The organism is Aquamicrobium sp. LC103 (genome assembly GCF_001014615.2).
Classification (GTDB): Bacteria; Pseudomonadota; Alphaproteobacteria; order Rhizobiales; family Rhizobiaceae; genus LBCQ02.
Window position 1 is genome coordinate 393,798 of the sequence record NZ_LBCQ02000001.1, and the last position, 56,158, is coordinate 449,955.

53 protein-coding genes (2 of these 53 only partly in view) are annotated in these 56,158 nt (G+C 65.6%); 20 read left to right on the top strand and 33 right to left on the bottom strand.

Annotation, left to right across the window (positions count from 1 at the left end):
* Positions 1-2,236 carry the 5' portion of a DNA polymerase I gene (gene polA / locus XW59_RS01905; protein WP_047145414.1) on the bottom strand. Its footprint begins 707 nt before the window's first position, so 2,236 of the gene's 2,943 nt are visible here — the first part of the coding sequence; its start codon is at positions 2,234-2,236; its stop codon lies beyond the left edge, outside the window.
* A 401-nt stretch (positions 2,237-2,637) separates the two neighbouring features.
* Between polA and XW59_RS01910 the strand changes: the two genes are divergently transcribed.
* Positions 2,638-4,023 carry a M20/M25/M40 family metallo-hydrolase gene (locus XW59_RS01910; protein ID WP_047145415.1) on the top strand — a complete coding sequence of 462 codons (1,386 nt, stop codon included), beginning with the start codon at positions 2,638-2,640 and terminating at the stop codon, positions 4,021-4,023.
* A gap of 15 nt (positions 4,024-4,038) precedes the next feature.
* Positions 4,039-4,656, top strand: a complete 618-nt coding sequence (locus tag XW59_RS01915; RefSeq protein WP_047145416.1) for a ribonuclease D — start codon at positions 4,039-4,041, stop codon at positions 4,654-4,656.
* An 11-nt stretch (positions 4,657-4,667) separates the two neighbouring features.
* Here XW59_RS01915 and XW59_RS01920 read toward each other — a convergent pair whose 3' ends face one another.
* On the bottom strand, positions 4,668-5,780 hold the full coding sequence (locus XW59_RS01920) for an acyltransferase family protein (protein ID WP_047145417.1): 1,113 nt from the start codon (positions 5,778-5,780) through the stop codon (positions 4,668-4,670).
* Positions 5,781-5,965: 185 nt separating this feature from the next.
* On the opposite strand from XW59_RS01920, the gene XW59_RS01925 reads away from it, so the two are divergent.
* Together XW59_RS01925 and XW59_RS01930 are read left to right on the top strand one after the other, a co-directional pair.
* A complete protein-coding gene (locus XW59_RS01925) occupies positions 5,966-8,164 on the top strand; it encodes a transglycosylase domain-containing protein (protein ID WP_047145418.1) in 2,199 nt (732 codons plus the stop codon).
* 96 nt (positions 8,165-8,260) lie between these two features.
* The gene (locus XW59_RS01930) at positions 8,261-9,013 is read left to right on the top strand and encodes an SDR family oxidoreductase (RefSeq protein ID WP_047145419.1); all 753 of its coding nucleotides are present in this window, start codon (positions 8,261-8,263) and stop codon (positions 9,011-9,013) included.
* Positions 9,014-9,024: 11 nt separating this feature from the next.
* Here the strand turns inward: XW59_RS01930 and opgC are convergent, their stop codons facing one another.
* Complete coding sequence (opgC, locus tag XW59_RS01935) at positions 9,025-10,209, bottom strand: OpgC domain-containing protein (RefSeq protein ID WP_047145420.1); 1,185 nt, start codon at positions 10,207-10,209, stop codon at positions 9,025-9,027.
* 256 nt (positions 10,210-10,465) lie between these two features.
* On the opposite strand from opgC, the gene fba reads away from it, so the two are divergent.
* Complete coding sequence (gene fba, locus XW59_RS01940) at positions 10,466-11,530, top strand: class II fructose-bisphosphate aldolase (RefSeq protein WP_047145660.1); 1,065 nt, start codon at positions 10,466-10,468, stop codon at positions 11,528-11,530.
* A gap of 86 nt (positions 11,531-11,616) precedes the next feature.
* Here the strand turns inward: fba and XW59_RS01945 are convergent, their stop codons facing one another.
* The 10 genes from XW59_RS01945 to infC form a co-directional block, all read right to left on the bottom strand.
* On the bottom strand, positions 11,617-12,603 hold the full coding sequence (locus tag XW59_RS01945) for a Gfo/Idh/MocA family oxidoreductase (protein WP_047145421.1): 987 nt from the start codon (positions 12,601-12,603) through the stop codon (positions 11,617-11,619).
* A gap of 78 nt (positions 12,604-12,681) precedes the next feature.
* Positions 12,682-13,266 carry a YceI family protein gene (locus XW59_RS01950; protein ID WP_052958144.1) on the bottom strand — a complete coding sequence of 195 codons (585 nt, stop codon included), beginning with the start codon at positions 13,264-13,266 and terminating at the stop codon, positions 12,682-12,684.
* 86 nt (positions 13,267-13,352) lie between these two features.
* Entirely contained in the window at positions 13,353-13,925 is a 573-nt protein-coding gene (locus XW59_RS01955; RefSeq protein WP_047145422.1) for a cytochrome b, read from the bottom strand.
* 55 nt (positions 13,926-13,980) lie between these two features.
* Positions 13,981-16,386 (bottom strand): phenylalanine--tRNA ligase subunit beta, encoded by a 2,406-nt coding sequence (gene pheT / locus XW59_RS01960; protein WP_047145423.1) that lies wholly within the window; start codon positions 16,384-16,386, stop codon positions 13,981-13,983.
* Between the two features lie 21 nt (positions 16,387-16,407).
* Complete coding sequence (locus XW59_RS01965) at positions 16,408-16,806, bottom strand: GFA family protein (protein WP_047145424.1); 399 nt, start codon at positions 16,804-16,806, stop codon at positions 16,408-16,410.
* A complete protein-coding gene (pheS, locus tag XW59_RS01970; RefSeq protein WP_047145425.1) occupies positions 16,803-17,903 on the bottom strand; it encodes a phenylalanine--tRNA ligase subunit alpha in 1,101 nt (366 codons plus the stop codon). The genes XW59_RS01965 and pheS overlap by 4 nt, the downstream gene beginning before the upstream one ends.
* 149 nt (positions 17,904-18,052) lie before the next feature.
* Positions 18,053-18,454 carry a 50S ribosomal protein L20 gene (rplT, locus tag XW59_RS01975; RefSeq protein ID WP_047145426.1) on the bottom strand — a complete coding sequence of 134 codons (402 nt, stop codon included), beginning with the start codon at positions 18,452-18,454 and terminating at the stop codon, positions 18,053-18,055.
* Between the two features lie 34 nt (positions 18,455-18,488).
* A complete protein-coding gene (gene rpmI / locus XW59_RS01980) occupies positions 18,489-18,698 on the bottom strand; it encodes a 50S ribosomal protein L35 (RefSeq protein WP_047145427.1) in 210 nt (69 codons plus the stop codon).
* Between the two features lie 239 nt (positions 18,699-18,937).
* Complete coding sequence (locus tag XW59_RS01985; RefSeq protein WP_047145428.1) at positions 18,938-19,558, bottom strand: isoprenylcysteine carboxylmethyltransferase family protein; 621 nt, start codon at positions 19,556-19,558, stop codon at positions 18,938-18,940.
* A 60-nt stretch (positions 19,559-19,618) separates the two neighbouring features.
* The gene (gene infC / locus XW59_RS01990; protein ID WP_047145662.1) at positions 19,619-20,155 is read right to left on the bottom strand and encodes a translation initiation factor IF-3; all 537 of its coding nucleotides are present in this window, start codon (positions 20,153-20,155) and stop codon (positions 19,619-19,621) included.
* A 227-nt stretch (positions 20,156-20,382) separates the two neighbouring features.
* Between infC and XW59_RS01995 the strand changes: the two genes are divergently transcribed.
* On the top strand, positions 20,383-21,156 hold the full coding sequence (locus XW59_RS01995; protein WP_047145429.1) for an alpha/beta hydrolase: 774 nt from the start codon (positions 20,383-20,385) through the stop codon (positions 21,154-21,156).
* Positions 21,157-21,159: 3 nt separating this feature from the next.
* On the opposite strand, the gene XW59_RS02000 is transcribed toward XW59_RS01995, so the two are convergent.
* Positions 21,160-21,639 (bottom strand): Lrp/AsnC ligand binding domain-containing protein, encoded by a 480-nt coding sequence (locus XW59_RS02000; RefSeq protein WP_047145430.1) that lies wholly within the window; start codon positions 21,637-21,639, stop codon positions 21,160-21,162.
* A 144-nt stretch (positions 21,640-21,783) separates the two neighbouring features.
* Here XW59_RS02000 and XW59_RS02005 point away from each other — a divergent pair, with 144 nt between their 5' ends.
* The 9 genes from XW59_RS02005 to XW59_RS02045 all read left to right on the top strand — a co-directional run bounded on the left by XW59_RS02005 (position 21,784) and on the right by XW59_RS02045 (position 30,342).
* Positions 21,784-22,797, top strand: a complete 1,014-nt coding sequence (locus XW59_RS02005) for a 1-aminocyclopropane-1-carboxylate deaminase (protein ID WP_047145431.1) — start codon at positions 21,784-21,786, stop codon at positions 22,795-22,797.
* 134 nt (positions 22,798-22,931) lie between these two features.
* Positions 22,932-23,366 (top strand): DUF2852 domain-containing protein, encoded by a 435-nt coding sequence (locus XW59_RS02010; protein WP_047145663.1) that lies wholly within the window; start codon positions 22,932-22,934, stop codon positions 23,364-23,366.
* A gap of 99 nt (positions 23,367-23,465) precedes the next feature.
* Positions 23,466-24,233 carry a M48 family metallopeptidase gene (locus XW59_RS02015; RefSeq protein ID WP_047145432.1) on the top strand — a complete coding sequence of 256 codons (768 nt, stop codon included), beginning with the start codon at positions 23,466-23,468 and terminating at the stop codon, positions 24,231-24,233.
* 68 nt (positions 24,234-24,301) lie between these two features.
* On the top strand, positions 24,302-25,234 hold the full coding sequence (gene dinD, locus XW59_RS02020) for a DNA damage-inducible protein D (protein WP_082137566.1): 933 nt from the start codon (positions 24,302-24,304) through the stop codon (positions 25,232-25,234).
* An 8-nt stretch (positions 25,235-25,242) separates the two neighbouring features.
* The gene (locus XW59_RS02025) at positions 25,243-25,902 is read left to right on the top strand and encodes a phosphoribosylanthranilate isomerase (protein ID WP_047145433.1); all 660 of its coding nucleotides are present in this window, start codon (positions 25,243-25,245) and stop codon (positions 25,900-25,902) included.
* A 25-nt stretch (positions 25,903-25,927) separates the two neighbouring features.
* A complete protein-coding gene (trpB, locus tag XW59_RS02030; protein WP_047145434.1) occupies positions 25,928-27,148 on the top strand; it encodes a tryptophan synthase subunit beta in 1,221 nt (406 codons plus the stop codon).
* A 2-nt stretch (positions 27,149-27,150) separates the two neighbouring features.
* The gene (gene trpA / locus XW59_RS02035; protein WP_047145435.1) at positions 27,151-27,990 is read left to right on the top strand and encodes a tryptophan synthase subunit alpha; all 840 of its coding nucleotides are present in this window, start codon (positions 27,151-27,153) and stop codon (positions 27,988-27,990) included.
* Between the two features lie 38 nt (positions 27,991-28,028).
* A complete protein-coding gene (accD, locus tag XW59_RS02040) occupies positions 28,029-28,952 on the top strand; it encodes an acetyl-CoA carboxylase, carboxyltransferase subunit beta (protein WP_047145436.1) in 924 nt (307 codons plus the stop codon).
* 58 nt (positions 28,953-29,010) lie between these two features.
* Complete coding sequence (locus tag XW59_RS02045) at positions 29,011-30,342, top strand: folylpolyglutamate synthase/dihydrofolate synthase family protein (RefSeq protein ID WP_136068208.1); 1,332 nt, start codon at positions 29,011-29,013, stop codon at positions 30,340-30,342.
* 64 nt (positions 30,343-30,406) lie between these two features.
* Here XW59_RS02045 and trxA read toward each other — a convergent pair whose 3' ends face one another.
* The 9 genes from trxA to XW59_RS02090 all read right to left on the bottom strand — a co-directional run bounded on the left by trxA (position 30,407) and on the right by XW59_RS02090 (position 44,718).
* Positions 30,407-30,730, bottom strand: a complete 324-nt coding sequence (trxA, locus tag XW59_RS02050; protein WP_047145438.1) for a thioredoxin — start codon at positions 30,728-30,730, stop codon at positions 30,407-30,409.
* An 86-nt stretch (positions 30,731-30,816) separates the two neighbouring features.
* Complete coding sequence (gene addA / locus XW59_RS02055; protein WP_047145439.1) at positions 30,817-34,335, bottom strand: double-strand break repair helicase AddA; 3,519 nt, start codon at positions 34,333-34,335, stop codon at positions 30,817-30,819.
* Positions 34,332-37,454, bottom strand: a complete 3,123-nt coding sequence (gene addB / locus XW59_RS02060) for a double-strand break repair protein AddB (RefSeq protein WP_047145440.1) — start codon at positions 37,452-37,454, stop codon at positions 34,332-34,334. The genes addA and addB overlap by 4 nt, the downstream gene beginning before the upstream one ends.
* On the bottom strand, positions 37,451-38,152 hold the full coding sequence (locus XW59_RS02065; RefSeq protein WP_047145665.1) for a nucleotidyltransferase family protein: 702 nt from the start codon (positions 38,150-38,152) through the stop codon (positions 37,451-37,453). The genes addB and XW59_RS02065 overlap by 4 nt, the downstream gene beginning before the upstream one ends.
* A 17-nt stretch (positions 38,153-38,169) precedes the next feature.
* Positions 38,170-39,678, bottom strand: a complete 1,509-nt coding sequence (gene tsaE, locus XW59_RS02070) for a tRNA (adenosine(37)-N6)-threonylcarbamoyltransferase complex ATPase subunit type 1 TsaE (protein WP_047145441.1) — start codon at positions 39,676-39,678, stop codon at positions 38,170-38,172.
* Between the two features lie 9 nt (positions 39,679-39,687).
* Positions 39,688-42,228 carry a PAS domain-containing sensor histidine kinase gene (locus XW59_RS02075; RefSeq protein WP_047145442.1) on the bottom strand — a complete coding sequence of 847 codons (2,541 nt, stop codon included), beginning with the start codon at positions 42,226-42,228 and terminating at the stop codon, positions 39,688-39,690.
* Positions 42,229-42,466: 238 nt separating this feature from the next.
* Positions 42,467-43,864 (bottom strand): adenosylhomocysteinase, encoded by a 1,398-nt coding sequence (gene ahcY, locus XW59_RS02080; protein WP_137326962.1) that lies wholly within the window; start codon positions 43,862-43,864, stop codon positions 42,467-42,469.
* A 153-nt stretch (positions 43,865-44,017) separates the two neighbouring features.
* Positions 44,018-44,320, bottom strand: a complete 303-nt coding sequence (locus tag XW59_RS02085) for an HPr family phosphocarrier protein (RefSeq protein ID WP_082137567.1) — start codon at positions 44,318-44,320, stop codon at positions 44,018-44,020.
* On the bottom strand, positions 44,317-44,718 hold the full coding sequence (locus tag XW59_RS02090; RefSeq protein ID WP_047145667.1) for a PTS sugar transporter subunit IIA: 402 nt from the start codon (positions 44,716-44,718) through the stop codon (positions 44,317-44,319). Before XW59_RS02090 ends, XW59_RS02085 begins: the two co-directional genes overlap by 4 nt.
* On the opposite strand from XW59_RS02090, the gene XW59_RS02095 reads away from it, so the two are divergent.
* On the top strand, positions 44,692-45,006 hold the full coding sequence (locus XW59_RS02095; RefSeq protein ID WP_137326963.1) for a hypothetical protein: 315 nt from the start codon (positions 44,692-44,694) through the stop codon (positions 45,004-45,006). The genes XW59_RS02090 and XW59_RS02095 overlap by 27 nt on opposite strands.
* A gap of 52 nt (positions 45,007-45,058) precedes the next feature.
* Here XW59_RS02095 and XW59_RS02100 read toward each other — a convergent pair whose 3' ends face one another.
* From XW59_RS02100 to XW59_RS02110, 3 genes are read right to left on the bottom strand one after another with little or no spacing between them, the layout of a single operon-like run.
* Positions 45,059-45,514: a hypothetical protein gene (locus tag XW59_RS02100; RefSeq protein ID WP_052958133.1), complete on the bottom strand. Its 456-nt coding sequence runs from the start codon at positions 45,512-45,514 to the stop codon at positions 45,059-45,061.
* A 4-nt stretch (positions 45,515-45,518) separates the two neighbouring features.
* Positions 45,519-47,297: a sensor histidine kinase gene (locus XW59_RS02105; protein ID WP_047145444.1), complete on the bottom strand. Its 1,779-nt coding sequence runs from the start codon at positions 47,295-47,297 to the stop codon at positions 45,519-45,521.
* 36 nt (positions 47,298-47,333) lie between these two features.
* Positions 47,334-48,035 (bottom strand): response regulator transcription factor, encoded by a 702-nt coding sequence (locus tag XW59_RS02110; RefSeq protein WP_136068180.1) that lies wholly within the window; start codon positions 48,033-48,035, stop codon positions 47,334-47,336.
* Between the two features lie 360 nt (positions 48,036-48,395).
* On the opposite strand from XW59_RS02110, the gene XW59_RS02115 reads away from it, so the two are divergent.
* From XW59_RS02115 to XW59_RS02130, 4 genes are all read left to right on the top strand, one after another.
* Positions 48,396-50,006, top strand: coding sequence for a phosphoenolpyruvate carboxykinase (locus tag XW59_RS02115; protein WP_047145446.1), 1,611 nt, complete (start codon positions 48,396-48,398; stop codon positions 50,004-50,006).
* A 137-nt stretch (positions 50,007-50,143) separates the two neighbouring features.
* Positions 50,144-50,578 carry an alternative ribosome rescue aminoacyl-tRNA hydrolase ArfB gene (gene arfB / locus XW59_RS02120; protein WP_047145669.1) on the top strand — a complete coding sequence of 145 codons (435 nt, stop codon included), beginning with the start codon at positions 50,144-50,146 and terminating at the stop codon, positions 50,576-50,578.
* A 98-nt stretch (positions 50,579-50,676) separates the two neighbouring features.
* Positions 50,677-51,141 (top strand): peptidoglycan-binding protein LysM, encoded by a 465-nt coding sequence (gene lysM, locus XW59_RS02125; RefSeq protein WP_047145447.1) that lies wholly within the window; start codon positions 50,677-50,679, stop codon positions 51,139-51,141.
* Between the two features lie 75 nt (positions 51,142-51,216).
* A complete protein-coding gene (locus tag XW59_RS02130; protein ID WP_047145670.1) occupies positions 51,217-51,834 on the top strand; it encodes an alpha-ketoglutarate-dependent dioxygenase AlkB in 618 nt (205 codons plus the stop codon).
* A gap of 3 nt (positions 51,835-51,837) precedes the next feature.
* Here the strand turns inward: XW59_RS02130 and coaA are convergent, their stop codons facing one another.
* The 7 genes in view from coaA to XW59_RS02165 are tightly spaced (at most 25 nt apart) and all read right to left on the bottom strand, a layout consistent with a single transcriptional unit that may run on beyond the window.
* Positions 51,838-52,797 carry a type I pantothenate kinase gene (gene coaA / locus XW59_RS02135; protein WP_047145448.1) on the bottom strand — a complete coding sequence of 320 codons (960 nt, stop codon included), beginning with the start codon at positions 52,795-52,797 and terminating at the stop codon, positions 51,838-51,840.
* Between the two features lie 25 nt (positions 52,798-52,822).
* The gene (locus tag XW59_RS02140; RefSeq protein WP_047145671.1) at positions 52,823-53,146 is read right to left on the bottom strand and encodes a phosphoribosyl-ATP diphosphatase; all 324 of its coding nucleotides are present in this window, start codon (positions 53,144-53,146) and stop codon (positions 52,823-52,825) included.
* Positions 53,147-53,161: 15 nt separating this feature from the next.
* Positions 53,162-53,947 (bottom strand): imidazole glycerol phosphate synthase subunit HisF, encoded by a 786-nt coding sequence (gene hisF, locus XW59_RS02145; RefSeq protein ID WP_047145449.1) that lies wholly within the window; start codon positions 53,945-53,947, stop codon positions 53,162-53,164.
* Complete coding sequence (gene hisA, locus XW59_RS02150; RefSeq protein ID WP_047145450.1) at positions 53,944-54,708, bottom strand: 1-(5-phosphoribosyl)-5-[(5-phosphoribosylamino)methylideneamino]imidazole-4-carboxamide isomerase; 765 nt, start codon at positions 54,706-54,708, stop codon at positions 53,944-53,946. Before hisA ends, hisF begins: the two co-directional genes overlap by 4 nt.
* Positions 54,709-54,712: 4 nt before the next feature.
* Positions 54,713-55,003 (bottom strand): DUF1330 domain-containing protein, encoded by a 291-nt coding sequence (locus XW59_RS02155; protein WP_047145451.1) that lies wholly within the window; start codon positions 55,001-55,003, stop codon positions 54,713-54,715.
* A gap of 16 nt (positions 55,004-55,019) precedes the next feature.
* Positions 55,020-55,670 carry an imidazole glycerol phosphate synthase subunit HisH gene (hisH, locus tag XW59_RS02160; RefSeq protein WP_047145452.1) on the bottom strand — a complete coding sequence of 217 codons (651 nt, stop codon included), beginning with the start codon at positions 55,668-55,670 and terminating at the stop codon, positions 55,020-55,022.
* On the bottom strand, positions 55,670-56,158 hold the 3' portion of the coding sequence (locus XW59_RS02165; RefSeq protein ID WP_047145453.1) for a DUF2628 domain-containing protein. It continues 3 nt past the right edge of the window; the window shows 489 of its 492 coding nt (coding positions 4-492); the start codon falls outside the window, past its right edge; it ends in the stop codon at positions 55,670-55,672. The genes hisH and XW59_RS02165 overlap by 1 nt, the downstream gene beginning before the upstream one ends.

Consider the following 56,158-nt stretch of genomic DNA (forward strand, 5'->3'; position numbering starts at 1 on the left):
TGCCCGGATCGGCGATGAAGGCCGTCCTGATCTTGCGCCCTTCGGCGGTCCGGATCGGGATGTTCTGCAGGTTCGGCTCCGAAGACGACAGGCGGCCGGTCGTGGTGGCGGCGAGCGCGTAGGAGGTGTGGACCCGCTTCGTCTCGGGATGGATGTAGCCCGGCAGCGCGTCGGTATAGGTCGATTTCAGCTTGGTGAGCTGGCGCCAGTCGACGATCTTGCGCGGCAGCTCGTGGCCGGCCGCGGCCAGATCCTCGAGCACCTGCGCGGAGGTAGACCATTGCCCCGTCTTGGTCTTGGAGCCGCCCGGCAGCCCCATCTTGCCGAACAATATGTCGCCGAGCTGCTTCGGCGAGCCGATGGTGAAGCGGTCGCCGGCAAGCCGATAGATCTCGTCCTCGAGCGCCGCCGCGCCCTGCGCCAGCTCGCCCGAAAGCCGCGACAGGATCTGGCGGTCGACCGAAATGCCGCGCTCCTCCATGCGCGCGAGCACCGGCACCAGCGGTCGCTCCAGCCGCTCATAGACCGAGACCAGGCCTTTCTCGACGAGCCTCGGCCTCAGCACGCGCCAAAGCCGCAGCGTGATGTCGGCATCCTCGGCGGCGTAGCAGGTCGCCTTTTCGAGATCGACGAAATCGAAGGTGACGAGGTTCTTGCCCGAACCGCACACGTCCTTGAAGGCGATCGGCTTGTGACCCAGCCAGCGCTCGGAGAGGTCGTCCATGCCCTGCCCGCCGACACCGGCGTCGAGCACGTAGGAGAGCAGCATCGTGTCGTCATAGGGCGCCACCTCGATGCCGTGCCGGTGCATGACGACGAGGTCGTATTTCAGGTTCTGCCCGATCTTCAGGACGGAGCGGTCCTCGAGCAGCGTCTTCAGCTCGTCGAGCGCCTCGCGCACCGGTATCTGGTTCTCGACAAGTCCGCCGCCGAGCAGGTCACCGACGCCGGACTTGTGAGCGATCGGCACATAGGCGGCATGGCCGGGCCGGATCGCGATCGAGAAGCCGCAGAGCTCGGCCTGCATGGGATCGAGCGAGGTGGTCTCGGTGTCGAAGGCAACGACGCCTTCCTCGCGCGCCTCCTTCATCCAGGCCTTGAGCGTCACCAGGTCGCGGATGCAGGCATAGGCATTGACGTCGATCCTGCCGGCGATCGCCTCGGCGGCGCGGCCAGCGGCAAGGTCGGACGGCGTCGGAGCATCGCCGCGCGAAGCCTCGGTCGGCGCCACGTCGCCGCTCGACAAGGCCTCGGGCTGCTCCGGCGACGACGCGACGAGATCCGGCCCGTGCGCATCCGCCCCCCATTGCACGTCGACATGCAGCGGCTCGATCTCCGCCGCTTCCGTGCCCGAGGCCTCGGCGACGCGGCGGGTGAGCGTGGTGAATTCCATCGTCTTCAGGAAGGCGACGAGCTTCGGCCCGTTCGGCGGCTGCAGCACGAGCTCGTCGAGCGTCTCGACCACCGGCACGTCGTTCTTGAGGCGCACCAGCTCGCGCGACAGAAGCGCCTTCTCCGTGTGTTCGATCAGAGATTCGCGGCGTTTGTTCTGCTTGATCTCGGAAACGCGCGCCAGAAGCGTATCGAGATCGCCGAACTCCTCGATGAGCTGAGCGGCGGTCTTCTGGCCGATGCCAGGCACGCCGGGAATGTTGTCGATCGAATCGCCCATCAGCGCCTGCAGGTCGATCATCTTTTCGGGCGGCACGCCCCATTTCTCGACGACCTCCGGCACCCTGATCTCGCGATCCTTCATCGGGTCGTACATGGAGACCGTCGGGCCGACGAGCTGCATCAGATCCTTGTCGGAAGAGATGATCGTGGTGTCGCCGCCCGCCTCGCAGGCAAGCCGCGCATAGGTGGCGATGAGATCGTCCGCCTCGAACCCCTCCATCTCGATGCAAGGCAGGTCGAACGCCTTGGTGGCGTGACGGATCAGCCCGAATTGCGGGATCAGATCCTCGGGCGGGGCGGAGCGGTTGGCCTTGTATTCGGGATAGAGCTCGTTGCGGAAAGTCTTCGACGAATAATCGAAGATGACCGCGAAATGCGTCGGCGTCACGCCCACATCGGTGTTGCGCGCGTCCTGCATCAGCTTCCAGAGCATGTTGCAGAAACCCGACACCGCGCCCACCGGCAGCCCGTCCGACTTGCGCGTCAGCGGAGGCAGGGCGTGATAGGCACGGAAGATGTAGCCGGAGCCGTCGACAAGAAAGAGATGATCGCCTTTTTTCATGCGCAAACGGGTAGCGCGGAGCGCTTCTGGTGTCCAGGTGCAGAATCCGAGCCTACTGCCACGGAAAAAGGGCCCAGAAACTCATCACGCCTATGTTACAGATCTTTAATGTTCGTGCCCTTGAATCGCCATTATCAACGACCCAAATACATCGCATCGGCAATTATCGCCGAAGTCCGGAAGTAGGCCCGTCCCCCGCCTGACCGGACAAGAGCGGCAGCCTCATCCCCCTCTCCGGGCTGCCGCTTCGTTTAGAGTAAGGCCGCCGTGGTTCCCCCTCCACCACGGCGGCACTTTTTTGTGCGGATGGCATCGCAACCGCCTCCGCGCTCAAATCCCGGACTTTTCGAGCGTGCGGTGTGGCTATAGGGTCGTGCCGAAGAATCGAAAGGTTTCCCGCCATGTCCGCAATCTCTCCCGTTCTCGACAGGATCGACGCCGATCTCGAAAACAGCATCGAACGGCTGTTCTCGCTGGTTCGCATACCCTCGATCTCCACCGACCCCGCCTATGCCGCCGACTGCCGGCGCGCGGCCGAATGGCTGGTGGAAGACCTGAAGGGCATCGGCTTCGACGCCAGCGTGCGCGACACGCCGGGACACCCGATGGTCGTCGCCCATCACGAGGGGCCGGCGGGATCGCCGCACCTCTTGTTCTACGGTCACTACGACGTGCAGCCGGTCGACCCGCTCGATCTCTGGGATACCGACCCGTTTGCCCCCGCGATCAAGGATCTGGGCGAGGGCCGCAAGGTCATTACCGGGCGCGGCGCGTCCGACGACAAGGGCCAGCTCATGCTCTTCGTTGAAGCCTGTCGGGCATGGAAATCCGTGCACGGCTCCCTGCCATGCAGGATCACCCTCCTGTTCGAGGGCGAGGAGGAATCCGGCTCGCCCTCGCTGAAGCCGTTCCTCGAGGCCAATGCGGAGGAGCTGAAGGCGGATTTCGCCATGGTCTGCGACACCGGCATGTGGGACCGCGAGACGCCGGCGATCTCAGTGGCGCTGCGCGGCCTCGTCGGCGAGGAGGTGACCGTGCACGCCGCCGACCGCGACCTGCATTCCGGCGAGTTCGGAGGCGCGGCCGCCAATCCGATCCGCATCCTGGCGAGGATCCTCGCCGACGTGCATGACGAGAACGGCCGCGTGACGATCCCGGGCTTCTACGACGGCGTCGAGGAAACGCCGTCGCAGATCCTGAAATCCTGGGAAGGGCTCGGGGAGACCGCCGAAAGCTTCCTCGGCGAGGTCGGGCTTTCGATCCCGTCCGGCGAGAAGGGCCGGTCGATCCTGGAACTGGTCTGGGCGCGCCCGACCGCCGAATTCAACGGCATTTCCGGCGGCTATACCGGCAAGGGCTTCAAGACGGTGATCGCCTCGGAAGCTTCGGCCAAGGTCTCCTTCCGCCTCGTGCACAAACAGGATCCAGTGAAGATCCGCGCCGCCTTCCGCGCCTTCGTCGAGGCGCGCATCCCGGCCGACTGCTCGGTGGTGTTCCACAGGCACGGCGGCTCGCCCGCGATCCAGCTTTCCTACGATTCGCCCTTCCTGACCAAGGCGAAGCAGGCGCTGACCGACGAGTGGAACAAGCCCGCGGCGATGATCGCCATGGGCGGGTCGATCCCGATCGTCGGCGATTTCCAGAACATGCTCGGCATGGAATCGCTGCTCGTCGGCTTCGGCCTTTCGGACGACCGCATCCATTCGCCCAACGAGAAATACGACCTCTCCTCATTCCACAGGGGCCAGAGAAGCTGGGCGCGCATCCTCGCCGCCCTCACGGCCTGACCACGAAAGGCGACGATGACCATCCGCTTCCACAAGAACGACCTGCCCGACCTTGCCAACTACGATGTCGACGCGGTCGCGATCGACACCGAGACGCTGGGCCTGAACCCGCATCGCGACCGGCTCTGCGTCGTGCAGATATCGCCGGGCGACGGGACCGCCGACGTGATCCAGATCGACCGCGGGCAGAAACGCGCGCCCAACCTGGTGAGCCTGCTGCGCAACCGCCGCATCACCAAGCTCTTCCATTTCGGGCGCTTCGACCTCGCCGTGCTCTACCACACGTTCGGCGTGATGCCGGAGCCGGTGTTCTGCACCAAGATCGCCTCGCGACTGACGCGCACCTATACCGACCGGCACGGCCTCAAGGAGATATGCTCGGAATTGCTGGGCGTCAGCCTGTCGAAGGTCCAGCAATCCTCGGACTGGGCGGCCGAAACCCTCTCGCCGGAACAGCTCGAATACGCGGCCTCCGACGTGCTCTACCTGCACCAGCTTCGCGACAAGCTGGTCGCACGATTGGTGCGCGACGGGCGGCTGCGCGAAGCGGAAGCCTGCTTCCGCTTCCTACCGACCCGCGCCAAGCTCGACCTGATGGGCTGGGACGAACAGGACATCTTCGCCCATAGTTGATTTCCCCGCAGCTATTCGGCGGGCACGCCCGCCGGATCCTGCTTCGCCGGCTTGCGGTCGACATGGGCCCAGCGCGGCCGCTCGAACAGGAAGCGGCCGCGGCCCGACCACCGCACCAGGCCGTAGAGGATGGCCGGGCCGACCACGCCGGAGATCGTGACCAGCAGCGAGATCGTGCCGACATCGGTGATGATGCCGGTCTTGATGAGCAGCGAACGCGCCGTCGCCATCGGCAGGAAGAAGGCGAGGTAGACGACGATCGAATGCGCGCCGAGCCATGTGAGCCACCAGGCGGCCCGCATTTCCGATACCAGCGCGGACACGGCCACGATCGCCATCGCGCCGGCGACGCCGAGCAGAAGGGAGAGGATCGGCAGCGCCGCCAGGCTCGCCTCGGCATGCGCTCCGCCCTCGACCTGCGCGAAGCCCGCCATTGCCTCCGGCACCGGCGAGAAGACCAGCACGCCGTTGACGAGCGCCCATCCAGCCAGGAAGGCGAGCGCGCCTGCGCGATGCGCGCGCATCCATTCGGCGATGCCGAAGATGCGCGCGGCAAAGGCGTAGCCGGCGAAGAAATAGACGTAGCGGGCACAGAATTCGTCGAACAGCAGCCAGCCGGTGTGGATCGGCAGCATCTCCAGCACCGCCGCCCACGCGAAGACCAGCCAGACCGGCAGGCCCTTCACCAGCCGCGTGAAGACGAAGAAGATCGGCAGGATGTAGATGAACCACAAGGTTCCGAAAGGTTGGACGAAGGCCAGCAGATATTGCTCGAGCGGGGCGAGCGGTCCGTCCTCCAGATACATTCCCGGCGCCTTGAACGCGAACTGGATGGTGAGCCAGAGCACGTAGAAGTAGACGAAGTGCACGACCTTGCGGTCGATATAGCGCAGCCAGGGCCGGTCGATGACGAGACCGAGGAACAGGCCCGAAATCAGGAAGAAATCGGGCATGCGGAAAGGCCGCGCGAAAGCGACGACATCGTGCATCCAGCCTTCCGCGCCCATCGCCAGGCCGACGCCGAGCGTCGAATGCATCATGACCACGAAGATGATGCAGATGCCCTTGGCGGCATCCACCCAGTCGACCCGCGCGTTTTCGCCCGAAAGCCTCATTTTTTCCATCGCCCACGCCTCACCCTAAGACAACCGGACGCAACGATAGGGCAAAAGAGCGAGGGAAAGGTTAGGGCGAGTGGTTAGCGCGGCATGAACCGGTTCGATAAAACCCTCTTAACACCCCCTTAAATCGCCGCATTTAGTGTCCATCGCGGGCCGATATCCTGAAAAGAGAGAAATCAGGCACGGGGATGGGCAGACGGGACCACAACGCACGCATCGAGCCGACCTTCGACGGTCCGGCGGACGATGAGCAGCCTTCGGGCTTTTTCGTAAGTGAGGAGGACCGCGTCGTGCCGGCCGCCAAGAAGCGCAAATCCACCTCGACCCAGCGCAGGTCTTCCGCATCCTCGCGGGGCAAATCGTCGCGAAAGCCGGCCGGGCGCCGCTCGCGCGGCAAGCGCCGCGGCCTGCTCGGCCTGATGCGCGGCATGGTCTACTGGACCATGGTGCTCGGCCTTTGGGCGGGCATCGCCGGCGCCGGCCTCGTCGCCTTCTACGCGGCGCAGATGCCGAGCGCCACGACCTGGTCGATCCCCGACCGGCCGCCCAACGTCAAGATCGTCTCGGTCAACGGGCAGCTCCTCGCCAATCGCGGCATGACCGGCGGCGAATCCGTCGGGCTGCACGAGATGTCGCCCTACATCCCGCAGGCGGTGATGGCGATCGAGGACCGCCGCTTCTACTCGCATTTCGGCGTCGATCCCTTCGGCCTCGGCCGCGCGGTGATCGGCAACATCGTCGACCGACGCTTCTCGCAAGGCGGATCGACGCTCACCCAGCAGCTCGCCAAGAATCTGTTCCTGAAGCCGGACCGCACGATCGAGCGCAAGGTGCAGGAAGTGCTGATGGCATTCTGGCTGGAGCACACATACACCAAGGACCAGATCCTGGAGATGTATCTGAACCGGGTCTATTTCGGCTCCGGCTCCTATGGCGTCGAGGCCGCTTCGCGGCGCTATTTCGGCAAATCGTCGCGCGACGTATCGCTTTCGGAGGCCGCGCTTCTGGCCGGCCTGCTCAAGGCCCCGTCGCGGCTTTCGCCCGCGCGTGACCCGAAGGCGGCGGAGAGCCGCGCCCAGCTCGTTCTGTCCGCCATGCGCCAGGAAGGCATGATCGGCGACAGCGAGCTCGCCTCGGCGATGAGCGCGCCCGCCACGCGCGCCACCGCCTATTGGACCGGGTCGGAGCACTATGTCGCCGACCGCATCATGGAGGAACTGCCGCAGCTCATCGGCGAGGTACGCGAGGACGTGGTGGTGGAATCCACCGTCGACCTGGTGTTGCAGACCTTCGCCGAGGCCTCGATCCGCCGGCTGATCGACGAACAGGGCGACAAATACAGTGTCAGCCAGGGCGCGCTCGTCTCGATCGACGCGTCGGGCGCGGTGCGCGCCATGGTCGGCGGCTACGACTACGCCACCAGCCAGTTCGACCGCGCTTCCGAGGCGCGCCGCCAGCCGGGCTCAGCGTTCAAGCCCTTCGTCTTCATGGCGGCGCTCGAGAACGGCATGTTCCCGGACACCGTGCGCAACGACGCACCGATCCGGTTCGGCAAATGGTCGCCGCGCAACTATGGCGACAAGTTCTACGGCCACGTCACGCTGAAGGAAGCGCTGGCGAAATCGCTGAACTCGGTCGCGGCCCAGCTCACCAACGAGGTCGGCCCGGCGGCGGTCGTCGAGACCGCCTGGCGCATGGGCATCGAATCCAACCTGCAGCCGAACCTTTCGATCTCGCTCGGAACGTCGGAAGTGACGCCGCTCGAGCTGACGGCCGCCTACGTGCCCTTCGCCAATGGCGGCTTCCGGCCGGAAGTGCACTTCATCAGCAGGATAACGACGGTGAAGGGCGAGGTGCTCTATCAGGACAGCCCGTCGCAGGGGCCGCGCGTCGCAAGGCCGGAGATCATCGGCATGATGAACGCGATGATGAGCGAGACGGTGACCGGCGGCACGGCGCGCAGGGCTGCCTTCGGCTGGCCGGCGGCCGGCAAGACCGGCACCAGCCAGAATTCGCGCGACGCCTGGTTCGTCGGCTATACCGCGAACCTCACCACCGGCGTCTGGTTCGGCAATGACGACGGCAAGCCGACGAAGAACATCACCGGCGGCTCGCTGCCGGCGATGGCCTGGAACGAGTTCATGACGGCCGCGCATGAGGGCGTGCCGGTGGCGAACCTTCCCGGCGGCTGGAACGGGAGCACCCTGTCGCGGGTCGAGGACCTCCTGCGCTCGCAGGAAGGCGACGTCACGCCGCGGGCGGTGCCGGCATCGTCGCAGCCGGGCCATACCGGATCCATAGACGGCCGTCCGGTGCCGCCCGGCGACGTCGGCGGCAAGCCGCAGCGGCGCCAGGGCACGATCCTGGACATCATTCTCGGCAACTAGGCCCCGCAACCGTCGCACCGCTCCCACCGGTGCGACAAAGCATTTGCTCGCAATCCGCGCCCGCTTCGACTACATAGCAGCCGGGAGATCAAAGACATGGCCGCAGCAGTCGACGACCGCAAGACACTCGTGCTCACCGGGGCGAGCCGCGGGATAGGGCACGCCACCGTGAAGCGCTTCTCACGCGAGGGCTGGCGCGTCATCACCTGTTCCCGGCAGGCTTTCGCCGAGGATTGCCCCTGGCCGGCGGGGCCGGAAGACCACATCAAGGTCGATCTTTCCGATCCCGAGGACGTCGGCATCGCCGTTTCCGAGATCCGCCACCGGCTGGAGGCCAATGGCGGGCGGCTGCACGCGCTCGTCAACAACGCCGCGATTTCGCCCAAGCTCAAGGACGGCGCGCGGATGAATTCCATCGAGACGCCGATGCATGTCTGGCGCGACGTCTTTCAGGTGAATTTCTTCGCGCCGATCATGCTGGCGCGGGGCCTCTTCAAGGAATTGTCGGCCGCGCAGGGCGCGATCGTCAACGTCACCTCGATCGTCGGCAGCCGGGTCCATCCGTTTGCGGGCACCGCCTATGCGACGTCGAAGGCAGCGCTTTCCTCGCTGACGCGCGAGATGGCCGCCGATTTCGGGCCGCACGGCATACGCGTCAACGCGATCGCGCCCGGAGAGATCGATACGGCGATCCTGTCGCCGGGCACCGAGAAGATCGTCGAGACCATTCCGCTGCGCCGGCTGGGCTCGACCGGCGAGGTCTCGGACATCATCTTCTTTTTGTGCTCGGGGCAGGCGTCCTACGTCACCGGCGCGGAAATCCACATCAATGGCGGCCAGCACGTCTGAGGGATGAACCCTCAGACGGAAACCGGCTTTGCGTGGACGGGCTGCGGCGCGACGCGCACCGGCGGCTGCAGGGCGGGCTCGATGATCGGCCGCACCTTGGCGGCGCGCACGGCGCGCTGATACCAGTCGAGATAGTAGGCGAGCGCGAATTGCAGCGCGATGCCGCCGACCACCAGCGCGGTGTCGAGCAGCATGCTCGCCGGCGCCACCTGCATATAGGCCTGCGCCGCCATCGAGAGGATCGTGCCGACGACGAAGACCGGCAGCGAATGCCTGCCGAGCACGGCGAGGGGATTGTCGAGGCGCGTGCGCGCCAGGTTGGAGATCGCCGGGATCGAGACGATCACATAGGCGAGCGCCAGCACGTGCAGGAGGCGCGGCAACGACAGGAAGGTCTTGTTGAAGCCGGTCAGCACGCCCGGCAGGCCGAGCGAGGTGTCGATGCCCCAGAGCGGGATGCGCACCCACAACAGCGACAGCAGGATATAGCCGAAGGCGGCGGCCAAAAGCAGCGGATTGGCCTCGATGCGCCCGCCGCGCCGGACATGCAGCATGCCGGCTATGCCGATCACGAACAGGAACTGCCAGGAAAGCGGGTTCAGGAACCAGTAGCCGCCACTGGGATAGTTGGGCGGCGCGACATTGTAGAGGCCGGCCAGCAGCCACACCGCCGCCGAGAAGGTGAGCATCAGCCGCAGGCTCACCGAGCCGAGATAGAGGAAGGCCGGCAGCAGGAGCAGCACAACGGCGTACATGGACAGGATGTTGTTGTAGCCGAGCTGGTGGCCGAGCGTGACGAGCCCGACAAGGGCGGCCGCCGTGTCGTTCATCACCGGCCCGATATTGATCTTCTCCATTACCTCCGGCGAGGAGTAGCGGATCGAGACCAGCGCGAAGATGCCGAGCGTCGCCATCGTCGTGAAAAGCTGCGCCGCATAGAGCACGCCGGCGCGCCGCCATGCCTTCAGGGTGCTCAGGAGCCGGTTGCCGGGCTGGAACTTCAGCCCGTAGGCGAGGCCGACGGCGATGCCCGAAATGAGGACGAAGGCCTCCGCCGAATCGGAGAAGCCGAAATTCTTGTGCGTCAGGAACTCGAACGGGTTTCCCGGCACGTGGTTGACGTAGATCGTCAACAAGGCCAGCGCGCGGAAAACGTCGATGCGAGTGTCGCGGGTGGGGTGAGGCTGAATGGTCATGGTTCGGATAAAGTCGCCTCCTAGCGAGGGGGTTCCTCCGTGCCCACTCAAATCCTGTTACCTTGTGTGACAGCAGGCTTCCCGGGCCCGAGCAAGGCGGTTGCGGGGGAGTGCGACGAAATGGCCCTGCCCCTGGCAATCTATTGATTCGATTGAAATCGGGTTTTCGGACCGCCGCCGTCTCCAGCCATGTTGATTCCGCAATCGGCCTCCTTCATACCCGGTAGCAGTTCTATTGCTTCCAGGAGGACTGAACGTGGCCCGCATCACCCTTAGGCAATTGCTCGATCACGCCGCCGAACATGGCTATGGCGTGCCTGCCTTCAACATCAACAACATGGAACAGGGCCTGGCGATCATGGCAGCGGCGGACGCGACCAAGTCGCCCGTCATCATCCAGGCCAGCCGCGGCGCGCGCGCCTACGCCAACGACGTGGTGCTCGCAAAGCTGATCGATGCCCTCGTCGAGATCCATCCATCGATCCCCGTCTGCATGCATCTCGACCACGGCAACAACGAAGCCACCTGCATGACCGCGATCCAGCACGGCTTCACCTCGGTGATGATGGACGGCTCGCTCAAGGAGGACGGCAAGACCCCGGCGGACTACGACTACAATGCCGGCATCACCCGGCGGGTGGTCGACATCGCGCATTGGGGCGGCGTTTCGGTCGAAGGCGAGATCGGCGTGCTCGGCTCGCTGGAATCCGGCGAGGGCGAGCAGGAGGACGGCCACGGCGCCGAAGGCCAGCTCAGCCACGACCAGCTTCTGACCGACCCGCAGCAGGCGCTGCAGTTCGTCCGCGACACCAAGGTCGACGCGCTTGCGGTGGCCATGGGCACCAGCCACGGCGCCTACAAGTTCAGCCGCAAGCCGGACGGCGAGGTTCTCGCCATGAACGTCATCGAGGAGATCCACCGCCTGCTGCCCGACACCCATCTGGTCATGCACGGCTCGTCCTCCGTGCCGGAGGAGCTGCAGGAGATCATCAACAAGCATGGCGGCCAGATGAAGCCGACATGGGGCGTGCCGGTCGAGGAGATTCAGCGCGGCATCAAGCACGGCGTGCGCAAGATCAACATCGACACCGACAACCGCATGGCGATGACCGGCGCGATCCGCAAGGTGCTTTCGGAGGCTCCGTCGGAATTCGATCCGCGCAAATATCTGAAGCCGGCGATGGATGCGATGACCAAGCTGTGCAAGCAGCGCTTCGAGGAGTTCGGGACGGCCGGCAATGCCGAGAAGATCAGGGTCATCCCGCTCGCCGACATGGCCAAGCGCTACAGGGACGGCAGCCTCGATCCGAAGCTCGGCTGATCGAGCATCACCCGTGAAATCGCGAAAGGCGCCCCCAGCGGGGCGCCTTTTTCATTTGTGCCTTCTTCCCGGTCGACCGCTGCCGCTCAGACCTCTTCCCAGCCGGAATGGCCCGCCGCGCGGTAGACCGCGTCGATGACCTTCTGGTTCCTGACCGAATCCTCGAGCGCAAAGATCGGCACGCCGTCTCCGCGCGCGGCACGGGCGAACGCCTCCACCTGGAGCCGGTATTGCTGGACGCCCGGGAAGCGGAACACGGTCGTCTCCGAATGACTGCGGTCGTGGAGCTCGATGCGGTGGTGATCGTAATTTCCGGCGTTGAACGGGGCGATCACCTCGATGTAGCCGAGCTCGCCGTGGAAGACCATCGACTGGCGCGCGGCCATCTGCGTCGAGACGTAGAACGAAAGATCGAACCGGCCGAAATCGGCCTTGACGCTCGCATAGATGTCGGTGCCGAAGGTGCGGTCGCGCTCGATCGTCGCCTGCACGCGCGACGGCTCGGCGCCGGTGGCGAAGCGGGTGGTCACCGTCGGGTAGACACCGATGTCGGGAAGCGCACCGCCGCCCAGCTCCGGCCGGTTGCGCATGTTCGCCGGATCGACATTGTAGTAGGAGAACACGCCCTGCACATGGCGCAGCCGGCCGACGGCGCCGCCGTTCAGAAGCTCGCGGACCTTCAGCCATTGCGGGTGATAGGTCACCATGAAGGCCTCGGAGATCAGCACCTTGTTGCGGTCGCGCGCCGCGATCACCTCGGCGATCTGGTCGGCGCCGAGCGCCAGCGGTTTTTCCACCAGCACGTGCTTGCCGGCGTCCGCCGCCTTCACCGCCCATTCGACATGCTGGGCGGTGGGGAGGGGAATGTAGACGCCGTCGACCGCGTCGGAGGACAGAAGCTCCTCGTAGGAGCCGAAGGCGTGGCGCGCGCCGAACCTGTCGGCGAGGGTACGCGCCCTCGCCAGGTCACGGCTGGCGATCGCCGCGATCATGCCGTTGTCGGAATCGGTGATCGCCGGCAGAAGCTGCTCCCGCGCAATCTTCGCGGTCGATAGCACACCCCATCGAAACATCGTCGAACCTCCTCCGTTTTCACCCCTTCCGGCTTAGCATTGAATTGCGTGGCGGGAAACGAGGAAGGTTCCGGCTGGTCAGCGGCGCACGCCGCTGAGCGTCATGTCGAAATTGACCTTGTTGGAATAGATCGGCCTGCCGACATCCATGCCGAAAGGCGATCGATAGACGTCGCCGACGACATGGAAGCTGATTGCGCGACCGCTCGAATTCATCAATTCGGCGGTAAAGCTTTCCGGCACGGTCCGGCCGCGCGCCGTCAGATTTCCCTCGATCAGCGCGGTCCGTTCCCCGGTGCGCAGGACACGCGTCGACACGAAGCGTATCTCGCGCTCGTGCGCGGTGTCGAACACGGCGTTGGAGCGCAGGAAATTGTCCACCCGCGTCTTGCCGGTGGTGACGCTTGCGGGAAAGATCGAGATGGTGACGCGGGAGCTCGCGACATTCGACGGATCGATCGTCATCTCCCCCTCGAAGCTCGAGAAGCGCCCGGCAATGCCGCCGCCGCCCACCTGCGGAACGGCGAAGGCGATTTGCGAGCCTCTGGAACTGATCGCGTAGCTGCCGGCGCCGCCGGGGAATCCCTGTTGGGCATGGGCGGCCACGGCGGAGATGCCCATTGCCAGGACGGCGAGAACGGGGAAGGCCGGCACGGCGCGCATTGCGATCATCCTTCGCGCAAACACCCTCTGCCTGACGGCGCAGGATAAACCCGCGCATGGCGGCGCGCCAGCACCCGGGCGAGGCTTCACTCGGCTTTGATCGTGCCGTGATCGGCCGGCCGGACCATCCGCCGCAGGGCATGGTCGCGCAGGATGAAATGATGGCGCAGCGCGGCGGCCACATGGACGGCGATCAGCACCATGACGAGATAGCCGGCATAGACATGGGCGGCGGTCCAGAACTCCTCCGCCTGCTCGGACACGCCGAGCGGCAGATGCGGGACGAGGACGAGATAGAAGGCGAAGGTCGGTATCTCGAGCACCGAAACGGAGACCAGCGCCCAACCGGTGAGCGGCAGGACGATCATCAGGGCGTAGAGAAGCAGGTGGACCAGGATCGCCGCGCCCTGCTCCCACGCGGGCCCCGGCAGCGGGCGCGGCACCGCCTCCGCGAGACGCCAACCCGTGCGCACGAGCACCAACCCCAATATCAGGAAGCCGAAGGATTTGTGCCACTGGATCAGCTCGAAGGCGAGACGCTGGTCGCCAATCCGCACCATGGCGAGCCCGAGCGCGATCTGGGCAAGGAAGAGGAGCGCGATCGTCCAATGCAGAACGATCGCGACGAGGCCGTAGCCGTCGGAAGAATTACGCATCATGGCGGCACCCGGGCGCCAGCCTATACCCGGCCGGCGCGCGGGTCACCGCCAATCGTCAGGCGCGCAGCACGCCGCCGGTCTGCTTGCCGACATTCTCGACGATCCTGGCCGCGAGCGCCTCGAAATCCTCGTCCGTCAAGGTCTTGTCGACCGGCTGGATCGCCACCTCGATGGCGACGGACTTCTTGTCGTCGCCGAGCGCAGCGCCCTCGAACACGTCGAAGACGCGCACGCCGGTGATCAGCTTCTTGTCGGCCGAGCTCGCCGCGCGCGTCAGCGCCGCCGCCTCGACGGACCTGTCGACGACGAAGGCGAAGTCGCGGCGCACCGCCTGGAAGGGCGAGATGTCGAGGCGCGGCTTGGTGCGTGTCGGCTTGGCCTTCGGCTCCGGAATCGCGTCGACGAAGATTTCGAAGCCGCAGAGCGGGCCGGACACGTCGAGCGCCTCCAGCGTCTTCGGGTGGAACTCGCCGAAGGTGCCGAGCACGACCTTGGGGCCGAGCTTGAACGTGCCGGAGCGGCCCGGATGGTACCAGGCGGGACCGCCGGCCTCGACCTGCAGCTTGTCGACCGGCGCGCCACAGGCCTCGAGCACCGCGAGCGCGTCCGCCTTGGCATCGAACACGCCGACCGCCTGGGCATTGCCGGCCCAGTGGCGGCCCTGCCCGTCCATGCGCGCCGTACCGCGCCGCACGCCGCCAGCGACCCGGCGCTGGTCTTCCGGCCGGTCGCCCTCATATGTGCCGGAGACCTCGAACAAGGCCACGTCGGCGAAGCCGCGATCGGCGTTGCGTTGCGCGGCCGCGACGAGGCCGGGCAGAAGCGAAGGGCGCATGTCGGACATGTCGGAGGCGATCGGATTGGCGAGCTTGAGCGCCGGCCGGCCGCCGCCGAAGAGCTCCGCATGGCCCGCCGGGATGAACGACCAGGTGACGGCCTCCATCATGCCGCGAACCGCGAGCGCGCGCTTCGCCGCGCGGGTGCGAACCTGCAGCGTCGTCAGGATGCGGCCGTTGACGGCGTCATGGCTGACGAGCGGCTGCGGCGCGATCTTGTCGACGCCGTTGATGCGCATCACCTCCTCGACGAGATCGGCCTTGCCTTCGACGTCCGGCCGCCAGGACGGCACCGCCACGTCGATGACATAGCCGCCGCCGCGCGGCTCGAAGCCGAGGCGTTCGAGGATGGCGACGCTCTCCTCGGCCGGAACGTCGATGCCGGTCAGGCGTCGAACCTCCAGCGTCGGGAACGTGACGACCCTGGGCTGGTAGCCGGCATAGCCGACGACCTCCGTCTCGCTCGGCGTGCCGCCGCAGAGATCCGTCACCAAGCGGGTGGCGAGCTCGATGCCGGGAACCATGAACTCCGGATCGACGCCGCGCTCGAAGCGATAGCGCGCATCGGTGATGATGCCGAGCGTGCGGCCGGTGCGGGCCACGTTGAGGGGCTCCCACAGCGCCGATTCGATCAGCACGTCGGTCGTCGCCTCGTCGCAGCCGGAATGCTCGCCGCCCATGACTCCGGCGATCGATTCGACACCATTGTCGTCGGCGATGACGCATATGCCGGAATTCAGCTCATATTCGCGGCCGTCGAGCGCCAGCACCTTCTCGCCGTCGAAGGCGCGGCGCACCACGAGGTCGCCCGCCACCTTCGCCGCGTCGAAGACATGCAGCGGCCGGCCGCGATCGAAGGTCATGTAGTTGGTGATGTCGACCAGCGCGTTGATCGGGCGCAGGCCGATGGCGATCAGCCGCTGCTGCAGCCATTTCGGCGACGGACCGTTCTGGACGCCGCGCACGAGGCGGAGCGCGAAGCCGGGGCAGAGATCGGGCGCCTCGATCGACAGCTTGACCGGGCATTCGCCCTCGCCCGCGACCGGCTCGACCGTGCCGTCCTTCAGCCGTCCGAGGCCGCTGGCGGCGAGATCGCGCGCGATGCCGTGGACGCCGGTGGCGTCGGGGCGGTTCGGCGTCAGGTTGATCTCGATGACCGGGTCGTCGAGTTTCGCCCATGCGGCGAAGCTCTCGCCCACCGGTGCATCCTCGGGCAGGTCGATGATGCCGTCATGCTCGTCGGAAAGCAGGAGCTCGCGCTCCGAGCACATCATGCCGAAGCTTTCCACGCCGCGGATCTTGCCGACCGAAAGCGTGACGTCGATGCCGGGCACATAGGTGCCGGGCGCGGCGAAGGCGCCGACGAGGCCGGCGCGCGCGTTGGGCGCGCCGCAGACGACCTGCACCGGCTGGCCGGAACCGGTGTCGACGCTCAGCACCCGAAGCTTGTCGGCGTCGGGATGCTTCTCGGCGGTCAGCACCCTGGCGATGACGAAGGGCTTAAGCGCCGACTTGTCATCGACGGATTCGACTTCCAGCCCGGTCATCGTCAACCGCTCGCAGATCTCCTCGAGCGTGGCGTCGGTTTCGAGATGGTCTTTCAACCAGGAAAGCGTGAATTTCATCGGTCTCTTCCAGTCACTCGGTCAGCGGTCGACGGAGAATCCGTCAAAATGCGGGAGGTCGTCGGCCATGTGCACAAACGGCAGCCGCCGCCTGGAGAAGGCATGCACGGTGGGCGGGTAGCGCTCGGGTTCGTCCATGAAGCCCAGGGCCAGGTAGACCTCGCCCGGCAGCTTGTCGTCGCGATAGCCGATCTGGCTGCCGCAATGGCCGCAGAAGCTGCGAACGACTCCGCCCGCGCGCCAGGTCTTCGCCTCGCCGTGCCATGTCAGGTCTTTCTCCCTGAAGCCGACGAAGGCCATGACCGGCGCGCCCGTCTGCTTGCGGCAGTCGCGGCAATGGCAATAGGAACGCAGAAAGGGTTCCGCGCCGGCCTCGGTCGCGATCAAGCCGCAACGGCAGGATCCGGTGTGGGCGCTCATCCGTTGCTCAGCCCGCCGAACAGCGTCGGCATGTCGAGCGGGCGGAAGCCGTAATGCGACAGCCAGCGCACGTCCGCGTCGAAGAAGGCGCGCAGGTCCGGCATGCCGTATTTCAGCATGGCGATGCGGTCGATCCCCATCCCCCAGGCGAAGCCCTGATATTCGTCCGGATCGAGCCCGCCATGGCGCAGCACGTTGGGATGCACCATGCCGCAGCCGAGGATCTCCATCCAGTCCGAGCCCTCGCCGAAGCGGACCTCGCCCGGGCGCGAGCGGTCGCACTGGATGTCCACCTCCAGCGACGGCTCGGTGAAGGGGAAGAAGGACGGGCGGAAGCGCATGTTCACGCTCGGCACCTCGAAGAACGCCTTGCAGAACTCGCTGAGCACCCACTTCATGTTGGCGACATTGGCGCTCTTGTCGATCACCAGCCCTTCGAGCTGGTGGAACATGGGCGAATGGGTCGCGTCCGAATCCTGCCGGTAGGTCTTGCCGGGAATGACGATGCGGATCGGAGGCTTCTGCGTCTCCATCGTGCGGATCTGCACGGGCGAGGTGTGGGTGCGCAGAAGCTTGCGCGCGCCGTTCTCGTCCGGGTTGAAGAAGAAGGTGTCGTGCATCTCGCGCGCCGGATGCCCCTCAGGGAAATTCAGCGCGGTGAAATTGTAGTGGTCGGTCTCGATGTCCGGCCCTTCGGCGATCTGGAAGCCGAGGTCGCCGAAGATCGCCGCGATCTCGTCGATGATCTGGCTGATCGGATGAATGCGGCCACGCTCGGCGGGCGTCTGGCGCACCGGCAGGGTCACGTCGACCTTCTCGCCGGCGAGGCGGACCTCGATCGCCGCGTCGCGCAGCTCGGCCTTGCGCGCGGAAAGGGCGTCGGTGACCCGCTGCTTGAGACCGTTGATCGCCGGCCCCATGGTCTGGCGCTCCTCGGGACTCATCGAGCCGAGCGATTTCAGCTTTTCCGAAACCGAGCCCTTCTTGCCGAGCGCGGCAATGCGCACGGCCTCGATCGCCGCTTCGTCGGAGGCGGCCGTGATCTCTTCGAGCAGGGAGGCTTCGAGATCAGCGAGATTGGCGTTCTGTTCGCTCATGATGATCGGATTTCACTCGTTGAATTGGTCGGTTCGAGAATGGCACTCGGCATTCGAGTAAGTCGCATCAAAAAGAAAAACCCGCGCCAGCCCTGCCAGCGCGGGTTTCCCAAACTGAATTCCAAATGCTTCGGGAAAGACGCTGGTCGTTAGGCGACTGCGCTTTCAAAAGCGTTCGGAGTGGTGTCCTTGAGATATTCGAGCGCGGTCTTCGACTTGGCGACCAGCGCGGCGAATGCCTGCGGCTCGTGGATCGCCATGTCGGAGAGCACCTTGCGGTCGATCTCGATGCCGGCCTTGTTGAGGCCGTCGATGAAACGACCATAGGTCAGGCCGTGCTCACGGACAGCAGCGTTGATGCGCTGGATCCAGAGCGCGCGGAAATTGCGCTTGCGGTTCTTGCGGTCGCGATAAGCGTACTGCAGCGACTTTTCGACCGCCTGCTTCGCGACGCGGATGGTGTTCTTGCGGCGGCCGTAGAAGCCCTTGGCGGCTTTCAGGACCTTCTTGTGCTTGGCGTGGGCGGTGACGCCCCTCTTTACGCGTGCCATGTCATGATCTCCTTAAATCTCTTGTCCAACCGGCTCAGAGGCCGCCGCCGTTCGGCAGGAAGTTTTTGACGATCTTCTTGGCATCCGGCTCTGCGAGAACCATCGTGCCGCGGGCGTCGCGAATGAACTTGTTGGAGCGCTTGATCATGCCGTGGCGCTTGCCGGCAGCGGCGGACTTCACCTTGCCGGTACCGGTGATCTTGAACCGCTTCTTGGCGGCCGATTTGGTCTTCATCTTGGGCATTTTGCTACTCCGTTTTGTTATGCCCACGCCGGTCTGCCTGGCAGACGGCTCCGCAAGGAGCCAACCCTTCGATCAATTCGGGAGACCGGCAACAGGCCGGCTGCGTCCCAATTCGCTCGATGTCGGTGTGAGCTTTCAGCATCAAGAACCGCCACGGCATGCCCTGCCGGGCGGCTCGACAACGCGCGCCTCATACCAGCAAGTGGCCAGCGGCGCAATAGTTCGCTTCGCAAGGGCATTCAGTAGAGCCAGAACAGCACCGGGATCAGCCCGATCTCCTGGCCTTCCTCGATCAGCTCGAAGAACGGTATCGAAACGAGGAAGATCAGGCCGTCGAGCAAGGTCGTATTGAAGAGGCGCGGCCTGAAGGTGACTTCGCAATCGTCCCGGAACAGGCGGGGATTGGGAAGAAAGCGCGGCACCCGGCCGATATAGTCCAGATAGGGCGCTCCGAGCGTTGCCTTGAGATGCCGCTCCTCGCGCAGCGCGACGACGTGGAAGACGATCGCGCAAAGCACGGCGAAGAGAGTGGCGACGACATAGCTGCCGGTCTGCGCCCCGACGCCCGCCGCCGCTATCGTCGAGAAGAAATAGAGCGGGTTGCGCATGACCGAATACGGACCGGTCGAGACGACTTCGGCCGATTTGCGCCCTCCGATATAGAGGATGGACCAAAGCCGCCCGCCGATGCCGACCAGAATGAGCGCGAGGCCGAGCGACTCGATGCGCTCGTGCATCAGCTCGTTCTGAAGGGAAGCCGCGAAAACGAGAACGAAGCAGATCAGCGCGATGAGCAACGCCAATACAAATCTGCGCGCCGACTGATACGAAGCCAGCGACTTGGCATTCTCATCGCTCATGACGATCCCTCGTGCGGAACCCGCGCTCGATACGAAGCGCAAGCTCGGGCGGGATCGTGGTTATTTCGGGGCGAGCACCATCATCATCTGGCGGCCTTCCAGCTTCGGCTCGGCCTCGACCTTGGCGATGCCCTCCACTTCCTCGCGCACGCGGTTGAGAAGCTGCATCCCAAGCTCCAGATGCGCCATCTCGCGGCCGCGGAAGCGCAGCGTCAGCTTGACCTTGTCGCCCTCCTCGAAGAACCGCCGCACAGCCTTCATCTTCACCTCGTAATCATGGGTGTCGATGTTGGGACGCATCTTGATCTCCTTGATCTCGATGGTCTTCTGTCGCTTGCGCGCCTCGGCGGCCTTCTTCTGGCTCTGATATTTCATCTTGCCGAGGTCGGTGATCTTGCAGACGGGCGGCTGCTGGTTCGGTGAAATTTCGACGAGATCGAGACCTGCCTCCTCCGCCATCAAAAGCGCGTCGTTGATCGAAACGACGCCGCGATTAAGGCCTTCCGCGTCGATGAGCTGGACTTGCGGCACGCGGATCTCGAGATTTGCGCGGGGGCCTTCCTTGGTCGGCGCCGCGGCTTTGAATGGTCTGCGAATGGTCGTAGTCTCCTTGAATTGTTGACCTTCAGGACATGCTTGCCCGAACGGGCGATCGCCATGCCCGGGAAGCGCAGCGAACGTCAATAGCACATGAGTTAAAAAGAATCACGCGGCTGCATAAAAGAGTTGTCGCGCCTTCGACTGTGTCCCCGGGGCTTCACGGACAATGCCGCAAATGGCAATAGGTTGCCCGCAACATATAGGAACCTGCGGAGAAGATTGCCATGGACGACACAGCGCCGACCTTCATGGAAGCAGAGGGCGACCGGATCGCGGTGCGCCATCGCGCGGGCGGCGCGCCGGGCATCGTCTGGCTCGGCGGCTACCGCTCGGACATGAAGGGCACCAAGGCCGAGGCGCTCGACCAGTGGGCCGAAGCCGGGGGCCGCGCCTATACGCGCCACGACTATTCCGGCCACGGCGAATCCGGCGGCGAGTTCCGCGACGGCACGATCTCGCGCTGGCTCGGCCAAAGCCTCGTCGTCCTGCGCCGCTTCACCGAGGGTCCGCAAATCCTCGTCGGCTCCTCGATGGGCGCGTGGATCGCGCTGCGCATGATCCAGGAATTGCAGAAGGCCGGCGAGGGCAGCCGGATCGGCGGGCTGCTGCTGCTCGCGCCGGCGCCGGACTTCACCAGCGATCTCATGGAGCCGCAGCTCACCGACGCGCTTCGGCAGGACCTCGCAACCAGGGGCTATATAGAGGAGCATTCCGAATATTCGCCCGAGCCCAACATCTACACGCGCGCGCTCTTCGAGGACGGCGCGAGAAACCGCGTGCTTCTGGGGCTGATCGACACGCATTGCCCGGTGCACATCCTGCAGGGCATGGCCGATCCCGACGTGCCTTACACGCATGCGCTGAAGCTCGTCGAGCACCTGCCGGCCGACGACGTGACGCTGTCGCTGATCCGCGACGGGGATCACCGGCTTTCGCGGCCGCAGGACCTCGCCATGATGATCGGCGCGCTGGAAGGGCTGGTCGAGAGAACCCGCTAGCGGTCAAAAGTCGAGCGGCGCGTTCTCGACCACTTCCTTGATGACGAAGAAGGTGCGCGTCTGGCGCACGCCGGGCAGGCCCAGCAACTGCTCGCCGTGGAGCCGGTTGTACTCCGACATGTCGCGCAGCCTGATCTTCAGGAAGTAGTCGAAGTCGCCCGCCACCAGATGACAGTCGAGCACGCAGTCGAGTTTTTTCGCCGCCGCCTCGAAAGCCGCGAAGCTGTCCTTCGTCGACCGCTCGAGCACCACGCCGACCATAACCAGCGCGCCGCGATCGACCGACGCCGGCTCGACCAGCGCCCTGACCGAGCGGACGTGGCCACGCTCGAAAAGGCGCTGGGTGCGCCGGTGGCAGGTCGCCGGGCTGATATTGGCCCTGGCGGCCAGCTCGGCATTGGTCAGCCGGCCGTCCCGCTGCAGAAGCCGCAGGATCTTCACGTCGATGCGGTCCAGCGCCTCCCTGTCGGAAGAATCTTCCATAAATTGGCACTCTCTATCCCATTTTTGGCAATCATGCATGTCATATCGACATATGGATGGCAATGCGTCGTAGTATTTTGAAAGCACCTTCCGCGCCACTTGCTGTAGCGTCCTGACGACGCTTTCGCCAAAAGGAACCGCCTCATGCTCGAAAAATTCGCCCGCTATCCCCTCACCTTCGGCCCAACCCCGATCGAGAGGCTCGCGCGCCTGTCGGCGCATCTCGGCGGCGACGTCGAGCTATACACCAAACGCGACGACTGCAATTCCGGCCTCGCCTTCGGCGGCAACAAGCTGCGCAAGCTCGAATACATCGTGCCCGACGCGATCGCATCGGGCGCCGACACGCTGGTTTCGATCGGCGGCGTCCAGTCCAACCATACCCGCCAGGTCGCGGCGGCGGCCGCCAAGATCGGCATGAAATGCCGGCTGGTGCAGGAAAGCTGGGTGCCGTTCGAGGATGCCGTCTACGACCGCGTCGGCAACATATTGATGAGCCGCGTCATGGGCGCCGAGATCGAACTGGTCGACGAGGGCTTCGACATCGGCATCCGCGAAAGCTGGGAGCGGGCACTGGAGGACGTCAAGGCGAAGGGCGGCAAGCCCTATGCGATCCCGGCCGGCGCCTCCGTCCACCCGCTTGGCGGTCTCGGCTATGTCGGCTTCGCCGAGGAGGTGAGGGCGCAGGAGGCCGAGCTGGGATTCGCTTTCGACTACATCGTGGTCTGCACGGTCACCGGCTCGACCCATGCCGGCATGGTGGTCGGCTTCGCCAAGGACGGACGCCAGCGCAACGTGATCGGCATCGACGCCTCCTTCACGCCGGAAAAGACGCGCGCCCAGGTCCTAGAGATCGCCCGCGGCACGGCCGACCTCGTCGGCCTCGGACGCGACATCGAAAATGACGACGTGGTGCTGGTCGAGGACTATGCCTACCCGGTCTACGGCGTGCCTTCGGCGGAAACCAACGAGGCGATCCGACTTGCCGCTCGGCTGGAAGGCATGATGACCGACCCGGTCTACGAGGGCAAATCGATGCAGGGCCTCATCGATCTCGTGCGCAAGGGATATTTTCCCGCCGGCTCGAAGGTGCTCTACGCGCATCTTGGCGGCGTGCCGGCGATCAACGGCTACAGCTACATCTACCGCAACGGCTGATGTGGAATTCATCGGCTTGATTCAAGAGGTTGTCCGGTTTTCGGCCGGACAGCCTTGAATCGCCTTTTTGCCGTTCCCATTTCGAAATCATGCAGTCGCCGGACTGCACGCAAACCACGAAGGAACGGGTGATCATGACCAAAACCGCATTGATCCGTCCTGCATGGACGCCAGCAACCATCGCGCTGATGGTGATCGGCTTCATGGTGTTCTGGCCGCTCGGCCTTGCCATGCTCGCCTACATCATCTGGGGCGACCGACTTGAAGGCTTCAAGGGCGACGTGAACCGGGCGACCGACGGCTTCTTTGCCGGTTGCAGGAAGGCATCCGGTCGCGGATTTGCCCAGACGGGCAATGTCGCCTTCGACGATTGGCGCGAGAAGGAACTCGAGCGGCTCGCCGAAGAGCGCCGCAAGCTCGACGAGATGCGCACCGAGTTCGACGACTACGCACGCGAGCTTCGCCGTGCCAAGGACCAGGAGGAGTTCGACCGCTTCATGGCGCAGCGCTCCCGGACCACTCCCGCGAAGCGCGGCAAGCCGGGCAAGGGCGAAGCCAGCGAGGCCTGACCGTCCCAAACCCGCATCCTCCCGGAAACGGCGTCGGCATCCCCGGCGCCGTTTTCTTTGACGTCCACGCACCGCCGCGAATCGGATAGATTGCCAGCCATGGCGTTCGGCTTCCTCAGAAACCCAAAACCGAAGACCAGACCGCGCCCTGCCCCACCGCAGGAGCGCATGCACATGGTCGCCGACCGGGCGCTGCCGCTGCGCATCGTGGAAAACGACCGCGCCAAGCGCCTGACGCTCAGGATCGATGCCGGCGGGCGCGGGTTGCGGGTCACGGTGCCGCCGGGCCTGGCGAATGGCGAGGTCGATCGCTTCCTCGAGCGCCATCGCGGCTGGCTGGAAACGCGGCTCGCCAAGGTGCCCGACAGGCCGCAGGTCCGCCCCGGCATCAGGATCCCGCTGCGCGGCATACCGCATCTGATCGTGCACGAGCCGGGAACGCGCGGCACGGTCAGCCTCGGCGAGGTCGACGGCAAGCCGGCGCTCATCGTCCATGGCGACCGCAGGCACTTGCCGCGCAGGATCGCCGACTTCCTCAAGCGCGAGGCCAGGCAGGAGATCGAGGCGCTGGTGGCGAAGCACACGGCGGCCATCGGGCGGCGGGCGAAGGCGGTGCGCTTCAAGGACACGTCGAGCCGCTGGGGCTCCTGCACGTCGGACGGCGCATTGTCCTTCTCCTGGCGCATCATGATGGCTCCGCGCCCGGTGATCGACTATCTCGTCGCGCACGAAGTAGCGCATCTGCGGGAGATGAACCACGGACCCGGCTTCTGGAAGCTCTGCAAGGAGCTTTGCCCCGACACCGAGCGCTGCAAGGCCTGGCTCAAGCGCAATGGCGGCGCGCTGCAGGCGATACAGTTCGAATGAACTCTGGAGAGCTGCTCTTTAATGCGGCATATTCTGTAATATCCAAGTACCAGAAGGGGGAGGTGTAAATGTCGGAGAAAAATGAACGTTTCGAAAAACTAGCGCAGATCGCGTTCGACGACGCTTTTGGACGCCAGAAGACAGGTAAAACAATCGAAGATCTTATTTCCGCTTTCGAAGAGGCCGCTCAATCTGACGACGAAGGCAATGAATTCTGGTTTGCGCGCGACCTCCAGCGACTACTGGGATATGCAAAATGGGATAATTTTCTGGCGGTCGTGCAACGCGCACGTGAAGCATGTATCGCATCTGGCCACGCAGCTTCTGACCATTTTGCTGGCGTCGGGAAAATGGTCAATCTCGGGAGCGGCGCCGCGCGTGAAATTGAAGACATCGTTCTCAGCCGCTACGCGAGTTACCTGATTGCGCAGAACGGAGATGCGCGAAAGCGAGAGGTTGCATTCGCGCAAACCTATTTTGCTATCCAGACAAGACGCCAGGAAATCGCTGATCAGCAAGCTGATGAGTATATTCCCCTGTCCGAGGATGAGCGCCGGCGACTGCTCCGCGATGAAATCAGAACGCATAACAAGAACCTAGCCAGCGCCGCAAAGAATGCGGGTGTGCGTGAAGGCATGGATTTTGCTATCTTTCAGACGCATGGATACAAAGGACTGTATGGCGGGTTGGACGTCCCTGGGATTCGACGTCGCAAGGGCTTGAGAGCCAGCCAGCAGATTCTGGATCACATGGGCAGCACGGAGCTTGCTGCAAACTTGTTTCGCGCTACTCAAACCGAAGAGAAATTGCGCAAAGAGAATACGCGCGGAAAGGATGCGGCCAACCGCACCCACTTTGAAGTGGGAGCAAAAGTGCGACAGACAATTCGTGAAATTGGCGGCGATATGCCCGAAACTCTACCTCCCGCCGAAGATATCAAGAAGGTAGAACGGCGCTTGAAAAAAGGAATCGGAACGCAGAAACGCATTTCCGAGAGTTGAATTTTGAAATGACCCTCGACATCAAGATATGCGGGCTGAAGACGCCCGACGCCGTTGCCGCCGCGCTCGCCGGCGGGGCGAGCCATGTCGGCTTCATCTTCTTCGAAAAGAGCCCCCGCAATATCGACCCGCCCGCGGCGGGACGGCTGCGCGAGGCCGTGCGCGGCCGCGCCAGCACCGTCGCGGTGACGGTCGATGCCGGCGACGCCTTTCTCGACGGGATCGTCGCCGGCGTCGCGCCGGACATGCTGCAGCTTCACGGCAAGGAAAGCCCGGAGCGTACGGCCGAGGTGAAGGCGCGCTACGGCCTGCCGGTGATGAAGGCGCTCCCGATCAGCGAAGCCGCCGATCTCGGCCGCGTCGCGCCCTATCGCGGCATCGCCGACCGCTTCCTTTTCGACGCCAAGCCGCCCAAGGGTTCGGACCTTCCCGGCGGCAACGGCGTCTCCTTCGACTGGAAGCTGCTCTCCGCTCTTGACCCCGGCATCGATTACATGCTTTCGGGAGGGCTCAACGCCGCCAATATCGGCGATGCGCTGCGTCTCGCCAATCCGCCTGGCATCGACATCTCGTCAGGCGTGGAAAGCGCGCCGGGCATCAAGGACGCGGCGCTGATCGACGCTTTCTTCAAGGCTGTCCGGAACGCGCGGGAAAGAAGCGCTGCCTGACGCCTGTTTCCAGAGGAGTTCGGCCGTGAACCAGCCCGTGCCGCCCAATTCGTTTCGCACCGGTCCCGACGAGCAGGGCATGTTCGGCATGTTCGGCGGCCGCTTCGTCGCCGAAACGCTGATGCCGCTCATCCTCGACCTCGAAAGGCACTGGAACGAGGCGAAGGACGATCCGGAGTTCAAGGCGGAACTGCAGGCGCTTTCGACGCATTATGCCGGCCGGCCCTCGAAGCTCTATTTCGCGGAAGGGCTGACACGGCATCTCGGCGGCGCGAAGATCTATTTCAAGCGCGAGGACCTGAACCACACCGGCTCGCACAAGATCAACAACTGCCTGGGTCAGATCCTGCTCGCCAAGCGCATGGGCCGCCGACGCATCATCGCCGAGACCGGCGCCGGCCAGCACGGCGTCGCCTCGGCCACGGTCGCGGCGCGCTTCGGCTTTCCCTGCGTCGTCTATATGGGCGCCACCGATGTCGAGCGGCAGAAGCCGAACGTCTTCCGCATGAAGCTGCTCGGGGCCGAGGTGAAGCCGGTTTCGGCCGGCCACGGCACGCTCAAGGACGCCATGAACGAGGCGCTGCGCGACTGGGTCACCAATGTCGAGGACACCTACTACCTGATCGGTACGGCGGCCGGCCCGCACCCCTATCCGGAGCTCGTGCGCGAGTTCCAGTCGGTCATCGGCAACGAGGCGCGCGCGCAGATTCTCGAACAGGAGAGCAGGCTTCCCGACGTGGTGATCGCGGCGGTGGGCGGCGGCTCCAACGCGATCGGCATCTTCCATCCCTTCCTCGACGACAAGGACGTCAGGATCATCGGCATCGAGGCGGGCGGACGCGGCCTCGACGGCACCGAGCATTGCGCATCGATGAGCGCCGGCAGGCCCGGCGTGCTGCACGGCAACCGGACCTATCTCCTGCAGAACGAGGACGGGCAGATTCTCGACGGCCACTCGATCTCCGCCGGCCTCGACTATCCCGGTGTCGGCCCCGAGCATTCCTGGCTGCGCGACAGCGGCCGGGTCGACTACCTGCCGATCCTCGACGACGAGGCGATGGAGGCCTTCCAGCTCACCACGCGCACCGAAGGCATCATCCCCGCGCTCGAATCCTCCCACGCGATCGCGCATGCGATGAAGATCGCGCCCGCAATGTCGAAGGACGAGGTCATCATCGTCAATCTCTCCGGCCGCGGCGACAAGGACGTGCACACCGTCGCCAAGATGATGGGAATGGAGATCTGACAATGACGACCCGCATCGACCGCCGCATGGCGAAACTCAAGCAAGAGGGCCGGCCCGCGCTCGTCACCTATTTCATGGGCGGCGATCCCGACTATGAAAACTCGCTCAAGATCATGAAGGCGCTGCCCGGCGCCGGCAGCGACATCATCGAGCTCGGCATGCCGTTCTCCGATCCGATGGCGGACGGCCCGGCGATCCAGGCCGCCGGCCTGCGTGCGCTCAAGAGCGGGCAGACGCTCGCCAAGACGGTCGCGATGGCGCGCGAGTTCCGCGCCGGCGACGACGAGACGCCGATCGTCATGATGGGCTATTACAATCCGATCTACATCTACGGCGTCGACCGCTTCCTCGCGGACGCGAAGGAAGCCGGCATCGACGGGCTGATCGTGGTCGACCTGCCGCCGGAGATGGACGAGGAGCTGTGCATTCCGGCGCTCAAGGCGGGCATCAACTTCATCCGTCTCGCCACGCCCACCACCGACGACAAGCGGCTTCCCAAGGTGCTCGAGAACACGTCCGGCTTCGTCTACTACGTGTCGATGACCGGCATCACCGGCTCGGCGCTGCCGGACACGACCAAGGTCGCGTCGGCCGTGGCGCGCATCAAGGGCCACACCGACCTGCCGGTCTGCGTCGGCTTCGGCGTCAAGACCGCCGAGCAGGCCCGCGCCATCGGCGCCTCCGCCGACGGCGTCGTGGTCGGCACCGCGATCGTCAACGCGGTCGCCAACGTCATCGACGCGAACGGCAGGCTCACCGCCGATCCGGCGGATGCGGTGGCGACGCTGGTCGACGGGCTCGCGCACGGCGTGCGTCGCGCCCGCCTTGCTCCCGCCGAATAATCACCCCATCTTGTGATCTAACACCGAGGATTTTTGCGATGAACTGGATCACGAATTTCGTCAGGCCGAAGATCAACTCGATGCTCGGTCGCCGGGAAATGCCGGAGAATCTCTGGATCAAGGATCCCGAGACCGGCGAAATGGTCTTCCACAAGGATCTGGAAGGCAATCAATGGGTGATCCCGTCCTCGGGCTATCACATGAAGATCGCCGCGAAGGAAAGGCTCAAGCATTTCTTCGACAATGGCGATTTCGAGATCCTCGAAAATCCAAAGGTGCCGATCGATCCGCTGAAGTTCCGCGACGAGAAGCGCTACACCGACCGGCTGCGCGACCATCGCGCCAAGACCGGGCTCGACGACGCCGTCGTCAACGCCACCGGCGCGATCGAGGGCCTGCCCATCGTCGCCACCGTGCAGGACTTCTCCTTCATCGGCGGTTCGCTCGGCATGGCCGCCGGCGAGGCGATCGTCAAGGGCTTCGAGACGGCGATCGAGCTCAAGCGGCCGATGGTGCTGTTCGCGGCTTCCGGCGGCGCGCGCATGCAGGAGGGCATCCTCTCGCTGATGCAGCTCGCCCGCACGACGGTCGCCGTCGACCGCCTGAAGGAGGCGGGGCTGCCCTATGTCGTCGTCCTGACCAATCCGACCACGGGCGGCGTCACGGCTTCATACGCCATGCTTGGCGACATCCACATCGCCGAGCCCGGCGCGATCATCGGCTTCGCGGGCGCCCGCGTCATCGAGCAGACGATCCGCGAGAAACTGCCGGAAGGCTTCCAGCGTTCCGAATATCTCATGGAGCACGGCATGGTCGACATGGTGGTCTCGCGGATCGAGCTCAAGCACATGATCGCGAGGCTCCTGAAGATACTGGTCAACGAAGACGTCGCGGAAGAAACGCCGCAGATGGACATACTGCCGCCGCAACCGGCCAAGGCCGAAAGCCGCGCGGGCGCCTAGCTTCGCATTTCGACCAGACCGACCGACAGGCCCCTAACGAAAGCCGGTTCAAATGACCATCGAGATGCACGCCGCCGACCGCGAGATCGAGCGGCTCATGTCGTTGCATCCAAAGGGCTTCGACCTGTCGCTGGGGCGGATCGAGCGCCTGCTCGAGCGGCTGGGCAATCCGCACGAGCGCCTGCCGCCCGTCATCCATATCGCCGGCACCAACGGCAAGGGCTCGGTCGCCGCCTTCTGCCGCGCGCTGCTGGAGGCCGGCGGGCGCACCTGCCACGTCCACACCTCGCCGCATCTGGTCAACTGGCACGAGCGCTACCGCCTCGGCGCCGAGGGCGGCGGCAGGCTGGTCGAGGACGCGATTCTCGCCGACGCGATCGCCCGGGTGGCAGAGGCCAATCGCGGCGAAACGATCACCGTCTTCGAAATCCTCACCGCCGTCGCCTTCGTGCTCTTTTCCGAGCATCCGGCGGACGCCGCCATCATCGAAGTGGGACTGGGCGGCCGCTTCGACGCCACCAACGTCATTCCGCGCCCGGCGACCAGCGTCATCATGCCGATCTCGCTCGACCACGAAGCCTATCTCGGCGACCGGGTGGAGCTGATCGCGGCGGAGAAGGCAGGCATCATCAAGCAGGGCGTGCCGGTGATCGTCGGCGCGCAGGAATACGAGGCCGCGCGCGAGCTGCTGATCGAAACCGCCGAGCGGCTCGATTGCCCGCTCCAGGTCTACGGCCAGGATTTCCTCGCCTATGAGGAGAACGGCCGAATGATCTTCCAGGACGAGGGCGGTCTGTTCGACCTGACGCCGCCGCGCCTGCCGGGCCGGCATCAATATGCGAATGCGGCCGCGGCGATCGCGGCGGTCAAGGCGGCGGGCTTCGAGGTCAGCCACCGCATCGCCGACGCCGCGATGACCCGCGTCGAATGGCCGGGCCGGCTGCAGAAGCTGACGGAGGGCCGGCTCATGGAATTGGCGCCGCAAGGCGCGGAAATCTGGATCGACGGCGGCCACAATCCAGGCGCCGGCGCGGTCATCGCCGAAGCGCTCGCCGACCAGGAAGAGCGCCATCCGCGCCCGCTGCTGCTGATTTCCGGGATGATCAACACCAAGGACCAGGCCGGCTATTTCCACACCTTCCACGGCATGGCGCGGCACGTCTTCACCGTGCCCGTCAACGAGAGCGACGCCGGCGTGCCGAATGACGAGCTCGCGGCAAAGGCGACGGAAGCCGGGCTTTCGGCGGAACCCGTCAGCTCGATCGAGAACGCCCTGATGCTGGTGCGCGACACCTGGGATCCATCCGAAACCCCGCCGCGCATCCTGATCGGCGGCTCGCTCTACCTGATCGGCGAAGTCCTGAGAAAGAACGGCACGCCGCCGGCCTGACGGAAATCCGCGATAGAAAAAGCCCGGCGCGATGGCCGGGCTCGATTTCGCAATTCGCGAGAAGTCAGGCGACGTTGCCGCCGATCCAGGCCGAAAGCGCCGTCTTCGGCGCCGCGCCGACCTTCATGTCGGCCACTTCACCGCCCTTGAACAGCATCAGCGTCGGGATGGAGCGCACGCCGAACTGCGCCGCGATCTCGGGATTCTCGTCGATATTCACCTTGGCGATCTTCACCTTGCCGTCGAGCTCGGCGGAAATCTCTTCCAGGGCGGGAGCGATCATCTTGCAGGGGCCGCACCATTCGGCCCAGAAATCAACGACGACCGGCTCGGAAGCCTGAAGCACGTCGGACTGGAAATTGTTCTTGTCGATAGTGACAGTCGCCATTTCGGACTCCTTCGAAATTTCCTGGGCGAGAATTCTGGTCCGCACGCATGTGGTGCGCGCGGGAACTGACTTCAAGCATCGTTGTGTCACGCTCGCGTGAGTCGGACAAGGGCGTCGTCCATCGCTTCCGCCGGAACCTCGATGAGGATCGGCTTCTCGGTGAAGAGCAATGCCGCGGATATCCGCCTGCCCGGATAGAGGGGCGCGAGCAACTCGCGATAGAGCGCGAGCTGGGCGACATAGCCGCCCGGCACCTCGCGGAGACCGGCCGGCGGCGGCCGGTTGGTCTTGTAGTCGACGACGAGCACCTCGCGATCCGTCGCGGCCAGCCGATCGATCTTGCCTGACACGGCGCGCTCGACCGCGCCCAGCTTGACCGTGCCCATGATCGTCACTTCGGCGCGCGAGCCCTGCGCGAAGATCGGCGCGAAGCGCGGCTCGCGCAGCACCGCCTCGACGGAGCCGAGCAGCCTTTCGCGGTCCGCCTCATGCCAGGATTTGCCGATGCGCGCGATATAGCGCATGGCGGCGGGCACCCGCTCCGCCTCCGCCAGCGCGGGCAGCATCTGCAGGAGCCGGTGCACGGCCAGGCCGCGCTCGATCGCGAAGGATGCGGCGGGTGCCTCGTCGAGCACCGGCGAGCCTTTCGCGCGCCCCAATTCACGCTCGGGCTCGATCAGCGCGGCGGCGCCGGAGGGCGAGAGCGGACGCGGCAGGCGCGGCGGTGCCGGCAAGGGCCGGGTCAACGCGGCGGGCATTGCCGCCAGCTCGGCACGCGCGCCCTCCTCCGCCTTCCCTTCCTCGATCGCGCGCAACGGCGTGACGCGATACCGCAGCACCCTGGCACCGGAAACCGGGTGGACATGCTCGGCGCTGTCTTGCGACCCGCTCAGCGCATCGCGGACGATCGCGTGCCAGGTCATGTCGGAAGGTCCGCGCTTGCCGTGATAGCCGCAGACGACCAGGCGGTCCTCGGCGCGGGTCATGCCGACATAGAGCAGGCGGCGATATTCCTGCTCCGCCTTCTCGCGCGCGGTACGCGCCAGCTCGCGCGAGAATTTGTTGGTCATGTCGCCGGCGGCGCGCCAGAGATAGCCTGGCCCCCGCCAGCCCCTGCGCGGCGGGTCGAACGGCATCAGGCGCGGCAGATGGCTCTCGCTGAAGGCGGCACTGCCGCTGTCGACCAGGAACACGACCGGCGCCTCGAGCCCCTTCGCCGCATGCGCGGTCATGATGCGGACCTCGCCACGTGTCTGGTCCATCTCGCGCTTGATCTCCGGCCCGCCGCCCTCGAGCAGCGCCAGAAGCGGCTCCAGGCCCGCAACGCCCGACTTCTCCGCCGCGAGACAGAAGTTCAGGAACTCGTCGACCACGTCACCGGCCTCGTGCCCTAGGCGGGCGATCATCCTGCGGCGCAGACCGTCACGGGCGAGCAGCCCGGCATAGAATTCGAAAGCGGGGCGATAGCCCGCCTCGTCGCGCCAGGCGACGAGCTGGTCGAGCACCGCCTTCAGCGCATCGTCATTCTCCGCCGCCTGCCGCAAAGCGGCGAAGAGCGAGCGCGGCCGCTCCGCCGCGAGCCTGAACAGCGTCTCCTCGCCCAGGCCGAAGACGGGGCTCTTGAGCACCGCGGCGAGCGAAAGATCGTCCTCCGGCTGCAGCACGAAGCGGCCGATCGCCATCAGGTCCTGCACGGCGATGTGACCAGCCAGGACGAGACGGTCGGCGCCGGCGACCGGTATTCCGCAATTCTTCAATTCGCGCGTCAGCGCGTGGATGAAGCGGTCGCGCTTGCGCACCAGCACCATCACGTCGCCAGCGGAAAGGCGCTTGCCGGTGCCCTCGATCCTCTCGCCGGTGTCGAGCCACCGTCGAAGCGTCGCGGCGATCTGGCGCGCGAGCCTGACGGCGGGCGCCGAGGCGTGGTCGATGGGCGTCGTCCAGTCCTCGGGTTCCTCCACCACCTCCGGGCTCAGCGACGGCCAGAGCTCGACATAGCCCGGATCGTTCTCGCGCACCGCGCGATGCGCGATCGGCTCGGGGTCGCGCGTCAGTCCCTTGCGGGTCTCCTCGCGCGAGAAAACGAGGTCGACCGCCGAAAGCACGTCGTCGGTCGAGCGGAAGGAGCGCGTCAGCCGCACATGCTCGAACCGGCTTTCGGCCGCACGCACCCGCTCGGAGAACTCGCGCCCGCTGATGTCGAAGGCCTCCGGCTCCGCGCCCTGGAAGGAATAGATCGACTGCTTCTCGTCGCCGACGGCGAAGATGGTGCGCTCGACCCCTTCGCGCGCGCCCTTTCCCGCGAAGAACTCGGCGGCGAGGTTCTTGACCACGTTCCATTGATCCGGGCTCGTATCCTGGGCCTCGTCGAGCAGGATATGGTCGATGCCGCGATCGAGCTTGTACTGCACCCAGGCGCCGGAATCCTTCCGGCCGAGCAGCGCGACGGTGCGCGTGATCAGGTCGTTGAAGTCGAGGAAGCCGCGCGCGCTCTTCAGCCGCTCGTAGCGGGCGATGAGCCAATCGGCGATGACGAGCGCGGCGCGCGTGCCCTGCAGCATGTTGAGCAACGCGGCCCGGTCGCAGGCCGCGTCGATCGCCGTGGCGAAGCGCTCGAATTCCTCCGCGAAACCCGGAAAATGCTCGCCGACGCCCTTGGCCATAAGGGCCTTCGTCGACTTGGCGGTCCACTGGCCGTTCTTCCTGGTCATGAAAAGCGGGCGCAGCGCATCGAGCAGCGTGTCCGGCCCGGAAAGCGCGCAGGCGGCCGCGAGGTCCGCGCCGAAATCGGCCGCCTTCACCTTGCCGGCCGCATGGGCGCGGTCGGTGAGGGCGCGGGCGAGGCGCGCGTCGAAATAGCCGTCCGGCCAGACCTCGGCGAGGATTGCGGCAGGGGTCTCGCGGCCCGAGAAGCCGAATTCCCCGAAAAGCGGGTGAAAGCGCGGATCGCCGTCGCCGATCGCAGAGATGAAGCGGCGCAGGCCGTCACGCTTGGCGACGACCTCGCCGAGCAGCGTTTCCAGGCCGAACTCGCCGCCGAGCTGCAGCACGGTCGCGAAGGCCTCGGCAAGTGCGGGGTCCTGCCCCTCCGCCGCGCCCGCGATCATCTCGCGCCGCGCCTCGGCGACCAGCGCCGCCTCCATCTGGTTGTCCAGCATCTCGAAATGGCCGGCGATGTTGGCCTCGAGCGGGAACTGGTGCAGCACGGCCTCGCAGAAGGCGTGGATGGTCTGGATCTTCAGCCCGCCGGGCGTTTCGAGCGCGCTGGCGAAGAGCTGGCGGGCGCGCTGGATCTTCCGCGCCGAGGGCGGACGGCCGTCGAGCTTCTCGATCTCGCCGGCGAGTTCGTCGTCGGGAAGCATCGTCCATCTGGCGAGGCTCGAAAAGACGCGGTTCGCCATGTTGGCCGCGGCGGCGCGCGTATAGGTCAGGCACAATATGCGCGACGGGTCGGTGCCCTCGAGCAGCAGGCGGATGACGCGCTGCGACAGCACGTGCGTCTTGCCGGAGCCGGCATTGGCCGACACCCAGACCGAACTGCGCGGGTCGGACGCCCGGGCCTGGCGCTCGACGGTCTCCTGCGGAACGACGAAGCTCTTCCTCATTCGCCGTCCCCGTCCTCGTCGCCGCCGGCGGACCATTCCAGAACGCGGGCAAGGTGGTCGTAGTCGCCGCCGACGTCACCCTCGCGGAATGGAAGCGCGCGCGACAGATAGCCGGTCTCCTCCCTGCGGTAGTGGGCCAGAAGCTTTTCCAGCCTTGCCCAGGCTTCCTCCGAAAGCTCGATCGCGGATTTGGGTTGGTTCTTGTAGTCGAGAACCGATTCCTCGAAGACCTCGCCATTGGCCTTGAGCCGGACATAGGCGAGCTCGGCCGGCATCGGGCTGCCGGCCTCCTCGAACGCGCCGCGCATCAGGAGGGCGCCTTCGAGCGCGAGCTGCGGCGAAAGCAGGGTGTGCGCCTGCGCCTTGGACGGCGAGGAGCCGGTCTTGAAATCGAGTATGTCGGCCATGCCCGCCGCGCGCAGGTCGATGCGGTCGGCGCGGCCACCGAGGGTCGATCCGGTCAGACCGACCTCGGTCTGGTTGGCGCGGGCCTCGGCGAGACGTTTCGCTATGCCACGCGGACGGTTGCGATCCCATTCGACGAATTTCCCGGCCATCAGCAGGAAGCGCGGCCACCAGACGGCGTCGATGTCGGGCGGCAGCGCCCATTCGTCGAAAAGCCGTCGTCCGATCTCGACGAAGCGGGCAACGGCGTCGGGTGCCGCCGGATCGATGCCGGCCAGCGAGAAGCCGTGGATGATGTCGTGGAACAGCGTGCCGCGCTCGGCGGCACCCGGATCGCGCACCAGCGGCTCCACCGGCTCGAGCCGGAGCACACGCCGCGCATAGACCGCGTAGGGATCGCGGCGCAGCGTCTCGATCTCGGTGACGGAGAAGCGCAGCGGCCGGGCGTCGAGGGGCGGGCGCGGTTCGGGTCGCGGCGCGAAGGGCACCGCCGGCGCCTCGTCCAGCGCCTGCGCCCAATGAAGGATCGTCCTGCCGCGGGCGCGCATTTCCCGCGTCGGCGCCTCGCCGGCGAAGGTGACGAGCCGCTGCAGCCAGCGCGAAGCGACGGCCGGAGCGTCGCCCGCCCGGGCGGCACGGCTGAGCACGACCTTGTGCGTGCCCATCGCCATGACGAAATCATGCGCCGCCTGGCCGATACGCCGTTCGGGCGGCTCGAGCTCCATGCCGGATTTCATGAAGCGCGACATGAAGCGGTCGGGTTCCGCCTTGCGCGGCCAGCTTCCTTCGTTGAGGCCGCCGATCACCAGCGTGTCGACCGCCTGCAGACGAGCTTCCAGCGCGCCCCAGATCGCGACGCGGCTGTCCGCGCCGACCGAGGGCTTGACCATCTGCCCGGCGACCAGGGCGGCGAGCACGTCCGGCCATTCGCCGGCGGCAAGCGGAACATCCGCGGTCGTGCCGATCAGGGCGCGCAGGAAATCGGCGAGCTTGTCGCCCGCTTCGCCATGATAGAGCCCGTCGAGCGCGCCCTCCTCGTCGCGGCCGAGCCGTTCGAGGCATTCGACGGAAATGCGGGCGACCCCGCTCAGGAAAAGGTCGGCGCGCCGGCGCAACTCCGCCAGCGGCTCGACCACGTCGTGCAGCGCCTCCAGCACCTTGCGGGCGTTGTCGATTTCCCGCTCGTCGAGACGACGGCGCCAGAACGGCTTGCGCGAGGCGGCATCCATCGCCGACAGCCGGCGGTCGAAATCGGCCCGCAGCGTCGCGATGTCGGGACGGCCGGTGCCGCCGCGCAGCGCAACGAGATCGATTGTCTCGGAGGCTTCGCGCACGATGCCCCGCGGCAGGCCGAGGCGCAGCAGCGGATGCTTGATCAGGGTCAGTATTCCGACCGGATCGCCCGGCCGCAGCACCGCTTCCAGCAACAGCCGCAGCAGTGTGGCGGGCGGCGTGTTGGACAGCGGCGTTCCCCCGGAATCGTCGGCCTCGATGCCGAAGCGGCGCAGCTCCGTCGCAACCCGGCGGGCAAGCTCGCGGTCGCCGGTGACGAGCGCGGCGGTTTCATGTTCCCGTGAAATCGCGAGACGAAGCGCGACCGCGATCGCCAGGGCCTCCTCGCGCTCGTTGGCTGCTTCCATGAGCGTCACGCCGGCAAGGCCGGAGGCGATTTCCGCATCGTCGGCCGCCTCCCGCTCCCCCGCCCAGGCATCGATGGTCTCGGCCGGTCGCAGCGCCTGCCCGACGATCCCGGTCCGGGCGGCGAGCTCGGGTGGAGCTTCCGCGAGGTCGGCGATCTCGGTCCGGTCGACGCCGAGAACGCCGAGAAGCTTCTTCAGGCCGGCTTGCGGATGGCCGAAGCTCGCCGGCGGCGCATCGGGCTTGCCGATCTCGTCCCAGCTTCGCGTGTCGATCGCCCGATCGAGGCCCGGCAGCACCACCGCGCCAAGCGGCAATCTGGCGATCACCGAAAGCAGACGCGCGGTCGCCGGGATCGAGCCGGTCGAGCCGGCGGCGATCACCGGGCCGGCCGGCGGATTTCGGGTGAGGCGCGCCGCCTCGGCGAGGATCATGGCGCTGCGATGCGCGGCGGGGTTCGAGCGGTCGCGCTCGGCCAAAAGCCGCGGCCAGGCATCGGTGACGATCTCCAGGAATTCGAGGGTCACCTGCCACCAATTGGCGAGCTCGACCGGGACGAGCTGCGCGAGGCGGCTCCAGTCGGCGCCTTCCGTTTCGACCTCGTCCATGAGCGCGCCGAGATCGCGGGAAAGCCAGATCGCGTCGGCGAGCGAGGCCGGCACCACGATCTCCTCGCCATAGAGCGCGGCGACATGGGCGGGCAGCCTGCGCTTCCAGGCCTGCACGAGTGGAGCAAGCAGCAGGATGCGGTCGAGCGCCTCGACAGGCGGGGCCATCGCCAGCTCGGCCGCGTCGCCGCCCTCGAAGATGGCGACGTCCTCGTCGAATTCGCCCAGCGGCCGGATCGCGGGCAGGATCGCGGACTGCCCGCCGAGCCGCTCGACGAGGATGCCGCGCAATTCGCGCGCGGCGCGGCGGGTGGGCACGTAGATCGTCGCCTCGGCGAGCTTCAGCGGGTCTCCGTCATATTCGAAGCCCTTCACGAGTCGTCCGGAAAGAAGCGCATCGGCGAGCGTCGGCAGGAACGGCACGCCCGCCGGTATCGACACAACGTGCGGCGCGGCGCGAACGCTCATCGTCCGCCGGAACGGGCCGCCACCACCGCCTCGGCTGGCGCGATCGCCTCCGGCGTGCCGACCGTGATCCAGTGTCCTTCCATGACCGTGCCGAAGAGGCGGCCGGCTTCGATCGCCCGGTCGAAATAGAGGTTCAGCGAATGCGGCCTTGCGGCCGCGCCCTCGAAGATGCGCGGGTCGACGATCGCCGCGCCCGCATAGATGAAGCCGTCCGGCGAGCGGTTGGCGCGCATGAGCCGCCCGTCCCCGCCCATCAGGAAATCGGTCGAACCGTTGTGCCCCGTCGCCATGTCGAGTCGCGCTAGCATGAGAAGAATATCCATGCGCGCGCCGTCCCATGCAAGGGCGAGACGTTCGAGATTGGGCTTGTCCCCCTCGATCCAGAACGTGTCCGCGTTGAGCACGTAGAACGGCTCGGTCCCGAGCTCCGGCAACGCCCTGACGATGCCGCCGGCGGAATCGAGGAGTTCCGTGCTCTCGTCGGAAATCACCACGCGCGGCTTCTCGCGCCGCGCGACATGGGCAACGATCTGCCCGGCGAGATAATGGGTGTTGACCACCGCCGTTCCGACGCCGGCCTCGGCCAGCGCGTCGAGGCCCCAGTCGAGCAGCGGCTTGCCGGCGACCGGCACCAGGGGCTTGGGCATCGTGTCGGTGATCGGGCGCATGCGCTTGCCGAGCCCGGCCGCCAGCACCATGGCGATGGATGGAGCTTTCAAGGCGCGTCTCCGAGGATGCCGGTCTTCTCGTAGAAATCGCGCAGCGACGCAAGCGACGGGTGCGAGACGGCGCGGGCGACATAGTCGCGGATGCGCGGCAGGTGCCTCAGATATTGCGGCTTGCCGTCGCGTTTGTTCAACCGCACGAAGATGCCGAGGATCTTCGAGTTGCGCTGCGCGGCCATGATCGCATAGGCCTCCTCGAAGGCCGGCCTGTCGAAACCGCCCTGCCGCGCGCGGGTGCTGCAATAGGCATCGACGATCTCGTTTTCGAGCGTGGGCGGGATCGTCACCCGCGCATCCATGGCCAGCGAGGCGACGTCATAGGCGGCAGGCCCGATCAGCGCGTCCTGAAAATCGATCAGGCCGAGGCGCGCCAGGCCGCGCTTCCTGCCCCTCCAGAGGAAGTTCGGCGACTGGATGTCCCGCAACATCAGGGACCGTTCGGCTCCTGATATCCGGTCAAGCACCGCGTTCCACGCCTTGGCGAAGCCGTCGCGCTCGCCGGCGGTCGCCTGCCGGCCTGCGACCGCCGGCAGATACCAGTCGAGCAGAAGGTCGACTTCGATCAGCATCGCCGGGCGGTCGAAGGGCGGGATGGCGTGCACAACGCCCGGCGCGGCCTCTGCCTCGCCCGGCCAATCCCTGCGATGGATCTCGGCGAGGAGTTCGGCGGCCGCCACGTAACGCTCCGGAATCGGTTCGCCGTCGGGCAAATGAAGGTTTTCCGATCCGAGATTCTCGATGATGAGGAAGCCGCTGTCGAGATCCTGCGTGTGGATGACGGGCACGGCGAAGCCGGCGGCCTCGAGCAGCCGGTCGATCGCGGCGAAGGCCGTCACCGACCGCGCCGTATGCGCGATCTCGGCATAGGCCTTGCCGCCGCGCACGGGCGGCCCGAGCAGCAGCGGCGGCGAGTTCATCAGGATCGCCGGTGTGCGACCCGGCTGCTCGATCGTCTCGTATGAACGCGCCGAGGCATCGCCGGATTGCGGCGTGCGGACCGCCTCGTGCCAGCCGGATTCGTTCAGGAAATCGCGCGCCGCCAGCGAGCGCTCCAGCCGCGCCAGCTTTTCTTCCGGTCCTCGGAGGCGGGCGACGCGGCCGTCGCCTGCCTCGGCCAACTCGATCCAGATCGCATCCGCCGGCAGACGGTCGCCGGCACGGTCCGGCCACTCGACGAGCACGACGCCCGCCTCGATCGCCTCCTCGAAGCCGAGCTCCTCCAGCTCTTCCGGCGACGACAACCGGTAGAGGTCGAAATGCCGGACCGGAATGCGCGCTTCATAGGCTTGCACCAGCGTGAAGGTCGGGCTCGGAACCTCGAGCCCGGCATCGTCGGCGAGCGCGCGGATGACGGCGCGCGCGAGGCTCGACTTGCCCATGCCGAGATCGCCGTTGAGCGCCAGCACGTCGCCGGCGCGCAGCGCCGCGGCTATGTCCTCGCCGAAGCGGGCGGTGGCGGCTTCGTCCGGCAGGAAGCGCTCCAGGGTACGGCCGTTCATGATGCGTTTCTACTCCGCGGCGGCGCGGATTCCCTCCGGCGCCATCGGGAAACGGCAGATCACCGTCGTTCCGCTGTCCGCGCCGGTGCGGATGTCGACCGAGCCGCCATGCAGCTCGACGAAGCTCTTGACGATCGAAAGGCCAAGCCCGGCGCCGCGGCGGCGTCCGCCATTCGTTTGCGTCTCGAAGCGATGGAACAGCGTTTCCAGCAGTTCCGGCGCCATGCCCGGTCCGTCGTCATGCACCGAAAACTCGACGCCCTGCCCGCCCGCGCGGCAGTTCAAGGTGATCGTCCCGCCCTCCGGCGCGTAGTTGGCGGCGTTGCTGAGCAGGTTGAAGAGTATCTGCCGCACGCGGTTCTCGTCGGCATGGAAGCTGCGGGGCGCGGCGCGGATATCGATCGCCAGCGAGATATTGTGCTCGCGCAGGCGCTCGGAGATGAGGTCGGCCGCCGACTGCACCGCGCGCGCGACCTCGACCTCGCCGATATCGAGCCGCATGATGCCCGCATCGACCGTTGCCAGGTCGAGGATGTCGTTGACGATCGTCAGGAGCACAGAGGACGAAGAGCCGATGTGATCGACATAGTCGCGCTGGCGCTCGTTGAGCGGGCCGGTCGAAGGCAGGGCGAGCAGTTCGGTGAAGCCGATAATGTTCGTCAGCGGCGATCGAAGCTCGTAGGAGACGTGCTGGACGAAATCGTTCTTGAGCCGGTCGGCCTTTTCCAGAGCGTCGTTCTTCTCCTTCAGCGCGCGCTCGACATTCACGCTGTCGGTGACGTCGACGAAGGTCGCCATCACCTGCCCGTTCGGCAGGTAGATGATGGCGTAGCGCAGCACCGCGCCGTTCTGCAGCTCGATCTGGCCGTGGCTGTTGCGGCGCTCGTCGTCGAATCCGGTCACCGCCGCCGTCAGCTCGGCCCAGAGATTTTCCCTGGCAACGCCCTGGCAGGCAGCCTTGATGGCGGAGATGTGGGTGTCGGGCTTCACCAGCCCTTCCGGCATGCTCCACAGCGACGCGAAGGCCGGGTTGGAAAGGCGTATCCGCCCGTCGGGACCGAAGACCGCCACGCCCTCGGCGAGATTGTCGAGCGTTTCGCCCTGCACGCGCACCGCCGTGTTGTAACGGCTCTCCAGATTGATCTTTTCGGTCAGGTTCTCGAACACCCAGGTCACACCGCCCTTAGGCTGCGGATTGGCGACCACGCGCAGCGTCTGCCCGTCCGGCAGATGCCAGAGATGCTCCTGCGATTCGACGGAGCGATAGGCCGCGAGGATGTTCTCCTTCCAGCGCCGCCATTCCGGCTGCTCGGCTAGCCTGCCCTCGCTGCGCAGCCTGTCGAGCAGCAATGTGTGGTCCGGCGCGCTGTGCAGGAAGGAGAGATCGAGATCCCACAGCTTCTGGAAAGCCTGGTTGAAGAAGCGCAGCTTCTCCTGCGTGTCGAAGATCGCCACCGCCGTGTTGAGCTGGTCGAGCGTGTCGGCGTGGCTGCGCACGGTGCGCCCGAATTCCTCGCGCACGGTCTCGATGTCGCTGACGTCGCAGGCGATACCGGCCGACCCCTCCGCCCCGATGACGTCGGTGACGGTGAACATCCTGCGGTCGCCGCCGATCACGGCGGAAAGCGTCTGCGCGAAGACCGGCCTCGCCAGGTGCTCGCGCGCGATGGTGTCGCGGGCGGCCGTGCCCAGGAATTCGCGGCTTTCGCGCAGGACGGCACCGGCGTCTTGCGCATCGACCGCTTCCGCATAGGCCTTGTTGACCCAGATCAGGCGGCCGTCCGTGCCGCGCAGCCAGAACGGCATTTTCACACCGTCGAGCAGGCCGACGACGCTGTCGTGCTCGCCCTGCAATCGCTGATGCTCGACGCGCAGCTCGGCATGGTCGCGGCGGGCCTCGGAAAGGGAGAGGAAGCGGACGGCCGCGTGCGAGGTAACCTTGCGTCCCTGCGCCTCGAGCAAGGCTCCCTTGTGCGTCTCGACCACCATGTCGAAGGATACGCCACGCTCGCGCAGGCCGGCAATGGCGTGTTCCAGCGCGCTCGCGGTACGCGGGGTGAGCCACCGTCCGAAACCGAGGAAAGTGGCGCGGTCCTCCGGCACGCCGGCAACGGCCGGGAGCGTGCCGACCAGCTCCGGGCGGTCGCCGTCATTCATCCACACCAGGATGCGCTGATCCTTCAAATTGAGGAGCGCCTCGGACCGCTGCAGCGCATTGCCGAGTTCGGCCACGCGCTCGCGCAGCTTGACGTTTTCAGCGGCCGTGCGGCCGCGCTCGCGGATCAGCCAGATCGCCGAGAGCAGCGCGGCGCCGGTGACGCCGGCAAGCATCGCAAGCTGGATGACCTCGACCGTGCCAAGCGACAGGCGGCCGATCGTCAGCGCGCCCTCGCGGGCGAAGGCCTCGGCCGGCCACAGCGAAACGCCAAGCGCCATGACGGAACGGGAAAGAAAAGTGCCGGCAAAAAGCCCGCGCGACCGGCGCGCGATCGAATCCTTCCGGCATCCGGTGCCGGTTTTCCCCGCATCCAGTGGACAAACCCCTGGCATTCTCTCTACCTCTCCGCCGCGTGATGCCAAGATCGTCCTATCGGGACCGCTCCCTCGGTTCCCCTCGGAAAACAAGCGGGATGCAGGTGCATCCCGTCCGACCGAGGAAGCCGGCATCGCGAATCACCCCACTGTACCCGTTGACCGAATCGTCGTGAAGAAGGCGGCCGGCCAAAAATAATGCCGGGCGAAAAGTCAATCGCCCGGCATCAATATATTGTATGTACTGGTTAAGAAATTAGTACCGGTAGTGTTCCGGCTTGAACGGACCTTGCGGTGTCACGCCGATATAGGCGGCCTGTTCTTCGCTCAGCCGGGTCAGCTTCGCGCCGAGCTTGTCGAGATGCAGGCGCGCGACCTTCTCGTCGAGATGCTTCGGCAGCACGTAGACCTCGTTCTGGTATTGCCCCGGCTTGGTCCAGAGCTCGATCTGCGCCAGCACCTGGTTGGTGAAGGAGGCGGACATGACGAAGCTCGGATGGCCGGTCGCATTGCCGAGATTGAGCAGTCGGCCTTCCGACAGAAGGATCATGCGCTTGCCGTCCGGGAAGGAGATCATGTCGACCTGCGGCTTCACATTGGTCCATTTCAGGTTGCGCAGGGCGGCAACCTGAATCTCGTTGTCGAAATGGCCGATATTGCCGACGATCACCATGTCCTTCATCTTGCGCATGTGATCGAGGGTAATCACGTCCTTGTTGCCGGTCGTGGTGATGATGATGTCGGCGGTGGGTGCGGCATCGTCGAGCGTCACGACCTCGAAACCGTCCATCGCGGCCTGAAGCGCGCAGATCGGGTCGACCTCGGTCACCTTGACGCGGGCGCCGGCGCCGGCGAGCGACTGGGCCGAGCCCTTGCCGACGTCGCCATAGCCGCAAACGACGGCGACCTTGCCGGCCATCATAACGTCGGTGCCACGACGGATGCCGTCGACCAGCGATTCCTTGCAGCCATATTTGTTGTCGAATTTCGACTTGGTGACCGAGTCGTTGACGTTGATCGCCGGGAAGGGCAGCAGGCCCTTCTTCTGCAACTGGTAGAGGCGGTTGACGCCGGTCGTGGTCTCCTCGGTCACGCCGCGGATCGATTCACGCTGGCGGGTGAAGAAGCCCGGCGTCGCGGCCATGCGCTTCTTGATCTGGGCGAAGAGGATTTCCTCCTCCTCGCTGCCGGGCTTGGAAAGCACGTCCTCGCCCGCCTCGGCGCGCGCGCCGATCAATATGTACATGGTGGCGTCGCCGCCATCGTCGAGGATCATGTTGGTGTCGCCGCCGTCGGCCCACTGGAAGATCTGATCCGTGTACTGCCAGTATTCCTCGAGCGACTCGCCCTTGACGGCGAAGACCGGAACGCCCGAAGCCGCGATCGCGGCGGCCGCGTGGTCCTGGGTGGAGAAGATGTTGCAGGAGGCCCAGCGGATTTCCGCGCCGAGCGCCTTCAGCGTCTCGATCAGCACCGCCGTCTGGATCGTCATGTGGAGCGAGCCCGAGATGCGGGCGCCCTTGAGCGGCTGGGTCGGGCCGAATTCCTCGCGCGCGGCCATCAGGCCCGGCATTTCGGTTTCCGCGATCTCGATCTCCTTGCGGCCCCAATCGGCAAGCGAAATATCCGCTACGATGTAGTCTGTGCCAGACATGGCGTTCTCCAATCCCGTGAGAAATCCGTCGAAACCCGCGCCTTCAGGCAAAACGGGCGGGCGATTTTGCCGGTTTGAGTAGCAGATCGGCGGGAAACGGGCAATGGGACATAAAGAAATCTTTATCCCTGCATATGCCGTGCAGGCGAGGCGTCAGCATTCTTCGCCGAAACGGTCGGCCACCAGTTCCTCCAGCGCGTCGAGAAGCGCGGCCGCCTCGCGGCCCTTCGCCGTCACGCGGATGGCGCAGCCGGGGCTCGCCGCCAGCATCATCAGGCCCATGATGGAGGTTCCGCCGACGCTGACGCCGTCCTTCTCCACCTCGACCTCGGCATCGAAGCTGCCGGCGACCTGGACGAACTTCGCCGAGGCGCGCGCGTGAAGGCCGCGCTGGTTGACGATCTTCAATTCGCGCGTCAGCGCCGCGGCTTCGGGTTTCGACATGGATTCGTTCATTTGCCGCTCAGCACCTGGCTCGCGACGTTGATGTATTTGCGCCCCGCGGTCTGGGCCTCCAGAAGCGCCTTTTCCATGTCGTCGCCGGTGCGCACGCTGGTCAGCTTGATGAGCATCGGGAGGTTCATGCCGGCGATCACCTCGATGCGGCCGGCCTGCATCACGGAGATGGCGAGATTGGAGGGGGTGCCGCCGAACATGTCGGTGAGCACGATGACGCCGGTGCCGGTATCGGCGCGCTCGACCGCGTCGACGATGTCGCGGCGGCGCTGCTCCATGTCGTCATCGGCCCCGATCGACACGGTCTCGAAATTGTTCTGCGGTCCGACGACATGCTCGACCGCGCGCCGGAACTCCTCGGCAAGCTGCCCATGCGTGACGAGCACGACGCCGATCATGCAGCGTTCCTTTTTCGCGGGCGGTCGTTCCGCGCGCATGGCGTGAGCGATGGCCGACGTGACGAAAACCCTGACGGAGGGGCGAAGAAGCCTTCCCGTGCATCGACTGTAATGATCACAAATTTACCCCGTCACACACTCTTTCGGCGCAGCCATATGGCTCTTGGCTTGACCTTTATCTCCCAGGATCGCGAGTTCGCGTGCATGATCCTGGCACAAGCCGGGCGGCAAGTGCGCTATCTTGTCAGCGGTTTGTTCTTTGACAAGCCCAAATCTGCCGTTCTTTGAGCCAAATTGCCGCATATGTGACCGCGGCGCGACGGTTTGCCTTGGGGCCGGGTCAGGCGACGATCCCCAGCCAGGCGGCAAGAACGCCGGTGGCCGAGGCAATGTTTCGGGCCGGCAGACGCAGACAGGGCAGCTCGACGCCGAGCACGGTCTCGCTGTCGTCCTCGCGAAAGCGCGGGACCTCGCCCTCCTCCACGAGCCGGACGAACAGGTCGACGACGGCCCTGCGCTCGAAGGGGACACCGGCGGGGCCGTAGCCGCGAATCTCGACCAGTCCTTCTATGGCCTGGGGCGCTTCGGCGACGAGCCTGCCGTTCGGCGCGGAAAGCCAGGCCTGGTCGTCGCTGACGAGCGCCGCATGGCCGCCAATCGCATGGCAATGCCGGACGACGGAAACCGCGAGCGACGATTTTCCGGCGCCCGAATCCCCGGTGATCATGATGCCGCGTCCGCCGGCCACGATCACCGTGGCATGGAAATTCGTCCGCTGCCTTCCCGGCTTGCGCAAGGTTCTAGCTTTCCGCGGGCAGCGTGACGGTGAAGCGCGCGCCCCTGATGTCGCCCGGCTTGGTGCCGGCAATGTTCTCCGCCGAAATCGTGCCGCCATGCGCTTCCACGATCTGCCGGCTGATCGAAAGGCCGAGACCGGAATTCTGGCCGAACGCCTCGTCGGAGGGCCGGTCCGTATAGAAGCGCTCGAAGATGCGTTCGATGTTCTCCGCCCGGATGCCGGGACCGTTGTCCTCGATCGTCACGATGACATGCGAGCCGTGGCGCGAAAGCGTGACGAGGATGCGGCCCTTGCCTTCCGGAACGAAGGAACGCGCGTTTTCGATGAGGTTGGTGAAGACCTGGCCGAGCCGCAAATCGTGGCCGGCGACGCGGAATTCCTTCGGCGCCTGCCCCTTCTTGCCGGCGTCGAACTCGATCTCGACCGGTTTCTTGTGCCGGCCGCTATCGCGCGAGGCGCCGACGATCTCGGTCAAGAGCTTGTGCAGGTCGACACGCGCCGCATCCTCGCGCGCCAGTTCGGCGTCGAGGCGGGATGCGTCGGAAATGTCGGTGATGAGCCTGTCGAGACGGCGCACGTCGTGCTGGATCACCTCCATGAGGCGCTCGCGCGACGTCTCGTTCTTGGCGAGCGGCAGGGTCTCGACCGCGCTGCGCAGCGAGGTCAGCGGATTCTTCAATTCGTGGCTGACGTCGGCGGCGAAGCTCTCGATCGCCTCGATCCGCGCATAGAGCGCGTTGGTCATGTCGCGGAGCGCGATGGAAAGATTGCCGATCTCGTCCTGCCGGTTCGAGAAATCGGGAATTTCCTCGCGATTCTTGATGCCGCGGCGCACCCGCACGGCGGCGGCCGAAAGCCGGCGCAGCGGGTTGGCGATGGTCGATGCGAGCAGCATCGACAGGATCGCGTTCACGAGTGCGGCGACGGCGAAGAGCCGCAGGATCGCGCGGCGTTCCGCGGCGACGATCTTGTCGATGTCGCCGCCCTGGGTGGAGAGCATCAGCACGCCCATGACGGCGCGAAAACGCTGGACCGGCACCGCCACGGAAACGATCTGCTCGCCCTGCTCGCTGACGCGCACGATGGTCGCCGGGCTGCCGGAAAGAGCGCTCATGACCTCCGGGAAAGCGGCGCCGCTGCCGCCCGGCTGCTCCTTATAAACCGGCAGGTCGGTGCGCCGGAACAGATTGGCGATGTATTTCTCGACCTGTTCGAGAAGCCCCGGCTGCTCCTGCTCGACCGAGGGCAGGTCGTAGCGCAGGATCTGCCCGCGCGAATAGAGATGGCGCGAATCCAGAAGCAGGTTCGCGTCGCGGTCGAATATGCGCGCCCTGGTGCGGGTCGGCGAGATCAGGCGGCGCAGCACCGGCGCGACCAGTTCCGGATTGATCGGGAAATCGAGGCTGTCGAGCTGGCCGGTGCCGGGCGGCAGGCTTTCGCCGGCCTGCAGCTCGAGCAGCTTCTCCGGATCGATGGTGATCGAATCCGTCTCCACCGTCGCCGACGCGGCGATGGCGCCGGCGATGATCTCGCCCTGCGTCATCAGGCTTTCCACGCGGGCCTCGATCAGCCCGTCGCGAAACTGGTTCATGTACAGAATGCCGGCGACGAGAACGCCGAGCGCGGCGAGATTGAGGAAGAGGATGCGCCGCGTCAGGCTGGAGAAGACATAGTGACCGAGCAGGCGGCGCAGCGTCAGCGAGACGCGGCCCCACAGCGTGGAGCCGTTCCTCGAAGACTTTCTCGCGCCGACCGTTGGCCTTTCAATGTCTGCCGCCATGGCTGATACGGTTCCCCAGAGGGACTAGGACGGGTCCTAGACCTCGCGAAAGCGGTAGCCAACTCCGTAGAGCGTTTCGATCATGTCGAAACTGTCGTCGACGGCCTTGAACTTCTTGCGCAACCGCTTGATGTGGCTGTCGATCGTCCTGTCATCGACATAGACCTGCTCATCATAGGCGGAATCCATCAGCGCGTCACGGCTCTTGACGACGCCGGGGCGCTGGGCGAGCGAATGCAGGATGAGGAATTCGGTGACGGTGAGCGTCACCGGCTCGCCGCGCCAGGTGCATGTGTGGCGCTCCTGGTCCATGACGAGCTGCCCGCGCTCCAGCGAGCGCGTCTGCTGGTTCGGCGCCTTCGCGCCGGCCTCGCGGGCGCTTGCGCGGCGCAGCACCGCCCGGACGCGCTCGACCAGGAGCCGCTGGGAGAACGGCTTGCGGATGAAATCGTCGGCGCCCATCTTGAGACCGAACAGCTCGTCGATCTCGTCGTCCTTGGAGGTCAGGAAGATGACCGGCAGATCGCTCTTCTGGCGCAGCCGGCGCAGGAGCTCCATGCCATCCATGCGCGGCATCTTGATGTCGAAGATTGCGAGATTGGGCGGACGGGCGGTAAGGCCTTCCAGCGCCGAGGCACCGTCGGTATAGGTCTCGACGCGATATCCCTCGGACTCCAGCGCAATCGACACGGATGTCAGGATGTTGCGGTCGTCGTCGACCAGCGCGATTGTTGCCATTTCAAGCGGCTCCCTCATCAGCCTTTATCCCTTCCTTCTGTGCGAAAGGGGTATAGGCGTACAAATTGGGTACAAAATGTGGCACGGATTTCCTTCGATGTCACATGGGCGAACGCGGGCAAGGCCGAAATGCGGTGCCCCGCTGCCGCCGAAGGGCGGAGCGGGCCGCCCTCCCATATGTGGACAGCAATCGCCAATTTAAACGGATACAAACGATTTAAAGAGAGTTGAATTTTTTTAAATCGATTAATGATTTGAAATCAATGGGTTTTTCTGTTTCTCAACTCGCGGGCCCGACCGGAACATTCGCCGCAGCGGTCCGTTCATGCATGGTGTTTGGCTCCGTTTTTGGTGGTGAGGATGAAAGAACTCGGCGTGCGTAATCCCGGCAACGGGATCGATTCCATCGGTCTTAAAACCAGCGGAACGGTGCATTACAATTTCGGCCCCGCGGACCTCGTCGAAGAGGCGATTCGCCGCGGCGAAGCCAAGCTCACCGCCCACGGGGCGCTCGTTGCGGATACGGGCCAGCACACGGGACGTTCGCCGAAAGACAAATTCGTGGTCCGCGACGCCAGGACCGACGGGCACGTCTGGTGGGACAACAACAAGCCGATGTCGCCGGAGCATTTCGAGCGCCTCTACGAGGACTTCGTCGCCCAGGCGGCCGACAGGGATCTCTTCGTCCAGGACCTCGTCGGCGGCGCCGATGCCGGACACAGCCTGCCGACCCGCGTCATCACCGAATTCGCCTGGCATTCGCTGTTCATCCGCAACCTGCTGATCCGGCCGGAACACTCGCAGCTCGCCGGCTTCATCCCGCAGATGACCATCATCGACCTGCCTTCCTTCCGTGCCGATCCCGAACGCCATGGCTGCCGCACGGAGACGGTCATTGCCATCGACTTCACGCGGATGCTGGTGCTGATCGGCGGCACCTCCTATGCCGGCGAGATGAAGAAGTCGGTCTTCACCGCCCTCAATTTCCTGCTGCCCGAGCGCGGCGTGATGCCGATGCACTGCTCGGCCAATGTCGGACCCAAGGGCGACACCGCGATCTTCTTCGGCCTGTCGGGCACCGGCAAGACCACGCTTTCGGCCGATCCGGCGCGCACGCTCCTCGGCGACGACGAGCACGGCTGGGGACCGGACGGCGTCTTCAATTTCGAGGGCGGCTGCTATGCGAAGACGATCAAGCTTTCGCCCGAGGCCGAACCGGAAATCTTCTCCACCACCCGCCGCTTCGGCACGGTGCTCGAAAACGTCGTGCTCGACGAACATGGCGTGCCGGATTTCGACGACGGCTCGAAAACCGAGAACACGCGCTGCGCCTATCCGCTGCATTTCATCGCCAATGCAAGCGACACCGGCCGCGCCGGCAACCCGAAGAACATCATCATGCTGACGGCGGACGCGTTCGGCGTCATGCCGCCGATCGCCAGGCTCACGCCGGCACAGGCGATGTACCACTTCCTCTCCGGCTACACCGCCAAGGTCGCCGGCACGGAAAAGGGCGTCACCGAGCCCGAGGCCACCTTCTCGACCTGCTTCGGCGCGCCCTTCATGCCGCGCCACCCGTCGGAATACGGCAATCTGCTGCGCCGGCTGATCGCCGACCACGGCGTCGACTGCTGGCTGGTCAACACCGGCTGGACCGGCGGCGCCTACGGCACCGGCCGCCGCATGCCGATCAAGGCGACGCGCGCGCTGCTTTCCGCCGCGCTCGACGGCTCGCTCGCGGGCGCCGAATTCCGCACCGACGTGAATTTCGGCTTCGAGGTGCCGGTCGAGGTGCCGGGCGTCGATACTTCGATCCTCGACCCGCGTTCGACCTGGCAGGACAAGGATGCCTACGACGCCCAGGCGCGCAAGCTCGTCGGCATGTTCATCGACAATTTCACGAAGTTCGAGGAGCATGTCGACGCCAATATCCGCAGCGCGGCCCCGCGCGTGCAGGAAGCCGCCGAATAGGGTTTCCCGCAAGATCGCTTCAGCGACGGCCCGGCTTTGCCGGGCCGTTTTCGTTCGAGCCCCGCCTTTCCACGCCGGTGCTTCACCCGGCGCCGCTTTGCGCCTATTTTCCCGCGTGGAAACGAAAGACGGATTCGATGACGGACACGGGGATAGCGATACCGCCGGAAGTGCGGGTGGCGGAGGACGAGCTGGAGGAACAGTTCATCCGCGCATCGGGGCCTGGCGGGCAGAACGTCAACAAGGTCGCGACCGCCGTGCAGCTCCGCTTCGACGCGGCGAACTCGCCGGGCCTGAGCGAGCGCGTGCGCCAGCGCGCGATCCGGCTCGCCGGCCAGCGCGCGACCAAGAACGGCGTCATCGTCATCGAGGCGGGGCGCTTCCGCACGCAGGAGCAGAACCGGGCCGACGCGCGCGCGCGGCTCACCGAGTTGCTCGCCCGCGCGGCCGAGCCCCCGCCGAAACCGCGCAAGAAAACCCGGCCGTCCAAAGGCGCGGTCGAACGCCGGCTCAAGGATAAGGCCGGCCGATCGAACGTGAAGAAAATGCGGGGCAAGATTTCCTCGGAATAGCCGGCTTCGCGGCACGAAAATCCGTGCTTTCAATTTCCGGCTGCCGGTGTCAAATTCGCTTCCGTATCGTAACAATCTTCAACGAGGGAGATTTTGACGTGGGATTATTTGATTTCGTGAAATCCGTCGGCACGAAGCTCGGCTTGGGCGGCGAGGAAGCGGGCCCGAAAGTCGAGGATCTGAAGAAGGAGCTCGATTCCCATAAGCTGGGCACCGACAAGGTCCAGATCGAGGTCGTCGGCGACAAGGCGATTCTCAAGGGGTCGGTCGCCGATCAGGCGACCTTCGAAAAGGCGGTGATCGCCGTCGGCAACACGCTCGGCGTCTCCAAGGTCGAAACCGACCTGAAGGTTGAGGCAGCCAACAGCAGCGCGGAGAAGGCTCCCGTCTTCTACACGGTTGTGAAGGGTGATAATCTCTGGAAGATCGCCGAGAAGCAGTACGGCAAGGGAAAAGGCGCCAAGCATACGGTGATCTTCGAGGCCAACAAGCCGATGCTCACCCATCCCGACAAGATCTATCCCGGCCAGGTGCTGCGCATCCCCGACATCGAGAGCGCGTGACCAACAAGTTTTCGGGTTGAATTCTCGATCAGGACGGCGGCAGACTTGCCGCCGTTTCCTTTTTCGAGGCGCAGCATGCAGGTTCTACCGCGCGGTTTCAGGCACATTCCCGGTTATCTCGACCGGGCTGCGCAGGAGGCACTGGTCGAGGATATCCGCCTGGCCGTGCGCGCCGCGCCGCTCTACACCCCGACGATGCCGAAGACCGGAAAGCCGATGAGCGTGCGCATGACTAATTGCGGCGCGCTCGGCTGGGTCACCGACAAGCAAGGCGGCTACCGGTATCAGCCGACACATCCGTCAACGGGCGAGCCCTGGCCGCCCATTCCCGGAACGCTGCTCGAATTGTGGAAGGAAGTAGCGCAATATTCCGAGCCGCCGGAAGCCTGCCTCGTCAATTTCTATTCCGGCACCGCGAAGATGGGTCTTCACCAGGACCGCGACGAGGCGGATTTCGCCGCTCCCGTGGTCTCCGTGTCGCTGGGCGACACGTGCCTGTTCCGCGTCGGCGGCAGGATGCGCGACGATCCGACCACATCCTTCAAGCTCAAGAGCGGCGACCTCGTCGTGCTCGGCGGCGAAAGCCGGCTCGCCTTCCATGGCGTCGACCGTATCTATCCCACGACATCGACGCTTCTGAGAAACGGCGGGCGCATCAACCTGACGCTGAGGCGCGTGACGAAACCTGCCTGAACCTCAGAGCTTGCGCAGCGCCACTTCCTGGATCAGATGATCCGGCCCCTTGCGCAGGATGAGATCGGCGCGGGGGCGCGTCGGCAGGATGTTTTCCTTGAGGTTCTTGAGGTTGGTGTTCTGCCACAAGCCTTCCGCGATCGCATGGGCGGCATCCTCCGACAATTGCGAATAGCGATGGAAGAAGGATTCCGGGCTCCGGAAAGCGGTTTCACGCAGCCGCATGAAACGGTCGATATACCATTTGTGGATCAGGTCCTCCTCGGCATCGATATAGATCGAGAAGTCGAAGAAGTCGGAAACGAAGGGCACCACCTTGCCGTCCTTCGGCAGATCCCGCGTCTGCAGGACGTTGATGCCCTCGAAGATGAGGATATCGGGACGGTCGATGGCGACGTATTCGCCGGGCAGCACGTCGTAGGTCATATGCGAATAGAGCGGGGCGCGCACGTTCGGCTGGCCGGACTTTATGCCGGAGAGGAAACGCAGGAGCTGGCCGACGTCGTAGCTTTCGGGAAAACCCTTGCGTTCCATCAGGCCCTCGCGCCGCAGGACGGCGTTGGGCATAAGGAAGCCGTCGGTGGTGACGAGGTCGACCTTCGGGCTCGAGGGCCAGCGCTGCAGGAGTTCCTTCAGGACGCGCGCGGTGGTCGACTTACCGACGGCCACCGAACCGGCGATGCCGATGATGAAGGGCGTCTTGACCGCGCCGTCATTGCTGAAGAAGACCTGCCGCTGGCGAAACAGGAGCTGACTGGCCTCGACATGCGCCGACAGCAGCCGCGACATCGACAGGTAGATGCGGCGCACCTCGTCGAGATCGACGGGATCGTTGAGCGAGCGCAGCCGGCGAACCTCGTCCTCCGTCAGGGTCAGCGGCGTGTCGGCACGGAAGCCGGCCCATTCCTGCGCCGAAAAGAAGCGATAGGGTGAGTATTTTTCGCTCGGAACAAGCTGGTCCATCATTCGTTCCTTCCGCCGCCCGGCCTCAGCCGTCGTCGCGCGCGGCCTTCTCGGCTATTCCCGACCGGCCCGTGCGCCGCTCGAGCTCCGCAAACACCTCCCGCAAGGGCACCCCGGCGATCGTCAGCACGACAAGCCAATGGTAGAGGAGATCGGCGCTTTCAGAGACGAGCTCGGCACGGTCCCCCTTCACCGCCGCGATCACGGTCTCGACGGCCTCCTCGCCCATCTTCTGGGCGGCCTTCTCCATACCCTTGGCATAGAGCTTCGCGGTCCAGGAATCGGGATCGCCCGAGCGGGCGCGCTTGTCGATGATCCGTTCCAGGTCTTCCAGGGAAAATTCGGCCAATGGGCCCTCCCGCATTCAGGCGACGGCGTCCAGCCTCATCGCGAGGCCAGCTTTTGCCATGTGTTGCTTGGCCTGCGCAATGGTGTAGGTACCGAAATGGAAGATGGAGGCGGCAAGAACCGCCGTCGCATGGCCGTCGCGTATGCCCTCCACCAGATGATCGAGCGTGCCGACGCCGCCCGAGGCGATCACCGGCGCGCGCACCGCGTCGGCGATGGTGCGGGTCAGGGCCAGGTCGTAGCCGGCCTTGGTGCCGTCGCGATCCATCGAGGTCAGCAGAATCTCGCCGGCGCCGCGCTCCACCATGTCGCGGGCGAATTCCACCGCGTCTATGCCGGTCGGCTGGCGGCCGCCATGCGTGAATATCTCCCAGCGATCCGCCTCGCCCTCGGCCGAGACCTTCTTGGCGTCGATCGCCACCACGATGCACTGGTTGCCGAACTTGTCGGCCGCTTCCGCCACGAAATCCGGGTTCTTCACCGCGGCCGTGTTGATCGAGACCTTGTCGGCGCCCGAAAGCAGCAGCTTGCGGATATCGGCGACCTGACGCACGCCGCCGCCAACCGTCAGCGGCATGAAGCACTGCTCGGCGGTCTTGGCGACGATGTCGAAGATCGTCTCGCGATTGTCGGACGACGCAGTGATGTCGAGGAAGCAGAGCTCGTCGGCTCCCGCCGCGTCATAGGCCTTCGCCGCCTCGACCGGATCGCCGGCATCGATGAGGTCGACGAAGTTCACGCCCTTGACGACGCGGCCGTCCTTGACGTCGAGACACGGGATCACGCGGGCCTTGAGGGTCATGCGCGTTCCTCGAACAGCCCGGGCCGGGGCTTCAGATCGCCGCGCAGTATCGCCAGCGCCTCGGCCGGATCGATGCGCCCGTCATAGAGCGCGCGGCCGGAGATCGCGCCTTCGAGCCTGGCCGCGTCCGGCATGGTCATGCGAACGATGTCGGCGATCGACGCCAGTCCGCCGGACGCGATCACCGGTATGGAAACGGCCTCGGCCAGATCGATGGTCGCGTCCCAGTTGATGCCGGTGAGCACGCCGTCGCGGTCGATGTCGGTGTAGATGATCGCCGCAACGCCCGCGCCCTCGAACTTTTTCGCCAGCTCGATCACGCCGAGCGAGGAGGCCTCGGCCCAACCCTCGACCGCCACCTTGCCGCCCTTGGCGTCGATGCCGACTGCGATCTTGCCCGGAAACGCCCTGCAGGCCTCCCTCACCAGATCGGGATCGCGCACGGCGACGGTGCCGAGGATGACCCTGGCAAGACCTTTCTCCAGCCAGCTTTCGACATGCGGCATGGTGCGGATGCCGCCGCCGAGCTGCACCGGGTTCCTCGTTGCCTTCAGGATCGCCTCGACGCTCGCCCCGTTGACCGACTGGCCCTCGAAGGCGCCGTTCAAATCGACGACGTGGAGCCATTCGAAGCCCTGATCCTCGAACGTCCTCGCCTGCGCCGCCGGATCGGGGTTGTAGACGGTGGCGCTCGACATCTCGCCGAGCTTGAGGCGGACGCACTGGCCGTCCTTGAGATCGATGGCGGGGAAAAGGATCACGGGATCAGGCGCCTTCCACGATGGCGAAGTGAGCGTTCGAGAATTGCCGGCGCAACTTCAGCGCCGCCTGGTATTCGGGCGAATGATAACAGTCGAGCGCGGTCTGGTAGCTGTCGAACTCGATCACGACCAGCCGCGAGGCAGCCGGGCCTTCGAGCACTTCACCCTGCCCGCCGCGCACCAGGAACCTGGCGCCGTATTTCTCGAACGCCTTCGCATTGGCCGCGACATATTTCGGATAATTCTCCGGCTCGGTGATGTCGACCATCGCCATCCAATAGCCCTTCTTGGTCATGGCCCTGCTCTCCTTCTCAAGGCTTCCACTTCAGGAAATTGCCGATCAGGGCCAGGCCCAGCGCCTGGCTCTTCTCGGGGTGGAACTGCGTGCCCGCCATATTGTCCCTCGCGACGGCCGCCGTGACCGGGCCGCCGTAATCCGTGACGGCGACAACGTCGTCCGGATGCGCCGCGTCGAGATGATAGGAATGCACGAAATAGGCGTGCAGCCCGCCCTCGCCCGTGCGGATATCCGCAAGGAGCGGGTGCGAATGTTTCACGTGAATCGTGTTCCACCCGATCTGCGGGATCTTCAGGGACGGATCGTCCGGCGCCATCTCCTTCACGTCGCCCTCGATCCAGCCGAAGCCCTCGGTGATCGTCTTTTCCAGCCCGCGCGACGACATGAGCTGCATGCCGACGCAGATGCCGAGGAATGGCCGCCCCTTCGAGCGCACCGCCTCGGTGATCGCCTCCGTCATGCCGGGGACGGCGCCGAGGCCGGCGCGGCAATCGGCATAGGCACCAACGCCGGGCAGAACGATGCGGTCGGCGCCGAGCACGCGGTCGGCGTCCGCCGTCAGCTCGATCGCGGCATCGACGCCGCTTTCGCGCGCCGCGCGCTCGAACGCCTTGGTCGCCGAACGGAGATTGCCCGAGCCGTAGTCGATGATCGCAACGCGCATCAGCGGTTTCCCGGATAGCTGAAGAGGCCGAGCGCCGGACCGGAGCGGCCGGTGTCGTATGCGGTGTTCGAAACGGAGATGGGGGCGGCGGCCCGCTCCGTTCCGCCGGTGTCTTCCGAGGGCTCGCGCCCATAGGCCTCGGCAAGGTAGCGGATCTCCGCATCCTCGCGGCCATCCGCCTCGACCGCACCCCAGTCGCGCCAGCCGCGGCGGCGAAGCGCCGCGAGCTTCAGCGCAGGCCCCTCGACGCCGACATAGATCGAGACCAGCAGCGACAGCGCCGCACCCGTGGCGCCGAGGCCCGCGACGGAGCCCAGCGCGCCGAACGCCATGGCGACGACGAGCGCGATCGCGGCCTCGATCCAGAGCCGGTGCCAGAGCAGCCACAGGAACGGAGCGAGAAAGGCGAAGACGTGGAACCCGTCGCGCACGATGACGGCCTGGTCGTCCGGCCCCCGCGAGGGCGGCTCCATCACCACGTAGCTAGC

What these genes read in the sequence shown, in the direction of transcription:
- XW59_RS01910 (WP_047145415.1), top strand. Translation starts at nt 2,638, where the DNA reads ATGTCCGCAATCTCTCCCGTTCTCGACAGGATCGACGCCGATCTCGAA.
- XW59_RS01915 (WP_047145416.1), top strand. Translation starts at nt 4,039, where the DNA reads ATGACCATCCGCTTCCACAAGAACGACCTGCCCGACCTTGCCAACTAC.
- XW59_RS01920 (WP_047145417.1), bottom strand. Translation starts at nt 5,780, where the DNA reads ATGGAAAAAATGAGGCTTTCGGGCGAAAACGCGCGGGTCGACTGGGTG.
- XW59_RS01925 (WP_047145418.1), top strand. Translation starts at nt 5,966, where the DNA reads ATGGGCAGACGGGACCACAACGCACGCATCGAGCCGACCTTCGACGGT.
- XW59_RS01930 (WP_047145419.1), top strand. Translation starts at nt 8,261, where the DNA reads ATGGCCGCAGCAGTCGACGACCGCAAGACACTCGTGCTCACCGGGGCG.
- opgC (WP_047145420.1), bottom strand. Translation starts at nt 10,209, where the DNA reads ATGACCATTCAGCCTCACCCCACCCGCGACACTCGCATCGACGTTTTC.
- XW59_RS01945 (WP_047145421.1), bottom strand. Translation starts at nt 12,603, where the DNA reads ATGTTTCGATGGGGTGTGCTATCGACCGCGAAGATTGCGCGGGAGCAG.
- XW59_RS01950 (WP_052958144.1), bottom strand. Translation starts at nt 13,266, where the DNA reads ATGCGCGCCGTGCCGGCCTTCCCCGTTCTCGCCGTCCTGGCAATGGGC.
- XW59_RS01955 (WP_047145422.1), bottom strand. Translation starts at nt 13,925, where the DNA reads ATGATGCGTAATTCTTCCGACGGCTACGGCCTCGTCGCGATCGTTCTG.
- pheT (WP_047145423.1), bottom strand. Translation starts at nt 16,386, where the DNA reads ATGAAATTCACGCTTTCCTGGTTGAAAGACCATCTCGAAACCGACGCC.
- XW59_RS01965 (WP_047145424.1), bottom strand. Translation starts at nt 16,806, where the DNA reads ATGAGCGCCCACACCGGATCCTGCCGTTGCGGCTTGATCGCGACCGAG.
- pheS (WP_047145425.1), bottom strand. Translation starts at nt 17,903, where the DNA reads ATGAGCGAACAGAACGCCAATCTCGCTGATCTCGAAGCCTCCCTGCTC.
- rplT (WP_047145426.1), bottom strand. Translation starts at nt 18,454, where the DNA reads ATGGCACGCGTAAAGAGGGGCGTCACCGCCCACGCCAAGCACAAGAAG.
- rpmI (WP_047145427.1), bottom strand. Translation starts at nt 18,698, where the DNA reads ATGCCCAAGATGAAGACCAAATCGGCCGCCAAGAAGCGGTTCAAGATC.
- XW59_RS01985 (WP_047145428.1), bottom strand. Translation starts at nt 19,558, where the DNA reads ATGAGCGATGAGAATGCCAAGTCGCTGGCTTCGTATCAGTCGGCGCGC.
- XW59_RS01995 (WP_047145429.1), top strand. Translation starts at nt 20,383, where the DNA reads ATGGACGACACAGCGCCGACCTTCATGGAAGCAGAGGGCGACCGGATC.
- XW59_RS02000 (WP_047145430.1), bottom strand. Translation starts at nt 21,639, where the DNA reads ATGGAAGATTCTTCCGACAGGGAGGCGCTGGACCGCATCGACGTGAAG.
- XW59_RS02005 (WP_047145431.1), top strand. Translation starts at nt 21,784, where the DNA reads ATGCTCGAAAAATTCGCCCGCTATCCCCTCACCTTCGGCCCAACCCCG.
- XW59_RS02010 (WP_047145663.1), top strand. Translation starts at nt 22,932, where the DNA reads ATGACCAAAACCGCATTGATCCGTCCTGCATGGACGCCAGCAACCATC.
- XW59_RS02015 (WP_047145432.1), top strand. Translation starts at nt 23,466, where the DNA reads ATGGCGTTCGGCTTCCTCAGAAACCCAAAACCGAAGACCAGACCGCGC.
- dinD (WP_082137566.1), top strand. Translation starts at nt 24,302, where the DNA reads ATGTCGGAGAAAAATGAACGTTTCGAAAAACTAGCGCAGATCGCGTTC.
- XW59_RS02025 (WP_047145433.1), top strand. Translation starts at nt 25,243, where the DNA reads ATGACCCTCGACATCAAGATATGCGGGCTGAAGACGCCCGACGCCGTT.
- trpA (WP_047145435.1), top strand. Translation starts at nt 27,151, where the DNA reads ATGACGACCCGCATCGACCGCCGCATGGCGAAACTCAAGCAAGAGGGC.
- accD (WP_047145436.1), top strand. Translation starts at nt 28,029, where the DNA reads ATGAACTGGATCACGAATTTCGTCAGGCCGAAGATCAACTCGATGCTC.
- trxA (WP_047145438.1), bottom strand. Translation starts at nt 30,730, where the DNA reads ATGGCGACTGTCACTATCGACAAGAACAATTTCCAGTCCGACGTGCTT.
- addA (WP_047145439.1), bottom strand. Translation starts at nt 34,335, where the DNA reads ATGAGGAAGAGCTTCGTCGTTCCGCAGGAGACCGTCGAGCGCCAGGCC.
- addB (WP_047145440.1), bottom strand. Translation starts at nt 37,454, where the DNA reads ATGAGCGTTCGCGCCGCGCCGCACGTTGTGTCGATACCGGCGGGCGTG.
- XW59_RS02065 (WP_047145665.1), bottom strand. Translation starts at nt 38,152, where the DNA reads ATGGTGCTGGCGGCCGGGCTCGGCAAGCGCATGCGCCCGATCACCGAC.
- tsaE (WP_047145441.1), bottom strand. Translation starts at nt 39,678, where the DNA reads ATGAACGGCCGTACCCTGGAGCGCTTCCTGCCGGACGAAGCCGCCACC.
- XW59_RS02075 (WP_047145442.1), bottom strand. Translation starts at nt 42,228, where the DNA reads ATGCCAGGGGTTTGTCCACTGGATGCGGGGAAAACCGGCACCGGATGC.
- ahcY (WP_137326962.1), bottom strand. Translation starts at nt 43,864, where the DNA reads ATGTCTGGCACAGACTACATCGTAGCGGATATTTCGCTTGCCGATTGG.
- XW59_RS02085 (WP_082137567.1), bottom strand. Translation starts at nt 44,320, where the DNA reads ATGAACGAATCCATGTCGAAACCCGAAGCCGCGGCGCTGACGCGCGAA.
- XW59_RS02095 (WP_137326963.1), top strand. Translation starts at nt 44,692, where the DNA reads ATGCGTGACGAGCACGACGCCGATCATGCAGCGTTCCTTTTTCGCGGG.
- XW59_RS02090 (WP_047145667.1), bottom strand. Translation starts at nt 44,718, where the DNA reads ATGATCGGCGTCGTGCTCGTCACGCATGGGCAGCTTGCCGAGGAGTTC.
- XW59_RS02105 (WP_047145444.1), bottom strand. Translation starts at nt 47,297, where the DNA reads ATGGCGGCAGACATTGAAAGGCCAACGGTCGGCGCGAGAAAGTCTTCG.
- XW59_RS02110 (WP_136068180.1), bottom strand. Translation starts at nt 48,035, where the DNA reads ATGGCAACAATCGCGCTGGTCGACGACGACCGCAACATCCTGACATCC.
- XW59_RS02115 (WP_047145446.1), top strand. Translation starts at nt 48,396, where the DNA reads ATGAAAGAACTCGGCGTGCGTAATCCCGGCAACGGGATCGATTCCATC.
- arfB (WP_047145669.1), top strand. Translation starts at nt 50,144, where the DNA reads ATGACGGACACGGGGATAGCGATACCGCCGGAAGTGCGGGTGGCGGAG.
- XW59_RS02130 (WP_047145670.1), top strand. Translation starts at nt 51,217, where the DNA reads ATGCAGGTTCTACCGCGCGGTTTCAGGCACATTCCCGGTTATCTCGAC.
- coaA (WP_047145448.1), bottom strand. Translation starts at nt 52,797, where the DNA reads ATGGACCAGCTTGTTCCGAGCGAAAAATACTCACCCTATCGCTTCTTT.
- hisF (WP_047145449.1), bottom strand. Translation starts at nt 53,947, where the DNA reads ATGACCCTCAAGGCCCGCGTGATCCCGTGTCTCGACGTCAAGGACGGC.
- XW59_RS02155 (WP_047145451.1), bottom strand. Translation starts at nt 55,003, where the DNA reads ATGACCAAGAAGGGCTATTGGATGGCGATGGTCGACATCACCGAGCCG.
- hisH (WP_047145452.1), bottom strand. Translation starts at nt 55,670, where the DNA reads ATGCGCGTTGCGATCATCGACTACGGCTCGGGCAATCTCCGTTCGGCG.